Here is a 56,020-nt window from a genome sequence, read left to right as displayed (position 1 = left end):
GTGGACACCGAGCTGTTTCGTCGAACATCGTGCGTCGCAACTCCGGCGTCGGAGGGTCTTTGAGGAGATCATCCGTGATGTGGTCGATGAGGCGCCAGTGGTCCGTCTGGACGCTACTGTGAACGTCCCTGAGTCGTTCCGGGTCGTAGGTTCCGTGTCCGTCGTCCGCCCAGATCGACGGTGCCGGTTCCATGTCGATGTCGACCAGTGCTCGAACCAGGCCCGTCCCGTACCGGTCGACGTACTCCCACGAGACGAGCACGCCCAGCGACCACCCGACGAGAATCGCCTCGTCGAGGTCGCGCTGGTCAAGGAAGGCATGAAGATCGTGAGCGTACTGCCGGATAGTGTGCCCCGCTTCTGTCTTCTCCGACCGACCGTGCCCTCTGAAATCGAATGCGAGCGTTCGATACTCGTCCGAAAGCCCAGTCAGTTGCGCGTCGAAGTATCTGAGCCCTGCCCACGCCCCGTGGAGAAAGACGATCGGTCGCCCCTCGCCATACTCCTCGTAGTAGAGATTCGCGCCGTTGCACCGAACGGTCGATGGTGAATCCGTCATGGCTACCCGGCGGTGGAAGCTTTCGTTCTTCTCATTCGTTCTGAATGATTCATATTCGAACACACACCATGAGGTATGTGAGCATGTAACTTAGACATTCCTTCATTCGTTCCGAGACGCATCTCGGTGGTCGTTTGTCGTACCGCATAGAAGAGCGGGGGCATATTCGGCATGAAGAATTATTGCGACGGGGTGACAATGACCACCATGCGCGTCCGAGACGCAATCGAAGCAGATGGCGGACGCCTCGCCGAACTCGCCGACGTTCCGACGGAAGTGATGGCCGACGTGGTTCACGACCGGACGGTCTGCGTCGCCGAGTCCGACGAAGAGATCCAGGGTTTCGTCGGCTTCGATGCACTCGAGAACAGGGTCTGTGTGACCCATCTCTACGGGACGGAGTCTGCTTGCGAGCACCTGCTGGACGAGCCGATTCGGTTCGCGGAGAACGAAAAGATGGCCGTGGAGATGCTCCTCCCTGAATCGGAAGCCGACACCGCCGCAGCCGCAGAGCGCGTGGGCTTCGAACGAGCCGGGTCTGGACCGCGATTCGGGGGACAGCAGACCCTTCGGTTTCGACTGGAGAATCCAGAGCGGGCAGCGGAGTGAGGTGTGTTCACAGAGCGAAAATCGCCAGCCGTCTCGCCTGCTTCCGAAACGTATTTTAATCTCACCCGTTTACGAGGATATGCGTGTCCGGGTTGGGGTAGTGGACTATCCTCCAGCCTTGTGGAGGCTGGGACGCGGGTTCGATTCTCGCACCTGGACCTTATACGAAATAAAGTCTTAAACAGCCATTTGGCCGGTTTACACTCTTCTGTGGCACTCACTCCATAGTCATCATTCAGCTCCGATTATCGCCCGTAGTTCGTCCCGCGAAATTGTCTCATACTCTGCTTTTCGGTGACAGCTGCTACAGAGTGAGGCCACATTGTCGAGGAAGTGGGCGTCCGTGAGAGTGTGGTCGTCTGATTCGATGAACCAGCGAACCGGAACGATGTGATGGACATCCGGATTCCGCCCAAGTTCCTCCCGAGTCGACCCACAGACGAGACATCGATGGCCATCTCGTTCGAGGGCATTGCGGCGAACCTCGTTCCATCCCGTTCCGTATTCTGGGTTACCACCACCGTTCCAATTCGGATGCTTCGACCCACTGAATCGCTTTGAGAGCCAGTCTCGACGACATGCTTCGCTACAGACGACCACCTCACCGATGTTACTCGGATATCGCTCGACGGTAGTATCGCATATGACGCAGTCGACCTGCCGTTTGCCACCATTCCATCGCGGATTATCTTCACCGACGGCCGTTGGCGGCGTTTGCCAATCTTCCGTTTGCACACACTCCGAACAGTAGCGTCCCTCCTTCTCAGACGGATAGTACTCGAAGGTGGCGTCACAGAGGTCACACGTCCCGACGGTTTTGCCGCCTTTGTAGTTTGGATTGTTCGACCCCCAGTTGGACGAGCCCTGTTCACGGCACGTCGAAGAACAGTACTTCTTCTCGTACTCGCAGTAGAATTTGGATCCACAAGCCGCACACGTCCGGTTCGGAAACCGTCCATCATGCGCTCTGTGGTGATGAATACGTCGTCCACGCTGCGAGTCGAACACCCGGTCACACGTCGGGCAGGGAAACTCGCTCATTCGGCGTACCCTCCCCACGAGAAAAGAAGATCGTCGTTCGATTCGTTCGCCAGCACAGTCGCTACTCGGTGGTATCGCTCGTTGCAAGCCATGGTATCTCGCAGGCCCGGCGATGCGCGCCTGCACCCCTGCAGGCGCGTGAAAATCAACTTACGGTAGTCGTGATGACGTCCAAAACGCCTTATCGACTACAAAAATCACAGGAATGAGGCGAGAAAGCCCACGACTTCAGTCGTGGGGGGCCGTCACTGGGCGGTCGATTTCAGTTGACTCACGATCACAGACACGGCGTGTCCGAGTTGTATCGAAAAAAGGGGGTTTGGCAGGCGAACAAGGAGAAATAGATAAACTACTGATCTCCGACGATTGCGGTCACGACCGATCACCATGCACAACGCGTCGACAGCTCGGCCGCAAAAACGAATCACTGACCGAACCGGCGTCGAGACCGAGAGACAATCCGTAGACCGTACTCACTCCGTTCCCACGATTCACACGCGGTCGGCCGGGTCGCCGGGGAGGAATCCGTCGAATCGGTCGTTCACCATCCTCGCTCTCACGGTTACGGTCGAACCGTCCGTCGTGTAGGAGATGTCGTCGTACTCGTTCAGCCCTGGTTTCCGTTCGAACTGGCTTTGGATTGGATCGGTGACTGCTTCACTCGGATCGCTGAACAGGAACGTGGTGACGTATTCCGATTTCGGTCGTGAAAGCGCGAACCCATACGCGATGCCGAGACAGCCAGTGAATCGGAGGGTCTCAGGTTTCGGGGTCGAAACACGCTCGAATGTTTTGATAGGCTCCGCCGAAAGTGAGCGTATAGTCTTCGTGAGGGTACGGAATGCGTCGTTGGTGTCCACGTACGCACCACCGTTCTGGTGTGCATCGATCACTTCCATGGTAGCGGTTTTCGAGTCGATCTGTGACGTCCGGTCGTCACCGCCGGCCATCTGGATTCCTGCACCAGTCCCAACGACGACGGCATCCTCGGAAACACCGATGATGTGCTGATATCCAGTTTCGCTCGGCGTGAAAATCTCGAACGGCCCGACGTCTCGGAGTTTGGTAAGGCCCTTTTGTGTCGCTGTTGACGCAACCGTCTCTGGCTCGAATTGCCCGAGGTAGATTCGTGCACTCTGGTCGGCGACATCGATTCGAGCGTCGATTGCAGACGGTGAGATGTCGAGAATGCTCGCATCCGGAACGGACGAGAGTCGGTTATAGAACTCAGGATGAAGGGCGTCCTCGAACGGGCGAATCCGCTCGAGATTCCAGACGATGACATCGCTGATGAGGTAGTGTTTCCGTCCGTTCATCGATGTCGGTTCGGGCACCCAGGAATCGATACCGATCGGTTCAGCCGCCTGTGTCGCAGACGAGCCGGGAAATTCGGATGGAATCATGCGTAAGCAACCGCTGAGAGACACCCCAGCGAGTGTGCCACCGGCTCCCCGGAGCAATCGTCGTCGCGAATATGATGTCATTACATATACTATTTTAAGATGGTAAATATCATTTCCGTTCGATAGCAGGGGTGATTGAATAAGTCGATTCTCAGTATCATCTCTGAAATTGACAGCCAGTAACAGTCGATACAAGGGTGCGTTTTCTGCCACAAAGGAAATCAGCTACACCCCTCCGAAGCGCCCAGACAACCGATGAGAATGGCCGAGAGCGGCGCTCGGGCACACAGGTTTGGCGTACACCCCGCAAATCGTCCGGGAGAAGGGCTGTCGTGAGGAGGATGGAGATTGAGATGGTTCGGAGAGAAGAATGCACAGCAGTGCGAGACGAGTCGGGGTTCGAAGCAGGTAGTGAGAATCCTCCTACCGCTGGATTCTGGGTTAATAAATCAGTTCAGAAGTATGGGTTTCAAAATAGGAGAATCGACAGACACAACAGATTTGTACCGGTATTAAGACGGCCGAATACTGTCTCGATTTTCGCAGAGCACCCGGCATCTAGACACGTGAATACCGGGTGATTCCCGGCGGAAACAGTCTGTAGACGCCGAATACCCGATTTCGAACAGTGGTGTAGACAGGCCGGTCGTGAAGTGCTGAAACGCCCGGTTTGACCGACGAATGCGGGGGTGTACCGTCGAATTTGTGTTTTGGGTCGGTGGTCAGATGAAATGTACTTGTCCCCCCGACAGTCGTTTCGGCCAGAGATTGGACAGAGAACGTCTCTCGCACCATACTTCGGCAGCGAACAGACATGGTGTGTTGGCGGACAAGACCCCGCGTAAGCGGGCGACTTTTGATTTCGAAAACGGTCGTCTACACCCCCTGCTGTCCGGTGAATTCCCGGAGTATGGCCGTTTTGTACGCACCCGTTCTAGCAGTCGACCGAGGTGAATTTCTGGGAGAGATCCGTCAAAAAGGGGGTGTAGAGTCAGCGGAGGTCAGTGCCATTCGAGCACGGTCGCCGCCCACGTATAACCGGTTCCGGCGGCGAGGAAACAGACCACGTCGCCGGGTTCGACCAGTCCCTCTCGGATTCCGGCATCCAAGGCGAGCACCTGATCGACGCTCTGGACGTGACCGAACTCGTCCAGATAGTAGTCGTCTGCGTCGAGTTTCGAGCAGAGGAGGTCGTGGAACGACCGCTTCATGTGCGTGAGGGCGGCGAAATCGAGGTCGTCACGGTCGTAGCCCGAGCGTTCGAGGGCCGTCTCGGCGACGCTAAGGAAGTTCTGGAGACTGGTCTCCGCCAGTCGTTCTTTCATCCCGTCCGGGTCGGGGACGATGAGGGCGTGGAACCCTGCCTGGATCGTCGTGTGACTCGGGGGATTGCGCGACCCGCCTCCAGGCATCACCACGTCTTCGGAGAAACTGCCGTCGGTCACTGCGGCACTCTCCCGAATCGTTGCACGAGCGTCGTCTGGCTCGGCCTCCAGCACCATCGCACTCGCCCCGCTCCCGAAGTTGAACATGAACGACGAGTCTTCGTTCGCGTAATCGACGAGGTCTTCTTCCCGACTCGCCGAGACGAGGAGGATTCGTTCGACGTGGTCTGCAACGAGCATCGACTTCGCCTGCCGGAGTGCGATGGGTGCGCCAGCACAGAGCGCGTAGCTCTCGCTGGCGAATGCACCGTCGGCACCGAGTCGCTCTGCGATATTGGCGGCGGCACTCCAGACGACGAAATCCTTGTACTCGCTTCCGTGATAGAGCACGGCATCCAGATCGGTCGCCCCGATTCCAGCGTCAGCGAGGGCGTCGGTGGCGGCTTCGACGCACATATCGGTGGCGTGGTCTGCATCAGGGGAACAGACGTGTTTCTCTCGAATGCCCATCTTCTCGACGACGACGTCTTCGGGGACACCGCTTCGTCGGGCGATCTCCTCGCCCGAGACGGTCTGGTCGGGGACGTAGAGTCCGTATCCCGTGAGTCCGACCATCAGCGATACCTCCGGAGGCGTTCAGGGAGTTCTTTCGCCACGAGACCACCGAGTCGGTCACGGAGCGTGCCGAGCAGTCCGTTCGGGACGAACAGCACGAACAGCACGAACAGGGCACCGACGTAGAGGTTCGCGTGGCCGTTCAGGAACGTCTCGATACCCTCCTGGACGGTCAGTCCGTTGAACAGTTCCATCCCCATCGTCCCCTCGCCGAGATGCGTCCGAAGGTACGGCAGGAGTCCACCGCCCTCGCCTGCTTTCGAGAGGAACTCCCGGATCGTTTCGTCGAACAGATGGCCGTACAGCGGCCCGGCGAGCGTCCCGAACCCACCGATGATGGCCGCCAGTAAGGCGTCACCTGCCACGAGGAAGTAGAACGACTCGTCGGGCGAGACGCTTCGCTGGTAACCCGCCAACAGTCCACCCGCGATGGCCGCGAAGAAGGCGCTGATGGCGAACGCGCCGAGTTTGTAGCGGAAGGTGTCGTAGCCCACGGCGATGGCGCGCTCTTCGTTCTCGCGGATGGCGATCATCACCCGCCCGAAGGGAGAGTGGATGATCCGCTGCATGGCGAAGTAGCAGACGAGTACGACGAGACCGACCATGTAGTAGGAGACCTCCGTCTGGCCGAGTTGGACGAAGCCGAGCGACACCTCGTCACCCGTCAACTGTCCGATCGCCAGATTGAGCGCATCCACGCCGGGGACGCCGATGTTGAGTCCCGACGAGCCACCGAGGAAGACGCCATCGCGCGGATTCGAGCCGACGTAGTCCCAGCCCCGGATGAACACGTACAGCACCTGCGCGAAGCCGAGCGTTATCATGGCGAAGTAGACACCCGTGAGTCGGAACGAGACGGCACCGATACTGAGTGCAAGCGTGGCGGCGACGAGTCCGGCCAGCAGGAGCGATATCATGAACGGCGTCCCCTCGGGCACGAGCGGGATCTTCCCGTTCGAGACGAGGATGACGAAGTACGCACCCGTGCCGTAGAAACCGGCATGACCGAACGAGAGGTAGCCGGTGTAGCCGCTGATGAAGTCGAACGACATGGCGAACAGGCCGAAATACAACACCGGAAGCATCGTTTCGACGCGCGGGAGGAGCGTCGCGGCCTCCGTCCCGAACGGCGAGTTCACCAGCAGGTGATAGATGCCGGGGTAGGCCGCAAGGAAGGCGATGACCCCGAGGTGAACGAGGTGGTCGCGGGCGTACGCCGTGACCCACGAGTGGGTCGTCTCGGTGGTCACCGGAGACTCGGTCTCGGTTTCGGCGCTAATGGCCACCCACCTCCTCGACACCGAACAGTCCCTGTGGCCGCAGGACGAGCACGACCACGAGGATGAGGAAGATGGTCATCTCGGGCAGGCCTGCGAAGTCGATGGCATTGACGAACCACCACGACGTGGTCGCGTCGACCATGCCGACGAGGAGGGCCGCGACCACCGTCCCGCGGAACGTTCCGAGCCCGCCGACGATGACGACGACGAACGCGGGGAGGAGCACTTCCGAGGCGACGGGAACGCTCGCACCCCACTTCGGATCCCACATCAACAGTACGCCAGCGACGCCTGCCAGCCCGGTTCCGAGCGCGAACACGACGGTGAACACCCGACGAACGTCGATGCCGAGCGCCTCCGTCATCTCGGCGTCCTCGCTTCCGGCCCGGATGACGAGCCCGTATCGCGTCCGGGTGAGGAAGGCCCAGATACCGGCGACGGTGAGGATGCCGAACCCAATCTCGAAGAGAGCGAGACCGCTCGTAGAGATCGGCCCGAGGGCGACCTGCGTCGTCAGGAAGGCGGGTTTCGTTCCGAACGCCGCCTGCCAGTCGCTCTGGGGCTGTATCCCGTAGAACAGGACGACGATTCTGGCGAGTTCGTCGAGGACGAGGGTCAACCCGAACGTCAGCAGGATCTGGTAGACGGGGGGTCTGTCGTACAGGCGGCGGATGAGTCCGATTTCGACGACCGTCCCGAGGGCGGCGAGAACACCGAACACGACGACGACGGCGACGAAGAACACGGCGAGTTGGGTGACCGCGCCGGACGCCGCGAGACTGATGACGAGCAGGCCACCGAGATAGGCACCGAGCATCGTCAGCGAGCCGTGTGCGAAGTTCAACACGCCCATTAGGCCGAAGATGAGCGTCAGCCCGCTTGCGATCATCACGTAGAGTGCGGCCTTGGCGAGACCCTCGACGACGATCGACGCGAGCGTCGATGGCCGCAGGAACTCGCCGAGTGCCGCCCCGAATCCGGCGAGGACGACGCTCATCATGCGGAGAGATACCTCCTGAGACGGTCGTCGTTCGCCGTCACGTCGTCGGTGTCGCCCTCCTCGACGACGCGACCCTTATCGAGGACGTAGAATCGGTCTGCGAGGTCGAGCGCCAGCGGCAGGTTCTGTTCGACCAGCAGTATCGTGGTGTCAGTCGCCGTCTCCGACAGCGCCTCTGCGACCGCTTCCACGATGAGTGGCGCGAGTCCTTCGCTCGGTTCGTCCACCAGCAGTATCTCGTTCTCGCCGACGAGTCCGCGAGCCAGTGCGAGCATCTGCTGTTGCCCACCGCTCAGGGTCTCCGCATCGCGCGAGCGATGCTCTCGCAGGTCGGGGAACGTCTCGAAGGCGAGTGCGAGGGCATCGTCCACACCGTCGCCGTCCGGTACCGCGACGCGGACGTTCTCCTCGACGGATAGCTGGGCGAAGATTCGGCGTTCTTCGGGAATCCAGCCCACGCCCATCGACGTGACTTCGTGGGTTCGTTTGCCGACCAGCTCCGTGCCTCGGAACCGAACGCTTCCCGCCCTGGGGGGCGTCAACTGGAGGATGGTGCGAAGCGTGGTCGTCTTTCCGACGCCGTTTCTGCCGACGAGGGCGACGACCTCGCCCGACTCGATCTCCATCGAGATGCCCTCCAGCACGTGGCTCTCGCCGTAGTACGTGTGGACGTCTTCGACCGTGAGGAGACTCACGCGACACCCTCCGTGCCGGGTTCGTAGCCACCGAGATAGGCGTTCTGGACGTCCGGGTCGTCGCGCACGTCTCCCGGCGGGCCGTCGGCGATGACCGATCCCTGATTCAGGACGACGATGCGGTCGCTGACATGCATCACGATGTCCATGTTGTGTTCGACCAGCAGAACGGCGTGGTCGCTGGCGACGTCCTCGATGAGGTCGATTATCTTGCCGACGCTTTCCGAGGAGACGCCGGCGTTCGGTTCGTCCAGCAAGAGCAGGTCGGGGTCGCCCGCGAGCGCGATGGCGACTTCGAGTTGGCGCATCTCGCCGTGGCTCAGGTTCTGGGCCGTCGCCTCGGCGTACTGTGCGAGTCCGACGCGCTCCAATATCGCGTAGGCGTCTTCGGCGTACTCCTCGAATGCGCCTGTGTTTCGCCAGAAGTTCGCGGCGGCGTCGCCGTGTGCTTGAACCGCGACGCGAACGTTTTCGAGGACGGTACTCGTCGGGAAGACGTTCGTGATCTGGTAGGAACGGTGGAGACCGAGGCTCGCTGTTTCGTGCGGTGGCGTCTCGGTCACGTCGCGCCAATCGCCATCCGTTCGAAATTCGATGGTGCCGTCACTCGGGGTGAGCACGCCGGTCAAGAGATCGAAAAACGTCGTCTTTCCCGCACCGTTTGGCCCGATGAGCGAACAGAGTTCGCCCTCACCGAGCGCGAAATCCACGTCGTTGACGGCGACCAGCCCGCCGAACCGCTTCGTTAGCCCCGTGGTTCGGAGCATGCTAGAGCGAACAGGACATCCCGTCGGTGTCTTTCGGAATCGTCGCTTGTTTGCCCTCGATGGTGGCGATGGGGCTGCTGGGCATGATGGCGGCGTTCCAGTTCTTTGCCCACTCGTCCGTCGTCGGGGTCGGGTCGGCGACGGTCATCGACGACCGGGCCTGGTTGTTGTACTTCTGGAACACGTAGCCACCCTCGCCTTTCGGCGTGTCCGTGACGGTCATCCCGCGCATGGCTTCGGCGATGTCGGTACCCTTCGTGGAACCGCTCTCGTGGATACCCTGGACGATGGCCGATGCTGCGGTGAACGTTCCCGAGGTGAACAGGTCGGGGACGACGCCGTAGGCGTTCGAGTACATCTCGACGAACTTCGAATTGATCTCGTTGTCGTACTGGTTCCAGTGGTATCGAGTCGTGAACGGGCCGAGTTTCGCCTTCTGGATCTTCTCTTTCGTGAGCGGTTTGCTGAGCACTTTCTGCATCGTCTGGCCGACGATCTGGTTCGTGATCTGGGTGGCGAAGCCACCGAAGACGCGGTAGTCGTAGTCCCCCGAGAGGAACGTCGTGAAGAGGGCCGGAAGCGTGGCGACGGTGAATCCGCCGACGATGCCCTGAGCGCCCGCCTGTTGTGCGTTGTCGAGCAGCCCCTTCCACTCGTCGTGGCCCTGCGGAACGAACTTCTTCCCGACGATCTCGACGCCCTCGTCTTTGAGCACCTGCTCGTAGTTGTTCACGACGGCTTTGCCGAAGCTATAATCCGCGCCGAACAGGAACACCTTCTTCACGTCCGTCTCCTGTGCGACGTACTTTCCACCGCTTCGGGCGTCCATCGCGGTGTTCTCACTCGCCCTGAAGACGAGATTGTCACACGTCTCGCTGTTCGCGGTGATGTCTGCGGACGCCGCCGGGCCTGCGACGTACGGGACACCTGCCGTCTTCGCCACCGTGTTGATGACGCGGGTCGCAGACGAAGACGACGCACAGCCGAAGAGGAGATCGACCTTCTGGTCTTGTACCAGATTCGTCGCCAGTTGTTGGGATTTCTGGGCGGAAAAGCCCGTGTCGCGAACGTACAGTTCGAGGTCCACGTCGCCGACCGAGACGGTCGTCTTCCCGCTCTTCACGCCCGTCTTCGGGGACGCATCGGCCTTGTACGCGAGACCGGAGAGGAATCCCCAGAGGCTCTGTTGGCCGTAGTATTTCAGATCGCCCGAGATCGGCTGGAGAACGCCGACTTTGACCGTTCCAGAGACGTTCTTCGTCGTTTGACTCGTCATACTACCCGTTCCATCTGTGGTCGTCGTTGTTCCGTCATCGTTGTTTTCGTTTCCGGTACACCCTGCGAGTCCGGCTACCCCGATCGTGCCCGCCGAGACGAGCACGTCCCGTCGTCGGAGTCCATGATTTGTCATGACATATGTATGCGAGACAAGAAATAGCAAATACTGCTAGGTTAACATGTGAACAGCCACCACGAAAGCATGAAAACTGCCGTCACGAAGAGACGGCGGGCGACCGTATAGCACGCCGAAGTTCGACTCGAACGAGGCGTACTTCATCGAAGGGTAAACGGTCGGACGACCCCTGGAATGGCTGACAGGCGTCTCTGGGGCGAGGTTCGCATATTAACCTCGACTTTCTCACTGTCGTCCCGTGTCTATTGATATCATGCATCGAGCGAGCGAGAGAACGATGTCTGTGGTTCATGACCGTTGGTGGATAGTTCGGGTGCCCGAATCGACCGGCGAACACCCAGTGCTGGATGAACGCTGCGGAGAACCCCGAGAGGGACGACGATGTCGCTGACGGCACACGACGTCTCCGCATCGGACGGAACCCGACTGCGGGTCTGGGAACAGTCTCCGTCGGACGCCACCAGGGCGGTGTTGTTCCTCCACGGTGGCATCACGTGTTCGAAGGCACTGTTCGCGCCGCCAGTTCCCGGTGACGACTCGTATTCGTGGTTGGAGGCCACCGCTACACAGGGACGTGCAGCCTTCGCGGTGGACGTGCGGGGCTATGGCGAGAGTGATCGACCACCCGAGATGAACGAGCCACCCGAGTCGAACGACCCGCCCGTTCGCGCACAGGACGCCGTGATGGACGTGCGAGCGGCCTTCGAGTTCGTCCGTGACCGATTCGATGTCGTCCACCTCGTCGGGGTCTCGTGGGGGACGATGACCGGTGGGGCCTTCCTCGAAACCGACCCACCAGTCGCCACCGTGACCCAGTGTGCGCCGGTGTATCGCGCACCCTACGACTTCGAGACAGGGATGGCAGCGATGGGTCTCAGCACCGACCTCGGAGCCTACTACAGCCAGCGCAAGGAGGTCGTGAAGGACAGACAGGAAGGTGAGACGAACGAGGAACTGTTCGAAGCGGTCTGGCGGACGCAGGTCGAATCCGGGCAGGGAGTCGACGGAGAGGACGCCTACGTGGCCCAGACGGGCGCGTTGGCCGACGTGCGAGACGCCTGTGACGACGATCCGGTGTACGACGCGAAAGCGATCTCCGCCCCGACCCTCGTCGTCCGTGGGTCGGACGACCCCACGTCCCAGCGCAGCGATGCGCTCTCGCTGTACGACGAACTCGAGATATCCGACGGGGGGAAAGAGTACGCCGAGATCAGCGGTGCTGACCACTTCGCGATGCACGGCATCCGCCGGCGAACGCTCTACGACGTAGTGGCCGACTTCCAGAGCCGGTACTGACCGTCAATCGAGCAGTTCCAGTGCTTCGACGACGCGCTCGATCATCTTCTGCTGGCCGCGTCGCAGATTCTTCGAGACGGCGGGTTTCGACACGCCGAACTCGTCGGCCAGCGTCCCGAGGGTCGCCGAACGCGGACTCTGGAAGTACCCGTCCTTGACCGCGTGTTCCAGCGTTTCGCGTTCCACGCTGGACAGGTCACGACAGCCATCGATGAGCGTCATCGCAGCGCCGGCGTTCTGCACGAGATTCTGGAGGTCGGGAAGGTCGGGACTGTCCCGTGAGACGACGTCGAACTCGTTGTTCCACTCGAGTTCGGAGAGCGCGGCGTCGGCGATGTCGTCGTGGTCGAACCCGACGTGCCAGAGTTCGTGGCCGTCTTCGATGTAGAACGGGCCGGTGATGTACCCATCGTGGTCGCGGATGGTTCGCATCGCCTCGGTTTGTCCGATGGTGGTTCGGATGTGTGCGACGTTGTCCCGCTTCGAGAGTAGGGAACACTCGTGCATGTTGTCGTGTTCGCGGAGTGCCCGGAGGCCACCTTCGAGTTGATTTCGGTCGTCACCTTCGACGATGAGACGAGTCTCCAGTGACTCTGCAGCTCGGTCGAAGTCCCAGTGGATCGCCGAGTACGCCACGTCGTAATCGTCCGACGTGTCGATGAACGGGCAGTCGTACTGCTCCATGTCCATCGTGATATCTATCATACTCGTCTCCTGTTAGCGTGTAACATACACCAGGCAGGATAAAATAGTTTGCCTATTCCCCACCGAACGTTGATTTCACCGCTTCGCGGTCGATTTTGGACGGACCGCTCTTCGGCATCTCGTCGACGAACGCGAGATGGCGTGGTCGTTTGAAGCGTGCGAGTCGTCCATCGAGGAAGGTTTCGAGTTCCGGAAGTGTGAGCGACTCGTCACCTTCCACGACGGCTTTGCCGACCTGCCCCCACCTCTCGTCGGGGACGCCGATGACGACGACCTCCTCGACGTTCGGATGGTCTGCGATGGCGTCCTCTATCTCGACAGGGTAGACGTTCTCGCCGCCGCTGACGAACATGTTCTTCTTCCGCCCTTCGATGTAGACGTAGCCGTCGTCGTCCATTCGCGCGAGGTCGCCCGTCGAAACCCAGCGACCGAAAGTCGCCGCGCTCTCGTCCGGATTCCGCCAGTACCGGTCGGCGGCGTGGGGTGAGGCCAGTTCGAGTTCCCCGATGTTGCCCGGCGGAAGCGGGTTGCCCTCATCATCGACGACTCGGGCATCGACGTGCATCGCAGGGACACCCACGCTGTCGGCCTTCTCGCGGGGCCACCCGTCGGGCATGGTGAAGTTGTTCGGGCCACACTCGGTGAGGCCGTATCCTTGCGAGAGGTCGATTCCGCGCTCCCACCACGCTTCCATGACCGACCCGCGACACGGACCGCCACCGCTCTTGACGAAGCGAAGCGTCGAGAGGTCGGTGTCGTCCCAGTCGTCGTGGCGACACATCATCCGAAGGACGGCGGGAACCGCGACGAGCAGTGTTGCACGCTCGTCTTCGACCAGGTGGAGCACCGAACTGGGGTCGAATTCGCGGGCGATGACCACCCGAGCACCGAGATGAAAGAGCGGGACGGTGAGGACGTTCCACCCACCGGTGTGGAACATCGGGAACACCATCGGCGTCACGTCTTCGGGGCGGAGTCCCCACGCCGTTATGGTGTTGAACGAGTTCCACAGTATCGAGCCATGTGTGACGACCGTCTCCTTCGGAACCCCCGTCGAGCCACCAGTGTGGAGAAGGAGGTGCGGGTCGGCCATCGACACCGCTACTGACTCGACAGGAGAATCGTTCGTCGGGAGTGCCTCGTTCCACGATCCCCACTCGTGGCGACCGTCGGTCGGCAGAGAGAGCACCGAACAGTCGAACTCGCGTGCGTCGTCCGCGAGAACGTCCGTCACGAGGTCGTCGAAGGATTCCTCGACGACGAGTACGGCGGGTTCGATGTCGTTCAGCATCTCGACCAGTTCGGGGGCGGCGAGTCGGTGAGAGAGTGGTGCAAGCACGCCACCTGTTTTCCCCGTCGCGAAGAACAGGTCGACCAGTTCGGGACGATTCCGCGAGATGACGGCGACTCGTTCGCCGTCGCAGATATCGTGGTCGGAGAGTAAGCGGGCGGTGCGGTTCGCCCGCCGGTCGAGTTCTCGGTAGGTGTATCGTTCACCCGTCGTCGCATCGACGAGGCCGACCGTCTCGGGCGAGAGCTGTGCCCGTTTCTCGCTCCACGCACCGACCCACTCGTACGGTCGCTCGGGGTGTTCAGACATCGTCCAGGAAGCCCAAGATTCGTTCGTTCACCGCGTCCGATTGTTCGATGAAGAAGAGGTGCGGGCCACCGTCGAACAGTGCAAGTTCGACGTTCGGCAGTCGGTCGTGGAGGATTCGGGCGTTCTCCACCGGGAGAACACGATCGTCAGTGCCGTGGGCGACCAGTACCGGAACGTCGATCTCAGCAAGGCGGTCTCCCACGTCGAAATCCGCCACTGCCGCCACCTGTGCCTGTCGGGCCTCGTCGGATGCGTCGTTCGCGAGTCGCCAGTCGACGATGTCGGCGAGCAGGTCGTCGTTCTCCTCGGCAAACTCGGCGGTCATGGCAGGAGCCATCTTGTAGCGGATCGCTTCTCGCTCGTCGTACTCCTCGGGAACGTCGAACATCCGTGCCTGCGTCTCCGGCGGAACGGGGACGGCGTCGTCACCGCCCGGTGAGGTACACAACAGGGTGAGCGACCTCGCCCGGTCGAAGTCGAGTGCGAACCGTTGGGCGACCATCCCACCCATGCTCGCCCCGACGACGTGTGCTGACTCGATGTCGAGGTCGTTGAGGATCGCTTCGAGGTCGCTCGCCATCTCCTCGATAGAGTACGGACCGTCAGGTGCATCCGAATCGCCCGTCCCTCGGTTGTCCCAGACGACGACGCGATACGCCGATTCGACCTGTGTTCGTTGCCAGCGCCACATCCATCGACCGTACCCGAGTCCCTCGACGAAAACGACGGGATCGGCGTCCCCCCGTCCACCCACCTCGTAGGAGAGGAAGACACCATCGTTGTCAGCATATGGCATGGTTAGGGCGACGCGAGAGCACGTAATCAACCCCTTGTTTTACATGTTAACCCGGCGATTCATCACGACGGATTACGCAGGTTTCGTATGCCAGCGGCAACCGTCGGCGACTCGACAGAGAGCACGCTCGAAGTGACGCAGGAACGAATCGACCAGTTCGCGGCGCTGACCGGCGACGACAACCCGCTGCACGTCGATGCCGAATACGCTGACGAAGGACTATTCGGTGGGCGCGTCGCACACGGCGCACTCACGGCGAGCGTCGTCAGTGCTGCGCTGGCCGACCTCGACGGCGATATCGTCTATCTCTCACAGGATCTCTCGTTCGAGAACCCGGTTCGACCGGGTGAGACGGTCACTGCGACCGCTACCGTGGTCGAAGATCTGGGTGACGACCGTCTCAGGGTGGAGATCGGAGCGGAGACGGAGCGGCCAGTGCTCTCCGGAGAAGCGGTCGTCCTCTCGCTCCAACATGGGTGAGTTCCCTCGGAATCACGCCTCGGGCACCGGGCATAGCGCCTCGTCGCCTTCGGTATCGTGGCACAGAACAGACAGGGACGTGAATGTGCTCTATCGTCTATCACGCTGGGCAGGACGAACCGAGGAGTGTCCAATAATGTTACCAATGGCCGTAAGAAATATATAAGTAGAATAGTAAGAAATTATAGGTGTATCAGACGATGATTTCGGCTCGCATAACATGGAGAAAATGAACGAAGACGGTGGTGGGATAGACGAGACCGCACTCGATACGGTCTTCGAGCTGTTAACTAGTCCTCATCGACGTGCCGTTCTCCACTATCTACGCGATACGACGGATGAACTCGTTTCGTTCGAGGATGTCGTCGACCACGTTATCACCTACGACTCCAGATTCAGAGATGAAGAAGAAGTCGTGGCGTTACTACACCACGTCGTGATACCGAAATTGGAAGCGGCAAAGCTCATCGAGTACGATGGCGAGAGTAGAACGGTTCGGTATCGAGGCGACCCGGTGGTCGAACGACTACTCGAATATGTTACCGAGGTAGAATCTACAACCGACGACTGAGGTCGAGGACTGCCACCTCGAATCCGTGTGCGTGAATCGGGCGCGGAGTTCACTCGCTGGAACGAACTTTGATTTCGACTCGATACCCAGCAGGGTCGTCGATGTACACGTTGGGAAACGTTCCGATAGCACCCTCTCGAACCGCTTCGGCCTGAATCTCGATGCTCGTCTCCGCGATGCGGTCTTTCACCGTCTCGATCTGTTCGTCGACGAACAGTGCAAAGTGGTTGAAATTGTTACGATCTGGCGGATCGAAAGCATCCGTTGGAGAGACGTGGAGGATACAGGACGAACCGAGTCTGATGTAGAAGTACGAACGCGCTCCATCCCGGTACTCATCTACGTATTCGGTCTCGAATCCGAGATCGTCGTGATAGAACTGGATGTATTCATCGACGCTATCTTCGGGAATGCTGAGGTTGAGATGATCGATAGCCGTCGCCTTCATAGCTGTCGTGTGCCGAATTCGGTCGGATGTCAGAAATGTATTTCCATCCAACATCTATAGTTCGGTATAAGAGAAGGCTAAATTGTGCGATAATGGGCCATTACTCAAGCAAACTGACCCTAATATCGAACTATGTCCATCCAAACAGCCAACTGGTTCGCTGCGGAAACGAGGCAACCTGGCACGGGTGGAGACCAGCAGTACACGCTGGTCGCTCCGTTCACGATCGATCCAGAGCGCTCGCCGAGTCTCTGTGTCGCCGAAGCCGTGTCCGCAGTCACCGAGTCGGCTGGTCAGACGACGCTCGCCCTCTACGAATATCTCGAACCTGACGCACTCGATCAGATCGTCGAGGCGAGTGTGGACAAACGCAGTGACGTAGAGATCCGGTTTACCGTCGAGGAGTATCTGGTCGTCGTCCGGAGTCCGTACACCATCCTCATCTACGAACCGGAGTGACTGTTCGGCAGTATGAGTCGGTAGCAGAAGTGCGGTCGACGACGTATCCCTGAGCCAGAACGAGTACAACCAGTAGAATCGGGCGAGAGCGTCGGGTACGCCGATCGTTACGGTCGGCTGTGCCCCGTTCTTTGGAGGATACGTGGTACAGTGGGCTTGCATAGATAGCCAGAATGTCTTAGTGGCAGACGCCCCATTTAAAACCAAGCTGGTTGTTATGACAGAAAACGTCGAGCGTCGTGACTCACTCCGTCACGAACAGAGCGATATCAATTCCACCGACGACCGCACTACAGACGACTCCTCACGCGAGGCGCGGTTGTTGCCAGATGGTGGTCAGCAAGCGGAGGCAGAAGAGAAAACATCCGAGGAGACGAGCGACGAGCAAAACGGTGAAGAATCGTCAGAAGAGCAAACAGAAGGATCGCAAGGGGAGACCGAGGAAAGCGGTGAAAAGCAGGCGGAGACGACGGAAAGCGGTGAAGAGTCGGGCGAATCCGGCTACCGAGAGGAAGGCGAGACGACGGTGTTGTATCTCGACCTCAAGGGAGTGTTCCTCGACCTGCTCGGCCTCGAAGTCGATCTCGAGGAGGTCAAGTTGGACGTGACTGCAGTAAGCGGTCCCGGCCGACTGCTTGGAAATCTCCTCTCCGCGGTCGGTAATCTGCTCGGCAGCGGTTCGAGTGGACTGCTGGGGAATCTGCTCTCCGGAAGTCTTTTCAAAGGATTGATCGGTAGCGATTCGGACGAAGAAGATTCGTCCGACTCTGGCTCCGTTTCGTCGGCGGTCGACTCCGCCCGCGACTCCGTGAGTGACGCGCTGGCGGACGTTCCGCTGGACGAGATGCTGACGACGCTCCTCAAGGAACTCGTGGATCAGATGTTCGGCGACGAATCCACGGACGGGAAAGAGTCCGAAGCATGAGCGAAGATACTCCGCCGCTCGACCTCGGAGCGGCGATCCGGAACATCGATCTCGACGAAGTATTCGCGGATACGCCACTCGAAGGGGAGTTCGACGACGAGACGTCGGCGGAGTCGTTCGGTGCGACTATCGGAGGGTTCCTCGGGCAAAATCTCGGTGGATGGCTCGGTGGCCTCCTCGGTGGGCTGTTACTGGATTCCCTTCTCGAATCCCCGTCGGAAACCGAGTCGGGCGAAAACGGCGAGGCCGACGATGACGACGAAGGAGATGGGAGTGAGGCCGACGACGAGGGAGATGAGAACGACGGGAACGAAACGAGCGACGGAGACGCGACCGACGGCGATACCGAAACCGACGAAGGTGAGAACGAATGAGCGACACACCCGACCCGAAAGAAGCGGTCGCCGACGAACTGACCGACCAGGTCGATATCGGTTCACTGGTGAGCGGCGATAACGTGGGCGAGCAAGTTGACGGGGAATCGCTCGGACGGTCGTTCGGCGAAGCGGTCGGCGCGCTCGCCGGACGCCAACTCGGTCGGCACGTAGTCGGGCGAATCGGTTCGAAACTACCGTTTCAGAGCGACGAAGACCCGTCACTGCTTCGTCGCCTCGCAACTGCATTCGTCGTGGCGATCGGACGGACGCTGAGCCGACCGCAGTTCAAAGAACCCATCGAGGACGCGCTTCGTGGATATATCGAACAGAGAGAAGAGGCAGCGCAGGCGCTCGACGAAGCGAAAGAGACCGCCGAGGAGGCCGCGGAAGAGGCAACGGAGATGGCCGAAGAAGGAGCGGACGAGGCAAGTGACACAGCCGAAGAGGCGGCGTCTGATGCGGAGGAAGCCGCAGCGGAGACGGAAGAGGCCGCAGAGGAGGCGACCGATGATGATTCAGCCATCGACGCAAGCGACCTCGACCCCGACGACGTGCAGGCGATCCGGGAGGAGACGTACCGCGAACTCCTCGAAACGATGGAGTACTCGGAGCTTCAGTCGCTCGCAAAGGAGGTCGGCGTGAAGGCCAACCTGCAGCGCGACGAACTGGTCGATGAGATCGTCGAGGAGTTCAACGATGGATCGGAGACGAGCGAGGGCGACGATTCCGATGAGGAGTAGACCGCACCGTAACCGTCAACGAGCAACCGACGAACGCCCAACCGAACGATGAGTAACGACGAGCCAGACCTCGAACAGCTTCTCGCAGACGGGATGGAACGAGTCCGGACAGCACTCGATGCCACCGAAGACGACGAGTTGCCGGACGAGAAGGCCGAGGCCGTGCGCGAAACAGCCGACGACATCGCAGACGGAGTGGCCGACGCATCACTCGACGAACTGCTCACGGCTACCGGATTCGAGGACGTATCGGACGACGTTGCACCACCCGAGCTTCCGATACTGATGCAGGATGCCGACCCCGACGCGGTGCTTAGCCTCCGAAACCTACTAGAGTTCGCAGACCTCTCGGAAGAGTGGCCGGATCTCGATGTGACGGAGCGTATCGACCGTTTCGAACGCATCGATGGCGACGAAACGTCGAGCGATGACGACAGAAGTGTAAGCGACCTACTGTCTTCCGTGCTGTCGACCTCCGATTCCGGCGAGGAAGGGGCGAGCGAGGAAGGAAGCGAGCAAGCGGAGGGTGAAGAAGACGAAGCGGAAAGTGAAGGTGGGGAGACGGAAGATGGGGAGGACGAGGAAGACGAGACAGAAGCAGAAAGCGGAGAGGATGAAGAAGAATCGGAAAGTGAAGAGGGTGAAGGAGACGAATCCTCGTCGGTCAAGGAGAGTTTAGAGGAACTCCGGTCGGTGTTCGACTCGCTTGGAGACGAGGACGAGAGCACGGACGACGAGGACGAAGAAGCAGACGAAGATGACGAGGATGAATCAAGTGGCGAGAGTGGCAGCGGAGGCCGCAGTGGCGGAGGCGGTACGACCGGAGTCTCGACGGTGCCATCGTCTCGACCGGATATGGGTCGCACGTCCCGACACTCGACGATGCCGGATAAGAACTGACGGCAGCGAAACATCCCTCACGGCAACCCCTCCCAGCGATTCCGTCCCACGCTCGAACCGACTGAGAACGGTTCTCGTGAGGCTCCTCGAACGACGTATTCGACGGCCACAAAGCATATTCTAATTTCTGAATAGATTCGACCATCCCATGAACCGCCGAAGATTTTTGAAGACGGCAGGAATCATGACGACCGTTGGACTGGCTGGAAGTCGTGCGCCACCGGTGAGAGCAGCGGAAGAAAGCGATACCGAAACCGGCGGAGAGTGGACGCACCCCTGGGGAACCGCCGGTCGTACTCGGACGACAGCGGCACCGGGTTCGGCTGGGCCGTATGCCCGTCCGGACTGGGAATATCAGACGAATTCGTGGTTATCCGGGACGCCAACGATCAGTAACGGGATACTCTATACAGGCAGATTGACCGACGACGTTGCTTTCCAAGGCGCGATAACCGCGATCGATGTCGAAACGGGTGAGCGAATCTGGGCGAACGGAGGATTCAACGACGACGACACGATCCCGTATAAAGGATACGCGTATCCAGCCCATTCGCCCGTCGTCGAGAACGGCACCGTGTTCTTCGCTGGACAGAGCCCGGACGAGTTCGAGCGATCGGTCGACGGCGTGTACACGCTCGACGCCGAAAGTGGCGAACAGAGTTGGGCTCGCACCGATCTCTCCGAGTATTCGACGCTCACCGTTTCGAACGGGTTGGTCTACCTCCGCGGGCGCACGCTGAACGCGGAAAACGGCGAGACGGAATGGGAGACGACGCCTGACGAGAAGGTGGTCGGCGTCACGGATGGAACGCTGTACACGTACTACGAAAACGAAGAGGGTCTATCGATCATCGCTCGCGACGCGACCGATGGGTCCGAGCACTGGCGGACCACGCGTTCGAACGATGAGGAGTGGCTCCCGAAAGCAGTGACGACGGATTCGATCTATCTCGTCGGGCCACAGAGAGCAGGTGAAGATAGAATGCCGCCACGAGTAGGCGCACTTTCGACGACTGACGGGCACCTCCGCTGGAAAACGACGGTCGAGGCGCGGGACGGAACCATCGGCGTGAGTGCGCCAGCAGTAGACGAGAAGAACCTGTATCTCGTCACCCGAGGAGACAGTCAGCCTGCAAATACAAGCAGGTCGGAACCGGTCGAGGGCGTCGGAACCGTGTTCGCATTGGATACGGAAATGGGTGAAGAACGCTGGCGATTCGAAACGCCCGCATATCTTCATGGCGCTCCGACGGTCGGAACTGGGGCGGTGTACGTGACCGCCCAGTACCATGCCTGCCCAGACTCACCGACCCGCCTCGCCAGTATCGGCCTCTACGCACTCGATTCGAGCACAGGTGACGAGCAGTGGTCGTACGCTGTCGGGCATCAGTACGTGACGTATGCACCGGCGGTCGCAGGTGACCGAGTGTATCTCTCGATACATGGCCCTGGCGGGACGCTGGCGGACGCAACGATCTATTCGTTCTGCACCAGTGACTGCCAACCGGACTGTGAGAACCAGTTCGCAGACGATGAAAACGTTCAGATCACCACATCGTTCACGGATCCATCCCAGGCCGCGGCGTCCACGACAGAGCCAGCGACGAGGCACTCCACGACGATGAGTGCAACACGAATCGACGAATCACGGACGATGTCGATGACGGATTCGACACCGAGTCTGGAACGATCCAGTCTCGGTCGCGGTACCGCTATCGATGACGTCGTCGATGTGGACTCACTCTTCATCATGCGATGAAGAGACGAGGCAGTATCTATCAATCATGTAGTGGGCATTTTAATAGTATTTATGATACGTCAGGTAGGAGAATATTGATATAGGCGCGAGGAACAATCGCACGATATGGAGAAGCATGAGTGAAGGGAGTATGAAAGCGCGAGCGATTCTGCGCCCATTCGACCGACCACTCTGGCAGAACGTGCTCGTTCCTGTCGTCAGTATCATCGTTTGGCTCGGTGGATATGCCGGAACGCTGTTTTTCACGAATAACTGGGATCTGGCGGCGGCTTTCTCGACCGATGCGATCGCTGCCCGACGGCAGGCCAGGATCGTCGCGATGTTCGCGATGGGCGTGTTCATCGGTTTCGCGATCGGATTCGCCTATGGGTGGCCAGTGCTCAACGTTATGTTCCCGATCTTCCTTCCGCATCTGTTACCTGCATCCGCATACGTCGTCTTTCAAGGGCCAGTGCCGGAAGATATCTGGACGACAGGGGAGTTCTACTTGGGTGTTGGAGGTGGGTATTCGCAGTGGTTCGCAGATATCTCCTGGGTCGGTATCGCGGCAGCTGTCGGACTGTTCGGCACACTGGTACTCTTCGATAAGCTGTATCTGACGACCGTCGAACGAAAGAAGGCGTGGATCGACCGGTTTCCATTCTGAAGCGCACTGGATGACGCGGCACCCAGTCATATTCTCCGGCATAAGTTCCGGGGTCGGATCGATAACTTACGATTCGAAAATCAAATCCGGAAACTCACCGTTCGAAATCGCCGAGTCCGGTCTGCTTCTCGCTCTCCGCCACGACTTCCTCGACTACGTCCGGCGAATCGTTCTTCGGGTTGTTCACGTTCTTCGACACCGGGTAGGCCCGCATCTCCTCGGCGGGGAAGGGGTCGAACACCGATTTCAAATCGTCTTCCGCACCGTGAAGCCACGTCTCTTCGTCCTCCGGTGCGAGGATGACGGGCATCCGGTGGTGAACCTCGCGCACGAGGTCGTTCGGCTCGGTCGTGACCACCGTAAACGACGTTTTCTTCTCCCCGCCGTTTCCGCTCCACGGCTCCCACAACCCCGCCATCGCAAACGGCTTTTCGTCCGCCCGTGTCATCCGGAATGGTTGCTTGCCGGTCGCCGTCTGTTTCCAGTCGTAGAAACCGTCTGCGAGGACGAGACACCGGCGTTCGCGGTAGGCATCACGGAAACTCGGCTTCTCGGCGAGCGTCTCCGTACGGGCGTTGATGTGCCCGCCGCTGAACTGGTCAGTCCAGTGCGGAACGAGCCCCCACGTGGGAAAGTGCATCTCGTCCGGCGTGTCGTTCCGGACGACCGGATGCGCCTGTCCCGGCGCGACGTTGTACCGTGGACGGAGCGGTCGGGTAGGTGTCGCATCGAAGCGCTCCGTAAGGTCGGCTTCGAGAGCGAACAGTGAGAGACGGCCACACATGGATAAAGAGAGGACGTGAACGTGCAAAAAGCTGACCGAGAATGGAAAGTGAACTCCCGATTCCGACTCAGAACGGGTTCCAGTCGAGTCGGAGCAGTATCGCGGCTCCGACTGCGGTGACGACCAACAGCGATAGACTCAGCAGGGCGACGACGTACGACGCGGTTCCGGGCGTCAAGAACGGGAACGTGAAAAGCAGGAGGACGAGCAGGATGCTACTGAGCGTGAACAGAATTCGCCACGGCGAGATGCTCATCGACTCACTCCAGTCACATCGTCGAACACACCCAGCACGCTATCACCCACCCCCGGTACGCCCCCGAACACGTCGTCAGTCCGCCTCCAAGAGCGTCACTTCCTGTGCCTCGTAATCCTCGATGAACGACCCAGGGCCGCCGACGCTGACCCGACCTTCGTCGATTCGAACGATGAGACTGTTCTCGATGGGGAAGGAGTTCGTCGGCGGAAGCACGAGTGCCTGATGGACGTCGACCACCTCCCCGGTTATCGTCTCCACCTGCTCGGCCCCGTTTCGGGCGTCGATACGCGCACAGATCGAATTTCCTGCACGGCGATGAAGGACTGCCTGTAGAACTGCCTGTCGGAAGTTGCGGAACGACTGTGGGAGTTCGACCGGGTCGGCGACGAAGACCTCCTCCGCCATGGGCCAATAGTTGCTCATGAACGACCCGGCTATCGTCGCCGCGAGTTGCTGTTCGGTCACCGCGACGGCTTCGTTGTCACCGTTCGTGCCGGTGAGTATCTCGTGCAAGCCGAGAACGCCCGAAGTGATGTCGGTCGAGAGCATCACCGGAACGTCCTCAGCCCAGACGCGGGCAGCGGTCGCCACTCCATCGAGTTGGTTGTACATGATCTCGGTGCCACGCATATTGCTCCCGCTGACCAACAGCAGCACCAGCACGCCGCGGTCGACTGCGTCGGTAAGCGTCTCTCGAAGGTCGGGAAGCACCGTGGTCGGAACCGAGAGCACGACCTCCTGGTCTGCCGCATCGATCAGCGTCCGAATCCGCTTGAGAACCGTCTGGCGGGACTTGATGATGTCGAACTGGGCCGTCTTCGGTTCGGTCGCCGAGTAGAGGTCGTCGAGACCGGACTCCAGCGATTCGAGCTTTCCGCGAAGCCCGGATATCGCTTCGTTCGGCGGGAGTGCCCGGATGGTCGTCGGACTGGCGTGGTCGTTCAGCTTCACGAGCCCCCGGTCGGCCAACCGTTCGCCGACGTCGTAGACGTAGCGGATGGAGACGCCCGAGTCGTCGGAGATCTCCTTCGCGGTCGCTTCGCCGTGACGGAGTGCGACGAAGTACACGTCGATCTCCTTCTCCGAGAAGCCAAAGACCAACAACTGCTCCCTGAGATTTTCAGCGCTCATCGTGGTATCGTCGTCTGTTTTTTCGTACAACTGACAATGTAGCTTTCGCAATCGTGATTCGACGAGATGCCGGTCATGAGTTCGTCTCTGTTGGAAGTCGTTCGGTCTCCGTTCCCTCGATGGGATCGCTCTCCCAGTACTCGTGATCCGGGTCGTCCCGGAAACAGGCGACACAGTGGCCACCCTCGCCGATTTCCGGTGACTGGCGAGTACAAACCTCGCGTGCCTCCGGACAGCGAGTGTGGAACCGACAGCCACTCGGCGGATCCACCGGGTCGGGAACGTCGATAGTTCTGACTGGGGGTTCGGTCGCACCCTGGTCGCTCGGATCGAGGTCGGCCGTCGCCCACCGCAACACCTTCGTGTAGGGGTGTTTGGGGTCGCTGAGCACTTCGTCCGCGGGGCCTATCTCGACCAACTCTCCGAGATACATGATGCCGACGCGGCCACCTGCCTTCTCCGCGAGGTAGCGCGCGTTCGAGAGGTTGTGCGAGATGAAGAGGAACGAGGTGCCGAACTGGTCTTGCAGTTCGAGCATCAGGTCCATTATCTCCACCCGCAGGGAGACGTCGAGCGCGCTCACGGCCTCGTCCGCGAGGATGAGGTCGGGGTTCATCAACAGCGCGCGAACCAGGGCGACGCGCTGTTGCTCGCCGCCGGAGAGCTGATGGGGGTAGCGACGGGCGTAATCTTCCGGTGGCTCCATGCCGACTCGTTCGAGCATCCGGAGCACCCGCGCCCGTCGGTCTTCGGTGTTCATGTCGTCACGCCACCGCTTCAGCGGCGCGGTGAGACTCTTCATCACCGTCCGGTTGGGGTTCAACGCCCCGCCGGGGTCCTGGTGAATCACCTGCAAGGATTTTCGAATCTCGTCGAACGGAACGTCGCCACCGCCGTCTTTCGCCTCCCAGATATCCTGCCCGCGGTATGTCACGCTCCCGCCGGTCGGTCGCTGGAGGCCGATTGCCGTCTTGCCGAGCGTCGTCTTCCCACAGCCACTTTCGCCGACGAGGGCGACCACGTCGTTCTCTGCGATGTCGAGCGAGACGCCGTCGACGGCGTGGACGGAGTCGGGATCCTGAAAGAACTCCAGGATGCTTTGTTCTTTCTCGAAGAGTACTTCTACGTCGTTCAGCGAGACGACCGGGTCGTCGTGGTTCATCGTTTCTCTCCTCCGATTTCGAACTGAATCTCGTCCACTGCCTGCTCCCAGTTGAAACAGGCGGCGTCGTGCTGGTCGGCCACGTCGTGGAAGTGGGGGTCGTTCGACCGGCACTCCTCGTCGGCCAGTGGACACCGGGAGGCGTACGAACACCCCATCGGGATGTTGACGGGGTCGGGAGCCGACCCCTCGATGGGTCGCATCGTCGAGAGCGGCGCATCGAGGTTCGGCACCGCCTTCAGCAGGGCGCGAGTGTAGGGGTGGGCCGCGTTTCGGATGAGCTGGTCTGCCGGGCCGCGTTCGACGATCTGGAAGGCGTACAGCACGGCCAACCGATCTGCGAGTCCGGCGACCAGCGGCAGGTCGTGGGTGATGAACACGACCGTCAGGTCGTACTTCTCCTGGAGGTTCGACAGCAGACTCAAGATCGACCGCTGCATGAGCAGGTCGAGCGCCGCCGTCGGCTCGTCCATCACGAGGACGTTCGGCTCCAGCACCAGACTGAGCGCGATGAGCGCCCGCTGGGACATCCCGCCCGAAAGCTCGTGGGGGTACGAATCCAGCACCCGGTCTGGGTCGAGATAGAGGTCGGAGAGCAACTCTCGGGCGCGCTCCATCCCGGCATCGATGTCGGCGTCGTGAGCCGAGAGCGTCTCCTCGAAGTGGGCACGGATCCGCATCGTCGGATTGAACGAACTCAACGCGCCCTGGAACACCATCGAGATCTCCTCCCACCGGAGTCGTTTCAGTTGCTCGTCGGTGAGGTCGAGCAGGTCGACGGGGTCACCCTGCTCGGGGTAGTACGTTATCTCGCCCGTGAGGTCGCCGGGTTCTTCGACCGCGTCGAGCATCGCCGAGGCGAGCATCGACTTCCCGCTTCCGCTTTCGCCGACGACGCCGAGGATCTCCCGGCGCTGTACGTCGAGGCTCACGTCGTTTAGAACGTGTGCCGTCCCTCGATCCATCCCGAAGGTGACGTTCACGTCGCGCATCTCCAGTATCACGTCCGATTCTCCACTGGTCGTCGTTTCGGCGTCGGAATTCGTCACTCGTTGTGTGTGTGCCATCGTTATGTCATCCCCTTCGTGTCGTCGGTGTCGGTTCCCTCTGCGTCGATCTCGCTCACTGTCTGGGCGTGTCGCGCCCGCACTCTGGGGTTGAACAGTCGGTCTGCTGCCTGTGCGAACAGGGTCAGTCCGAGCGCGAGCACGATGATGGCGAGCATCGGAATCAACAGCCAATGGAACGCCGCTGGCGAGGACACCGCACCGGCCTGTTGGTGTGCACTGTTCATCATCACGCCCCAGTTCTCGTCGTTGTACGGAAGGACGCCGATGAGGTACAGCGCGACGGAGCCGAAGATGACGTTTCGCGCCGCCTGCACGAAGTTCATCGTGATGTACGGCATCAGGTTGGGGACGATGTCGTACGTGATGATCTTCGGCGTCGAGATACCCATGACGCGTGACGCCTCGACGTACTCGGCGTCTCGCAGGGTCAACACCTGCGAGCGAAGCGACCGCGCCAGTCCCGCCCACGCGTTTACCGACAGCAGGATTCCGATGACGTACGGATTCCCGCTAAGCGTGTTCGAGAGCGCGCCGGCCAGCACGATGATGAGCGGCAGGCCGGGGATGGTCAGCATGACGTCGGTCACCAGCATGAGGGCGCTGTCCACGACGCCGCCTTTGTAGCCCGAGACAGTTCCGACGACCGTCGCGACTGCGACCGTGAACACCGCACCGGCGGTTATCATCTTCAGCATGGGCGGTGTCGCGTGGACGAGTTGCGAGAGGATACTCTCGCCGGACCAGGTCGTCCCGAGCGGGTACTGCATCGTGCGGAACGCGCCGAGGAGCTGTGGCCCCTGATTCGGTTTCGGTGGCTGGACGAACACGACGCCGATCGTCCCCATCAGCACGTAGAACGTGATGATGAACATCGCGATTCGCGCCCGCCAGTCCGTCCAGACGACCCGCGCCGGGGCGAGGACGAACTCGTCGAACGCCTCGCGGTAGCGTTCGGTTCGCGTCAGCGTCGTCTCCGAGACCGTCTCGAAGTCCGAAGACGAGGACTCAGTATGCTTCACGCGACCCACCTCCCTTCGCCCGTGGGTCGACGATACCGTAGGTCAAGTCGGCGATGTAGACGCCGATGACGACCGCGATGGTGATGACCATGAACGCGCCCATCATCACCGGATAGTCGCGTGCGCCGATGGCGCGGATGAGGTAGTAGCCGACGCCGGGATACGCGAATATCTGTTCTAAGATGATGGAACCGCCGAACACCGCGCCGATGGCGATCATCAGGTTCGTGTACATCGGCAGGATGGCGTTCCGGGCGACGTAGCGCATGGCGATGCGTCGCTCCGAGAGTCCCCGCAGTCGGGCGACTCGAAGGTAATCCTCGCCGAGCACGCGGACGCTGTTGCCACGCATGTTCAGCGCCCACCCGCCGAAGCCGGTGATGGCGAGCGAGAGGATGGGCAAAGCCCCGTGTTTGAGCACGCTGATGATGAACGCCGGGGTCAAGCCCGGTTCGATCCCCGAGGCGTAGTGACCCTGCGTGGGGAACATGCTGAATCGGTAGCCGAGGAACGTGAGCAAGAGGAGTGCCACCACGTAGTACGGCGTCGAGTTCAACAGCAGGGAGACGCCGGTCGCGGACACGTCGAACCGGCTTCCCTCGCGGTAGGCCATGAACGCGCCGAGAACGACACCGATGGCGAACATCAGGAACAGCGACGTCGCCATGATGAACACCGTCCACGGGATCGCCTGGACGAGGATGTCGGCGACGGGCTTGTTCTGCCACGTCGAGGTGCCGAGGTCGCCCTGCAACACCGACCCCATGTAGTCCGCGTACTGCACGTATATCGGTTCGTCCACAGCGATGTTCGTCTGAGCCGCGATACGCTGTTCGATCTGCTCCCGCGACAGGCCGCTTCCCTGTCGGATGAGCTTCGCTCGCAGGTAATCCATCGGCCCGCCCGGCAGCAGTCGGATCAACCCGAACGTCAGTGAGATGACGGCGAAGACGGTGAAGATGGCCTGTCCGGTTCGTTTGACGATGTAGTTCGCATTCATGGAAACAGGGACAGGTGTTACTTGCGCTTGGCCGACCAGTCACCCTCGCGCGTGAGCCACGGGGCTGGCCAGTACACCTGCAGCTTCGGACTGTCTCTCGGCGGCACGTTCCAGTCGTCGTCGGTGAGGAACGTCTGTGCCAACTTCTCCTGCAGGGGCAACACCGGAAGCTCCCGGTTGGTCACCCACGCGAGCTTCTGTATCGTCTGGATGGACTGTTGCTCGTTCTTCGACTGTGAGAGCTGCTGGACGAGGTCGGCGGGTTTCACGGACTGTTTCGACCCCGAGGGGTTCGACAGCGGCGCGACTTCGAACTCCCGCGGTGCTTTCCAGATGCTCTTCGAGTCGGTGCTGTCGTACAGGTAGTCGTAGTGGAAGAAGGGGTAGCTCTGGCTGTAGTCCGACCAGCCACCGAGCGCGAGCGTGAAGTTTCCGTTCGCCCAGTCTTTGCCCCAGTAGGTCGAGGTGTCTTTCGCCAGCAGTTGTGCCTGGATGCCGAACTCTTTGAGGTGACTGACGAACGTCTCGGCGGCCGTCACCCAGTCGGTGAAGCCGGAGGGAGCCTTGACCGGTGCTTTCAGTGGCTTGCCGTTCTCGTCTTGCCACGTGCCACCGCTCTTTTTGAATCCAACCTCGCGCAGGAGGGAAGCGGCCTTCTCGGTGTTCGTCTCGTACTTGTTGAACTTCCCGGCGACGCCCTTCAACCACTTGTCTTTCACCGCGTTCGTCTGTCCCTTGGTGAGGCCGCTCGGAATCTCGACGGGGATCTTGGAGTCTGTGCCCGCGCCGGAGTTGGTCGCGACCGCCTCCCGGTCGATGACGTGTGCGATGGCCTGTCGAACCGTGCGCTGCCCGTAGTGTTCGTGCTCGTGGTTGAACACGAGACCGAGACCGGTGTGGCGCGCGATGAGACCGACTCGAACCGAGTCCGGAAGCTGGTTGAGCTTGTTCCGCGGCATGAAGAGCGTCGCGGAGCCGTCCGTCTTCCCGTTGATGAGCGCGTCCCAGCGCTTCTGGTTCGATGGCAGGTAGAGATACTCCATCTTCGGGAAGTTGATCATCTTCGCGTCGGGATGGTCGTCGAACGCGGTGAGCAGCGTTCGGCGCGAATCGGCGTTCTTGAACGTGAACGGACCGGTGCCGATCGGCTCTTTCACCTTCCGGTTGAAGAGTTCGTCCTGTGTCTTGCTGATCTCCTCGTCGCTCGACGCCTGTTCGAACGCTTCGAGGTGTTTCTTGTACTCTTCGTGTTTCACGTTCATCCGCTTGGGCTGGAGCAGCGCGAGGACGATCTCCTTGTTCACCTTGTGCGAGAGTTTCAGCGTGGCCTTCTTCTCGCTCTGTTTGGTGACCGCCTTGCTGATCTCGTCCACGTAGTTCGACAGCGACCCGCCGGTGTACAGATCGAGTTTCAGCTTCGTCACGAGGTCGGTCGCGGTCACGTCGTCGCCGTCGTGCCACTTGAGCCCGTCACGCACCGTGAGCGACACCTCGGAGCCATCGACCGACCACTTCGAGATCGAGTAGCCGCTGTACTCCCGTTTCTGGAGATTGTACTTCATGAACCGGTCGTACAACACCCGACGCGGCTCGGCACCGTTCTTGTCGTTGTACGGGTTGTACTGGGAGTCTTTCGGAACCGCCCACTGAGCGACACTCAGGGTGTCGTCTTTGGGCTTCCCGCTCGTTTCGGGTGCGCCGGTGTTCTGCTGTGTCGTCGCGGCGGTCCCCGATTGGGTTCCGCCGGAGCCGCCACCTGCACTCTGGCCGCCACATCCGGCCAGACCGGCGGCGAGTCCCGCGGCACCGAATCCGCGGATGAACCGTCGCCGAAGGATGTCGTGTTCGCCATTCGCCTGATTGTCACGCGCTGGCATACCACCCACAAACGAACGGGGATAAATAAGAATTTTGGTTGAAGTAACACTACAATATATTTCAAATCGTGTTGGAAATGATGGGTTGATCGAGGGAGAAAACCCGAGAACGGAAACTGAGGAGAGGAAGAGAGTCAGAAGAATTCGGTTCGAAGTTCGTCCAGCGTGCGAGCGCCGTGTTCCAGCGATCGAACCGGGTCTTCAGGCTGGTCGTGTTCGTAAATAAGCCACTGGACGTCGGCATCTCGTACGGCACGCATACACTCTCGAACGTCGAGGTCACCGTCTCCCAACTCGACCGGAACTCGGTCAGTCGCGCGAACGTCTTTCACGTGAACCAGCGAAACGCGGTCTCGCAGTTCGTCGAGCAGGGTGGTCGGGTCGTGGCCTGCCGCGTCGATCCAGCCGAGGTCGAGTTCGAATTCGAGGCTGTCGTCGCTCGATTCGACCAGCACGTCGAACGCCGTGCGACCGTCGAGCGAGGTGAACTCGTGGTCGTGGTTGTGATAACAGAGCGTGCAACCCTCGGCGACGGCTCGTTCGGCGAGTTCCGAGAGTCGGTCTGCCGTCTCCTCGACGGCTTCGTACGATTCGAAGTGTGATTCGTCGAGATACGGCACCACCAACGTCTCGCAGCCGACTTCCCGATAGCGCGCGACCGTCTCCGAGAAGGACGTTTCGAGTTCCTCCGTACCGACGTGGGCCGCAGTCGCGTCGAGACCCGCATCGTCCAGCGCCTCGGTGACGTCCGACGGGTCGGAATCTCCAAACCCGGCGAATTCGACACCATCGAACGTCGTTTCGCCGACATCGCGGATGAGATCCGGCAGCGGAGTATCCAGGTCGCGGAGCGAGTACAGCTGTATGCTAGTTCGTACCATCTCACGAGAAGCTACGAAGCACCGGATGAAAAAAGTTGCAGTAGTTATTCAACCAAATATTTTTATAGCTGGGTGAGACGATGTGTACCGATGAACACACTCGACATCGGATTCGTCGGCGGCGGCACCGTCGCTGGCTGGCACGCGGAGACCGTCACGTCGCTCGGGCACGATATCGCGGCGATAACCGACATCGACCCCGACGTGCGGGCGGCGTTCGCGGAGACCTACGACGTAGCCACGCAGTACAAAGACCACGAACAGATGATCGCGAACGAAGACCTCGACGTGGTCGTCGTGGCCGTTCCGAACGTCTACCACGCCGACTGTGCCGTCGCAGCCCTCGAAGCCGACGTCGACGTCTTCGTCGAGAAGCCGCTCGCTCACGACCTGGCGGCAGCTGAACGAGTCGAAGCAGCCGAGCAAGAGAGCGACGGAACCGTGATGGTCGGGTTCATGCGCCCGTTCGCACCCCACGCGACCTCGGTGAAGGAGATGATAGACGACGGCGAGTTCGGCGACGTGTACGAGATAAACCTCGATTACGTGCGCCGACGCGGGATTCCGGGGTACGGAAGCTGGTTCGCCAGCAAGAGTACCGCAGGTGGGGGTGCCCTCATCGACATCGGCGTCCATGTCCTTCATCTCGGTCTCCACCTGCTGGATTTCCCGAAGATCGAATCCGTGACGGCTTCGACCGGCGCACACTTCGGGACGAAAGAAGACTACACCGCGACTCACGCGCCAAACGTCGATCTCGGCGACCCCGAGGAGTTCGACGTCGAGGACAACGCTCGCGCCTTCATCCGAACCGCCGATGGAACGACAATCAATCTGAAATGTGCGTGGGCGAGCAACTCGGAGGTGAGCCGCGAGGTGCAGGTGCTCGGCGACGAATCCGGTGCGGAGTTCTCCATCATGGGTGGTGACCTGACGCTCCGCTCGACGAATCGCAACGGGGTCTCGGATGAGACGGTCGCGTTCCCGCCGCTCGAAGGGCGGGACTTGAGTTTCGGTAACGGCGAAACGTTCACGGCCGAGTGGCAGTACTTCACCGAGGTCGTCGCTGGCGAGCGTGAACACACGCGAAGTACGCTCGAAGAAGGTGTGACCGTCCAGCGCGTCATCGAAGCGATCTACGAGAGCGCAGATGTCGGGTCGGAGATCGAGTTGACCGATCTCAGATAGTGAACTCTTCGACGGCCAGCACGTCCTCCGGTCGGCTCCCGACCTCGTCTCGGTGGAAGTAGTCGCGGAGCACACCACCAGTAAGATGGTTCGTGAGCGCAGCGACGGTCATCCCCTGGTCGAGTGCGAGGTAGGTCTTCGTCACCGTCCCGTCGGTCACGTTCACCGAATCGTAGAAGCCGAAGTCGCCGTAAGCCCCGAGATCGCGGAGTTCGAGGGAGTTCTCGAAGACCGCCTGCGGTGCATCTTCGACCGCGAGGAACGAGGCGTGTGGCGTGACGAATCCGTTTTCGCTGTAGCCCCAGATACCAGCTTGTTCGACGCCGAACGCCCCGTACCCGTCCGGCGTGTCGCAGGGTGAGAAGCCCCACGCTCGGTAGCCTTGTTCGTTCGCGTACGCTCGCTGCACTTGCGTGTGGCGACGGGAGTTCACGCCGAGCGCGTCGGTGCCGAGTTCGCGCTCTTTGAGCACCAGCGAGGGCATGAGCGACTCGAACATGCTGCCGCCCCAACTCGGGACGTACTCCACGCCGAGGTACTCGTAGTGACCTTCGAACACTTCGACACCGTCGTAGGTTCTGAACTCGCCCTCGGGTCGCTGGTTCGTCCAGTCGTAGTCCGAGGTCGGCGGGAAGGTGCGGAACATCCCCCACCAGTGTTCTTTCGGAACGTCGCCTTTTCCGATGCCGACGTAACTTGCGACGCGGGGTTCGGTGTTGAACGCGCCGTAGTGATGGGCTGTGTACTCTCCTTCACCGACGTCGTAGCCGCCGTACATCTGCCCCGGCCCGGCGTAGGGGTCGTCGGGGTGGAAGATGTCGTAGACGGTCGGGTCGTAGAGTTTCGAGTAGTCCATCGAGTGAAGCAGTGACGACGCCTGCTGTGAGAGGCCATCGTAGGCTTGCTCGGCGACGACCAATCCGGCGGACAGCCAGCCGTTGTCGACGGTGGAGATGAAATCGCCGCCGAAATCCACGTCGATGGACGTATCGTCCGTGCGATACCAGCGGTAGAACAGGCCGTTCCAGGTCTCGACGTTCTCCAGTGTATCGAGGGTCGTTGCGATCCGGCTTTCGGCGTCGTTGTCGGTCAGAAAGCCGAGTTCGTCCGCCGCGACGGTGCTGAGCAGATACATCCCGATGTTCGTCGGGGACGTGCGCCGTGTGACGTCGAACCCGTCACCGTTTTCCGCGACCTTGTCCGGGGTCAACCCCGTCTCGGTGTTCGTGAACCGCTCGAAGTAGCGGTACGTCTCCGCGACGATGCCGCGGAACTGGTTCGACCTCGAACCGTTCTGCTTCGACGCGGAGGCGGTGCTCGTCGCGAGTGCGCCTACCGAGGTTGCTCCTGTCGCTCGTAGAAATCGTCGTCGGAACCAGCCACTGCGGCCATCGTCTTTGGCATTATCTCCCATGGCAAAAACACACACTAACCCCCATTACTTCAAAGTTATTGAAATAAAACTTCAAAATTTATCCAAACTGGCAGAACCTTTTTCGAGAGAAACCACATCGATAACGCTGTATTGGCCCTAATATACCGGATAGGAGGCGAGGCGAAGCAGAGCAGGAACGTATCGGAGGACGTTCGTGCTCGACTATGGAGCCAACAAGAGAACGACTTGTTCAACATGATTTCTGCACCACGAGCGAAATTAGCCCTGACGGCGAAAATAGTCATACGTGTCCAACAGAGATAGTGAATGTGAGCGCGATCGCCGACTTCGGATTGCCATCGGAGGATTTCGTGCTCGGCCACACCGTGAGCAGCGTCTCCGGGATGGAGATACGGATCGAGCGCGTCGTCCTTCACGGAGAGGGTGGGATGACGCCCTACTTCCGAGCGATGGGGGATGACTTCGACGCTTTCGAACAGGCCCTTCGAGAGGACGAGACGGTGACGGAGGTACGGACGTTGGAGGAGGCGATGGACGAGCGATTCTACCGCGCGCGCTGGACGAAGAACGTAACGCACCTCAGCGAAGGGCTCGCGGAAGTGGATGCGACGATCGTCCACGCGAAGAGCGAGGACGACCACTGGCGGTTGCGGCTGTCGTTCGCCGACCGGGACGAACTCTCGACGTTCTACGACCACTGCGACGAGGCACTCTCGATCGACCTGCGACAGGTGTTCGACCGTTCGAATCCGACGACTTACGGAGAGTACGAGGTGACAGCCGAACAGCGGGATACGCTCGTGAAAGCGTTAGAGGAGGGCTACTTCGAAGTGCCACGTCGAATCACGATGGACGAACTCGCCGAAGAGTTCGACATCACGACCCAGTCCGTCTCCCAGCGGATGCGTCGGGGGCACGCCAACGTCCTTCGGAACACTATCGCACCGGAGGAATCGGGGAAAACCGACGAGGACGGCGAGGACGACGAAGCCGACGAAAACGGCAGAGATGGCGGTCGTAGCTGAATATCAAGTTTCGAACCCCACCAAACTTGAAAACGGTTGAATATTCAGCCGTCAGATTGGCAGGGCTTCATCCACACGAACTACACATGGGAGAGAAGCTTGGTCTAAAGGAAGCCGTAGCGATGGCCCTCGGTGGGATGATCGGCGGCGGCATCTACTCTGCGTTCGGTATCGTGGTCGCTATCTCCGGGAAGGTCGCGTGGTTGGCGTTCGCCATCGCTGGATTCGTGGCGATGTGTGCAGGCTACAGCTACGTCCAGTTGAACGAACTGGTGGACGACAAAGGAGGCGCACCGACGTACATCGAAGCGATCGTGGAGAACTCGACGGCGGCGGGGATGACGGGATGGACGCTCCTGTTCGGTTACATCGGGTCGATGGCCCTGTACGCCTACGCCTTCTCCTCCTTTTTCTCGGAACTCATCGGGCGACTCAACTACGCGATGGTGATTCCGGTTGTGAACTACGAACTCGTCGCACCGATTCCGAACGTGATCTCGGTGTTGCTCATCGGCCTGTTCGTCGGTCTGAACCTCCTCGGGGCCGCCGAGACGGGGAAGGTAGAGGACGTCCTGTCTTTCTTCAAGGTCGGCGTCATCGCCATCTTCGGGGCGTGGGGCGTCTGGTTCGCCTACACCGGCCAGACGCTGACTCTCGGGTTCTCCGAACTCGGCTTCAGCCCCATCATCGGCGCGGCGATGTCGTTCGTCGCCTTCCAGGGCTGGCAGTTGTTGATGTACGACCAGTCGGAGTTCGAGAACTCGACCGAGAACATCAAGAAGGCCATCTACATCTCGATCCCGATAGCGACGTTGCTGTACGTGCTCGTCGCGTTCACGACCGTCAGCCTGCTCGAACTGTCGGTCATCGCGGTGTCACCCGAGGTGTCGCTGCTGTACGCCGCGATTCCCTTCATGGGGTCGATCGGCGCGTTCGTCATCGGCATCTCGGCGCTGTTCTCGACCGCCAGCGCGGTGAACGCCACGCTGTTCAGTGGCGCGCTGTTCTCCCGTGACCTCATCAACAGGGGACTTCTCCCCGACCGATTCAGCGCGAGTGACGAAGGCGTTCCCTCGAAGCTCGTCGTCATCCTCGGGGTTCTCTCGGCGGCGTTCGCGGTGTACGGTAGTCTTCGCAGTATCACCTCCTTCGCGTCGCTCGCGTTCATCGCCGTCTTCGGTGCGATGAGCTATCTGGCGTTCCGCGAGCGCGACGAGGTGGACGACATGATCGTCACACTGCCGGTCGTCGGCATGATCGGCTGTGTGGCCTTCTTCCCGCTCCTGCTCTACAACCTCTATCTGAACAGTCCGAGCACGTTCTTCCTCGTGCTCGTCATCAGTGTCGTCGTCATCGGCATCGAACTGGTCTACTTCGAACGACAGCCGATCGAAAAAGCGGTTCCCGGACTGGGTGAGTAACGATGAACGAGAACACAGACGAACTCGATCGGCGTACCGCACTGAAAGGAATCGGCGCAGTCGCCGGGTCGGCGGCACTCGCGGGCTGTGCAGGCATCGCTGGTGGTTCCAACGACGGCCAGCAGTTGCGCTACGCACAGGTGCTCACGCCCGTCTCACTCGACCCTATCCCCGTAGACGACCCGTGGTCGGAACAGGTGCAGTCGCTCATCTTCGAAGGACTGTACACCTACGACTACGAGATGAACCTCGTCCCGGTGCTGGCGAACGGAAAGCCGAAAACGAGCGACGACGAGAAACGGTACACCGTCGAGCTGCGTGACGAAGCACGCTTCCAGAACGGGAAGCCGGTCACCGCCGAAGACGTGCGATACAGCTTCGAGCAGCCGAATCAGGAGGAGACACCGCCACCGACGAAGTGGCACGTCGATATGATAGAGACGGTGAAGACGCCCTCGAAGCGAAAAGTCGAGTTCGTCCTGAAACACCCCTATCCGGGATTCGGCCACGCCTTAACGCGACCGGTCGTGCCGAAGGCGGTGCGCGAGAAGGATCCGAAGGCGTTCGGGAAGCAGACGACGCTCGGCTCCGGCCCGTACCGACTCGACCGATTCAAACCCGGCAAGTACGCCACCCTGACGCGATGGGACGACCACTGGCGGTCGCAGGGTGAGGCGATCCAGCGGGCGAAGTTCGTCCCGAATCACGCCGGATTGGCACGGACGATGAGCCTGAAGACGGGCCAGAACGATATCGTCGAGCGAATACAGCCGAAGCTGTGGCAGGCGACGAAGGATTTCCCCGACTCGACAGTCGTCTCCACCGAGAGCTACCACTACCACTTCGTCGGATTCAACTGTAGCAGTGGCACGCCGACGGCGAAGCCGAAGGTGCGCGAGGGCGTCGATGCCCTCCTCTCGATGGACGAACTGGTGAAACACGTGGTCGAACCAGCGGGGCGGCGACAGTACAGTCCCCTGCCACATCAGGTCGCGGAATCGTGGAACATGTCCGTCGAGGAGTGGAAGAGGATTCCGAAGAAGAAGAGCCACCACGAAGCGAAGAAGCTCATCAAGGAAGAGGCGGGAGTGAAATCGTGGAGTCCAAAGATCGCGGTACCGGGAACGAAGAGTTCGGGCGACAAGATGCGCGAGAAGATCGCCGAGACCATCGTCCACGGCCTGAAGAAGATGGGATTCCGGAAAGCCCGCGCACAGAAGTATCCGTGGCCCAAGTTCCGCGAACTCGTCACCAACGGCGACCAGAGCAACTACACGATGTTCGTCGGGTCGTGGGCGGGCTATCCCGACCCCGATACGTTCCTCTATCCCCTGTTCCACAGCAGCAACGAGGGACTGACCAACGGCACGTACTACCGCGACGAGAGTCTGATGAAGCGGATCGAGGACGCCCGGCAGACGGCGAATCACGAGAAGCGCAAGAAGCTGTACGAAGAGAGCATACAGACGATCCTCGAACAGCGCGTCCACCTCCCGGCGTACACCCTGCACAACAGCTTCGGCGTCAAAGATCGAGTGTCCGGGTTCCGCCCCCATCCCGTCTCGCAGTTCAATCCGCAACTCGTGAGTCCGGACGGGTCGGTGTCGCTGAACGAATAGCGATACCCGTTTTCGCCCCTCCGACGGATGCTTTCGTCGATACTACGACGGGTGCTCGCGCGGCGTGAGATCCTCTTCCGAGCGCCCGCTGCTCTTGATGATATCGAACGCGGTCATCAGATCGGTTCGAGAGATGATGCCCACGATCTCTCCGTTCACGTCGATGACGGGGAGGCGACCGATGCCGTGTTGCTGGATGGATTCGAGCGCATCCATCGCGTCGCTGTCGGCGGGAATCGTCTTCACGTCGGTCGACATCACCTCTTCGACGGTGTACGCGTCGCGTTCGACCTCACGAACCGCGCGCGCGTCGTCGAGCGTTATCATCCCGACGAGTTCGCCGTTACGAATGACGGGGTAACCGGTGTGGCGCTGTCGGAACATCATCTCCAGTAAGTCGGCGATAGAGGCGTCCGGCGAGACGGTGTGGAGGTCTTCTGCGGGCGTCATCACGTCACGGACGCGAACGTTCCGGAACGCCGCCGAGAGAACGGTCTGCTGGGCCTCGCTGGACGCGCCGATGTAGATGAAGAAGGCGATACCGATGAGGATGATGTTCCCCCCGAGCAGGCCGAACAGTCCGAGCAGGATGGCGAACACCTTGCCGACCTCGGCGGCGATCTGGGTCGCCTGCGCGAACGGACGAGTGCGTGCGAGCAGCGCACGCAGGACGCGACCCCCATCCATCGGGAAACCGGGCATGAGGTTGAACGCGGCGAGCACGAGGTTCATCAGCGCGAGATAGCCCACGACGAACCTGGCAGCCTCCAGTTCGACGGGGATGAAAAACAGCGCCAGATAGGAGGCCACACCGAGGACGATGCTGACGACCGGGCCAGCGATGGCGATGAGCAGTTCTTCCAGCCAATTTTCGGGTTGGTCGGTGAGGCGGGCGATACCGCCGAAGATCCACAGGGTGATAGAGTCGATGGGGAAGCCGAATCGCATCGCCACGACCGAGTGGCCGAGTTCGTGTAGCACGACGCCGACGAAGAGACCGACGGCGGCGGCACCGCCGAGTAACCACGGCATCGACCCGGACGAGAGGGGTTCGACCGACAGACCGAGATTCCAGAGTTGGTTCAGCGTCTCCACCCAGAGGCTGACCTGTGTGCCGATGAGCCACGCGAACACCGGCAAGATGAGGAGGAAGGTCAGGTCGAGTTTGATCGGGATGCCGAACGCGCTCCCGATTCTGAAGCTTCGCATACCAGTACCTAGCGGTGGGAACGTCTTAAACTTCCGCGCAAACGCACCGTCCCGAGGTGGTTTTCGACCCCGACAGTCCGACCCAGTTTCTGCGCGCACCGTCCCGAAGTATTCAAGGGGGCTCTCCGGGGAGAAAATAGCGTGAGTGGTTCCGAGTATCTCAAACGGACGGCGGTAACCCGCCTCGCGGTCGCTGACGGCGACCGTGAGCGCCTGCTGGCGATGGTGCGCGAGTGGAAGCGGGGGTGTCAGATCGCGATCAACACCGCGTGGGGTGTCTGCCACACCCGGAACGAGGTGCAGCAACTCGCGTACGACGAGTTGCGCGAACGAACCGACCTCGGGAGCCAGCACGCCGTTCTCGCCACCCATCGCGCCGCCGAAGCGATAAAGGGTGCGCTCGACCGGGGCGACGACCCGAAGAAACCGGAGTTCACCAGTCCGACCGTCGTCTACGATACCCGGACGATGACACTGTTCGAGGATCGAAGCGTCAGTCTGACGACGACCGCAGAGCGCGTCCACGGCGACCTCGACGTTCCAGAGGGTGGCTACCAGTCACGGTATCTCGACGACGACCGCTGGGAACCAGCGAAGAGCGCCCTCCGCTACCGTGATGGCGAGTTCACCCTTCATCTGGGATTCCGAACGCCCCGGCCCGAGGTCGAACCGCCGGACGACGATGCGACCGTCCTCGGAGTCAGTCTCGGCGTCGAGAACCTGGCCGTGACGAGCACCGCCCGATTCTTTTCCGGGAGCGAACTCGCACACCGCTACCGCGAGTTCACCGACCTGCGTGCCGACCTGCGCGAGACGGGCACGCGGAGTGCGCGCAGAACGCTCCGGCAGGCGGGCGACCACGCCGACAACTTCGTCCGCGACACCCTCCACGAGGTTGCAGGGGGCATCATCGAAGAGGCGCAGCGACACGGCTGTTCGGTCGTCGCGTTCGGCGAACTCGAAGCTGTCCGTGAGCTGCTTTCAGACACCGAATCGTTCCACACGTGGGTGTTCGACCGCCTGTTCGAGTTCGTCGCATACCGGGCCGCAGAGCACGGCATCACGGTCGTCCAGGTGAACCCCGAGTACACGAGCCAACGCTGCACCGGGTGTGGGTTCACGCACCCGCAGAACCGGGACGTGGATAACAACCACTTCGAATGCCTGAAATGCGGCAACGAGGCGAACGACGACTACAACGCGGCGAAGAACGTCGGATTCCGGTGTATCCGGCGCGGACCACTCTCGTCCCGTGGCGTCGGCGCGAAATACTGCGCGCTCAGTTCAGGCCGAGTGACGCCGGATGGGACGTTCGTTCCGAACGCGGAACTCGAAGCAGTGCAAAAAGCTTAGCCGCTTCTGTGCGAAAGGTCGGGTATGGCTGACGTCGACCCAATCGTACGCAAAGCAGACGATATCGAATACGAAGCCGTCGGTGCCGCAGAGGGCATGGCGAAAGGCGTCCTCATCGGCGACGAACAGGACGCGCCTAACTTCGCCATCCGCCGGTTCACGCTCGAACCCGGTGCCGAGGTGCCCGAGCACACCAACGAAGTCGAACACGAACAGTACGTGCTAGAAGGCGAGTACGTGGTCGGAATAGACGGCGAAGAGTACGAAGTCAGCGCGGGCGATTCGCTCCTCATCCCTGCGGGCGTCGTTCACTGGTATCGAAACGAGAGCGACGAGTCCGGGACGTTTCTCTGTGCCGTGCCGAACGGGGACGACGAGATCCAACTCGTCTAGCGACACTCAGAGAGCGAAACGACGGCGTCGATGGACGACGCCACCCACGCCTCCTCGTCACGCGAATCACGCATTCTGACGAGCGGTCGGTCGCGGTCTGCACCGTCTTCGATCTCGAGGACGGTCCGGTCGTCGAACCGCTGTGGAAGTTCTTCTTCGTGCGTGCTTTCCATGAGTCACCTGTCGGGCGCTACTGCGCGCTGTCTGCGCCTTCCGAGCGCGCAGGCTTTGTTATGAACCGGTTGCGAAACGGTAGTCTCCGAATACCGGATTCTCGGGACGAGTATCGACGGATTACCGAGATTCAACGATGGATTTCGAGCGCCGTTGGCAGGGCCTAAAACGGTGCGACAGCGGGACGGTCTCGGACTGGCTCGGAATCTCGCCGGTTCGAATCGCTGAAATACCTCCACCGTGTAGCACACATCGTGTCGAAGCAGGCTCAGCAGGTGGAGACGCTCTTCTGCCACGAAACCGACCGAGGCTATCTGGTCGTCGGGCAGCAGAACGGCCAGCGACAGTTCCGCGCCATTCTCGAACTCAAGGAGACGAGCGCCGGACCGCGACCCGGACGATTCCTCCTGAAAGAGGGATCGAGCGAGAAACCACGCAGTCCCGACGAGTTCGTCGATCTCGCACGTGGAGCGGACCGTATCCGCATCTCGCAACAGACGTCGCGAGACGCGCGAGACGAACTCAAAGAGATGCTTTCCGGCTACCAACTCGACGCGAAAGCGGTTCGTACCTGCCGGTACTGCGCCAACAGTGGGCGCTACTCGCCGATCAACAGCGAGACGGCCATCAACGCTGGCGACGAGTACATCTGTCCCGATTGTGCGACCCAGGAACTGGAGCGCGAACTCTCGTTCAGGGGCGACCTGACGGGGGCTGCCCAAGACCGCCTCGAAGAGCTGCTGCTGGAAGTCCAGGATCTGGAGCGAATCACGAACCTGCTCAAAGGACGACTCGACCCTGACCTGACGAAGTTCGACGAGATCAGCGCGAACGTCGAAGACGTGGATTCAGTGCCGGTCGATTCGCTGAATCTGCATCCGGGGATCCAGAGCTTACTGGAGCCACGATTCGATACCCTCCTCCCGGTACAGAGTCTCGCGGTGCAGAACGGACTCCTCGACGGCGACGACCAACTCGTCGTGAGCGCGACGGCGACCGGGAAGACCCTCGTCGGCGAGATGACGGGCATCGACCGCGTGCTGAACGGGCAAGGGAAACTGCTCTTTCTCGTTCCCCTCGTCGCGCTGGCGAATCAGAAACACGAGGACTTCAAAGACGAGTACGGTGACCTCGTGAACGTCACCATCCGCGTGGGTGCGAGCCGAGTGCGCGACGACGGCAACCGATTCGACCCGAACGCGGACGTCATCGTCGGCACCTACGAAGGAATCGACCACGCGCTCCGAACCGGACGCGACCTGGGCGACATCGGAACCGTCGTCATCGACGAGGTACACACCCTGCAAGAACAGGAGCGCGGCCACCGACTCGACGGGCTCATCTCGCGGCTGAAATACTACTGCGAGGAACGTGCGAAGCAGCACAAAGAGTACGGCGGCGCGCAGTGGGTGTATCTCTCCGCGACGGTCGGCAACCCTCGCGATCTGGCTCAAGCCCTCGAGGCGAACCTCGTGGAGTTCGAGGAGCGACCGGTCGCGCTGGAACGCCACGTCACCTTTTCGAGCGGGCGCGAGAAGCCGAACGTCGAGAACAAACTGGTCAAACGCGAGTTCGACCGCGAATCCTCGAAGGGGTATCGCGGTCAGACCATCATCTTCACCAACTCGCGGCGACGCTGTCACGAGATCTCCAGAAAGCTGGAGTACAACTCCGCGCCGTACCACGCCGGACTGGACTACGGGCGGCGCAAGCAGGTCGAGCGCATGTTCGCCGAACAGGATCTCGCCGCGGTGGTGACGACCGCCGCACTCGCCGCCGGTGTCGATTTCCCCGCCTCGCAGGTCATCTTCGACTCGCTGGCGATGGGTATCGAGTGGCTCACGGTCCAGGAGTTCCACCAGATGCTCGGACGCGCCGGACGCCCCGACTACCACGACCGCGGGAAGGTGTACGTCCTCGTGGAACCCGACGGCAGCTACCACAACAGCATGGAGATGTCGGAAGATGAGGTGGCGTTCAAACTCCTGAAAGGCGAGATGGAAGACGTTCGCACGCTCTACGACGAGAGCGCCGCCATCGAGGAGACGCTGGCGAACATCACGGTCGCTGGCAAGGCTGCAAAGCGCGTGAACGACCGGATGATCGGCGACGTACCGACGAAACACGCCCTCGGCAAACTGCTCGAATACGAGTTCATCGACGGCTTCGCACCGACCCACCTCGGGCGCGTGGTGACCACTCACTTCCTCGCACCGGACGAGGCGTTCCGCATCGTAGACGGTATTCGAAAGGAGAAACATCCGTTCGAGATCGTCGCCGACCTCGAACTCCACGGCGAAGAGGACTGATCCGCGGACCGTGTCAATTTCAGTGCCACCCCATCCAAAACGAAACTCTTTACAGGAAGAGGGGGTTACGAAGATGTGCGGGATCGTGGGGTAGCTTGGTATCCTTTCGGCCTTGGGTGCCGATAACCCCGGTTCAAATCCGGGCGATCCCATTTTTACGGACATAACGCGAGCGAGCGGAGTGGGCAACCCGCCGGTCACTTCTCGCCGAATCCGGGAGAATAAACCCGCGTCACGGTCGAAAGAGCGACCACCCGAAGGAATATCATCTGGAAAATTCATTGTAGTAACGAGAGCCGTCGTGACGAATGAAGATCAACCGACCGCTACTTCATCGACAGGTAACGACCAGTCGGAGACTCGCATCGGACGACGCAGACTGCTTCAATCGGGTATCGCGCTCGGCGTGAGCACCGCACTCGTCTGGGGGTTCGGGACGCAGTATCTGTCTTCAGACGACCTCGGTCGCATCACCTATGCGACGACCCAGCTACAGCCGGGGGCGAAGACGCTCGAAGCTCGAACCAAGGAGGTTCCAGCCGCGTGGCACGAGAGCCTCCAGTTGGCGTTCGAAGTGCAGGAGAACGTTCAGCAGGCGGGCATCTCGTCGCTCGTCGGCTCGTTCGTCATCCCAGGTAGCTACGACGTCCCGGAGGCGTCGTTGTCCGTCGATGCGACCGACGAAAGCGTCACGGAGACGCTCGAAGAGCTGACCGAAGACGTGGCTTTCGATGTCGATATCGTCGAGGAGATTCCGCCGCAGCCCGAGAGCAAACAGACGATATCGGACGGGTATCAGATCTCGGATTTGGAAGGGAAGCGCGTGCCCGGCGGCGGCGTCTGCAAGACCGGCGATTCGTTCGGCACGCTCACACCGGCGCTGTTCGACGCCGAGAGTCGGTCGCGGTTCTTCGCAACGTCGAATCACGTGTTCGGCGCTGCCGGGTCGAAGAAGACGGAACATCGTGGGGAACGACTTTCGATACTCCACGACGATGAAGCGCACAAGATCGGCGATGTAGTGCGCGGCTATCCCCCGGAAGACCTGGTCAAGGTCGCCCCGGCGCGGGGGTATCGCCCGGTTCCGGAGATCGAACGAGCGTCACCGTCGCAGGTCATCGGCCAGTACACGAAGATGGGGTTGGCAGATCTGGTGGCGAGAGAAGAGAAACTCACGAAGGTCGGCGCGTTCTCGGATCACACCAGTGGAGTTATCAAGGGGATAGACGGCGTGACCTGTTACACCGGGCAGATCTGCAAGCGTGGACAGCTCAAGTGGGGCGACGAGAAGACGCTCAAAGACGGCGACAGCGGCTCGGTGAACTACCACGTAGACCCGGAGAATCCGGACGAGTACATCCTCGTCGGTGGCATCAACAACGCTCGGACGTGGTGGCCAGGGGCGGACTTCACGTGGGGAACCGCTGGGCACCACCTGCTCGACGAGTATGGATTGACCTTCTGATACCGTGTGGCGTGTGCGAACGAGAAGCGGTCGTACGCGCGACTACTGTCGTCGAACTTCTGTAGCGAAAAAACAGTCGAACGGTCGTCGAGAACTCGTTATGCGGCCTGCTGGCTCGAATCGTCCGACCCCACGTCGTCTTCCTGCCCGTCAGTCTGCTCGTTGTCTTCGAGATTGCTTTCGATGGTCTCTTGTTTCATCTTCGATCGGAACTTCCGTTTGACGAGGAAGTAACCGCCGACCGAACCGGCACCGAAGATGACTGCACCAGGTTTGCCGAATCGTCGATACCCGAACTTCGCTGCCTTCTTACCGACTGTCAGTGGTCCAAGCATACTTCATACTGATAGACGTGCGTGCAAAGGTCACTGGGCTGTTCACGCAAGTCGTTTATCGGTGAGAGAAATTGCCGAATGATTTATGTTACCAGATAAAATATATAATATATGATAACCATGTTTATGAAACTTCGGCGGATGAGTCGAAATGTGAATCTCAGGGGACTAAAACACGCGATATCGCGTTCGTCTACCGGGCAAGTAGACGGACAGGCCAGCGAATCGAACGACAGAGAGAAGCAGCCGCCGGAGGACGATCTCACGCCGGAAGCGACCGAGAACTCCTCGAACAGCACGGGGGAACGCTGCGCCAGCAGGAGATCATCAGCGAGACGGGATGGTCGCGGTCGCGTGTCAGCAGGTTCTCTGTTCGATGGAAACCGATGAAGAGATAGTCCGTCTTCAGTTCGGTGGGAAGAACACCGTCTATCTGCCGGATTCCGTACCGGAACCGCTCGAACGATACGTCACCCCATCAGCAGATGTCTGACAGGATATTGCGAAACTTCTTACGTAATCGAGCACCAACGAATACTGAATGGCTCGCGCGGAGAACACGGAACTGGTAGACCGGTTCGAGCAGTTCTACCGGCGGTATTACGGCGACGAAGTCGGGGAACTCGCACAGCAGTACCCGAACGAGAAGCGCTCGCTGTACATCGACTGGGACGATCTGTATCGGTACGACGCGGATATCGCGGACGACTATCTCGCCCAACCACAGCAGTTACAGGAGTACGCCGAAGAGGCGCTTCGGCTGTACGACCTCCCGGTGGACGTGAGTCTCGGACAGGCCCACGTACGGATGCGGGGGCTTCCCGAGACGACGGAGATTCGCGCGATTCGCGCCCGGCACGTCAACACACTGGTGAGCGTGCAGGGTATCGTCCGCAAAGCGACGGGTGTTCGACCGAAGATCCAGGAGGCTGCCTTCGAGTGCCAACGCTGTGGGACGTTGACCTACATCCCGCAGGCGGGTGGCGACTTCCAGGAACCACACGAATGTCAGGGCTGTGAACGACAGGGCCCGTTCCGCATCAACTTCGACCAGTCCGAGTTCATCGACTCGCAGAAACTGCGCGTCCAGGAGAGTCCCGAAGGCCTGCGCGGGGGCGAGACACCGCAGAGTATCGACATCCACATCGAAGATGACATCACGGGCAATGTGTCGCCGGGCGACCACGTGACGGTGACCGGTATCCTGCATCTGGAACAGCAAGGAAGCGGGCAGGACAAATCCGCAGTCTTCGACGTGTACATGGACGGCGTGTCGGTCGTCATCGAGGACGAAGAGTTCGAGGACATGGATATCACGGACGAGGACAAAGAGCAGATCGTCGAACTCTCGAACGAGGCCGACATCTACGAGCAGATGATCGACTCCATCGCGCCAGCCATCTACGGCTACGAAGAAGAGAAGTTGGCGATGATCCTCCAGTTGTTCTCCGGCGTGACGAAACACCTCCCCGACGGGTCGCGGATCCGCGGTGACCTGCACATGCTCCTGATCGGTGACCCTGGTACTGGTAAGTCCCAGATGTTGTCATATATCCAACATATTGCGCCGCGTTCCGTCTACACCTCCGGGAAAGGTTCGTCCTCGGCAGGTCTGACCGCCGCCGCCGTCCGCGACGATTTCGGCGACGGCCAGCAGTGGACGCTCGAAGCGGGTGCACTGGTGCTCGCAGACAAGGGTATCGCGGCAGTCGACGAGCTAGATAAGATGAGCCCCGACGATCGCTCCGCGATGCACGAAGGGCTAGAGCAACAGAAGATCAGCGTGAGCAAGGCCGGAATCAACGCGACGCTGAAATCGCGGTGTTCGCTCCTCGGCGCGGCGAACCCGAAGTACGGACGATTCGATCAGTACGAATCCATCGGCGAGCAGATCGACCTCGAACCCGCACTAATCTCCCGATTCGACCTCATCTTCACGGTCACCGACCAGCCCGACCCGGATCACGACGCGCGACTCGCCGAACACATCCTGCAGACCAACTACGCGGGGGAGTTGAACACCCAACGTACCGAGATCAACGCACCGAACATCACCGAAGAGGAAGTTCGGAGCCAGACGGAAGAGGTGGCTCCGGCCATCGACGCCGAACTCCTCCGAAAGTACATCGCCTACGCGAAATCGAACGTCTACCCGACGATGACGCCGGAGGCCAAGCAGTCCATCCGTGATTTCTACGTCGATCTCCGGGCGAAGGGCGCTGACGAAGACGCACCGGTTCCGGTCACGGCCCGAAAGCTGGAAGCGCTCGTCCGCCTCTCGGAGGCCAGTGCGCGCGTTCGGCTGTCCGATACGGTCGAACAGGAGGACGCAGACCGCGTCATCGACATCGTTCGGTCGTGCTTGCAGGACATCGGCGTCGACCCCGAGACGGGACAGTTCGACGCCGACGTGGTCGAGACGGGGACGTCGAAATCCCAGCGCGACCGCATCAAGAACATCAAGCAGCTCATCGCAGACATCGAAGAAGAGTACGACGAAGGTGCGCCCGTCGAGGTCGTCCTCGACCGAGCGGACGAGATCGGGATGGATCCCTCGAAAGCCGAACACGAGATCGAGAAGCTAAAACAGAAGGGCGAAGTGTACGAGCCGTCCACCGACCACCTGCGTACGACCTGATATGGACAGGATCTCCGCGCTCCGGAACATCGAAGACGCCCTCTCGGATTTCGAGTCGGGTGAGAGCGATCTCCGAGAGACGGAGCGGCGAGTGGTAGGCGTGCTCCGGACGTACGCGACCGAGTTCGGGAGCGAGGGCGACCTATCGGCCTATCGAGCTCGTGGCGACGAGCGAGCAGATGGTCTCGTCGTCGTCGCCGCGTCGAGAGACTAAGCACGCGAACGAGTATCCGATCTTCTAGACGACGGTGTAGAATTCGATATCGATAGTATCTGATCGGAGATGAAATTTGTGACATGGAAAAAGAGATAAGTGTACACACAGTATACTGCAGGTAAATACGACATATTCGGAGTGTGAGATGCGCCAACGACAGTAACGATTCCGGAACTTATCAAATACATAATAATGAAAGTGTCTCGATGATATACACTGGATGGCACGGGACAGACAACGCGGGGAGCAGGTGCAGCCTCGCCGAGGACGGCCGACGATAAGCGGCCTCTCGGCGGAACTCGGTGACGCATCCAGCGTTCTCGTTCTCGCTTCCTCGAGGAGCGCAGCGACCGACGAGACCTGTATCGAACTACTCACACAGGCACCACCAGAACAAGAGAACGTTCTCTGGGTCACGTTCACACGCTCGCCGGATACCTGCCTGCAGGATTGGCTTTCACACGCGGGAGAGCGCCCGGCGAATCTTCGGTTCGTCAGTGTGGGAGAGACGGTTCGGTCGATGGCGGCGACGTCACCAGCACAGGGAACCACGACCGAGGCCGTCATCGACGCGGTCTCGAATCCGGGTGACCTGACCGGACTGGGGATCAAAGTCAGCGAGGCGCTCCAGCAGTGGTACGGGAACGGCAACCAGACCGTCGTCTGTTTCCACTCACTGACCTCCCTGCTCCAGTACTCCGACGTTCAGACCATCTACAAGTTCCTCCACGTCCTCACCGGACGGTTCGCCACCGCGAGGGTTACCGCACACTTCCACCTCGACCCCGGCGCGCACGACGCTCAGACGATCAACACACTGAAGACGCTGTTCGATGCCGTCGTCGAACTCGACGGCGACGAGCGGACGATTCGGACCCGGTAGGAGACGGAGCGATACTATCTGCTCGTTCCCACGTCTATTGAGTAACTGCAGTCAGGGAAGTATCGCTCTCATCCTATCCCAGATGGAACTGAGAAACCACTCTAGACTAAATGGCCACAAGAGGCCACATTATATCGATATTGTAGTACCAGAACTCGAACGGTGTGGAACCGAACTACCCCTAATCCGCGGATAACCAGTTAACGTGAGAAAAGCATCGACTCTACACCGACTCTCGGATGAACATCCTCGGCAAACCATCCCGGTCGCGTACCAGAGCGGGAGAATACAAATGGCCCATACTCCGGGAATTCACTGGACAACAGGGGGTGTAGACTGCCGTTTTCCAACGTAATACTGGGCCGCGCTCGCGAAGAATTTGTGACCCATTATGCGACGACCTGCATCTGTTAAAATCTGGTACTAGAAACGGTCTCTAACGGGAATTTCGATTGAAGAACAAGATCGAAGGGACGAGTGCGTTTTGACTGGTCGGCGCCCAAAAAGAATTCGACGGTACACCCCCGGATTCACCGGTCAAATCAGGCGTTTCAGGGTTTTGCAACCTGCCTATTTACACCGCTATTGAAAATCAGAATCTGGGGCAGACAGCCCGTTTCCATCGAACATTCGCCAAAAAATTCGGATTGTCGGGGTGGTAGCAGTTCCGAATGATAACTGGTAGAGAGTAGGTTAATAACGGTACAAATCGGTTGAGTCTGCTGATCCAATCCCATTCGAGCAGTACAATTTTACAGAGATTATTAACTCAGAGCCCGGCGATAGAAGCCAACTAATGCCAGTTTTCGACTCGCGACTCGTCTCGCACTGGAATGTATTCGTTCCTTCACCCCGTCTCATCCTACATGCTGCCTCTAACAAGCCTTCTCTCGGTCAGTTACCGGGGTGTAGACGAAATGAGGTCGCTCGAGCGCCGTTCTCGGACGCGCTCATAAGCTAAATCGATCGTTCAGATGGGTGTAGCCGACAGATGGAAGAGGACAACAAGATTGTTCAACCTGCCCGCAACGTTACCGGTCTACGCTGGGAACTCTCACCGGAATCATACCTGAGACGAAAATCCGACCTTCCCGAGTGTTTTTCTCGTCTGACCTAGTAACTCGTCCCGTGCAGGTCACCGTGTACGGCCCGCTCCGAAGCGCAACGGGTGAAAAGAACGTTACGCTCGAGTTCGAAGGTGGAACCGTCGAAGACGCACTCTCCGAGTTCGTCGAGCAGTATCCCCGGGCAAAATCGCAGCTCTTCACTACGACAGAAACGCTCCGGCCCAGTGTCCGTCTCTCGGTAAATGGGAACCGAGTCGAGCTCACCGATACGTGTCCACAAGACGCTGATTTGACTATATTTCCCGCGATTCGAGGTGGGTCACGACACCGAACGAAAGTGCTGTGATCAGAGCTTGTATTGGGAGCGGACGAGGTGAGCGAGACCACGCTCCTCGAGTCGCTCCATTGGTGCGAGCATCGTAAGTTGGACGACTCCAGGAAGTCTCCCGATCTCGACACCCCCAGTGAACGTACAGCGAGCACGAACTTCACCTTCGGTCATCTCGAGCAGGTTGCCCGCACGCTCGAAAGCATTCTCCGTCGCATCGTTGATTGTCGCTCCACTGCCAATTACTTGAATCGGCCCCATCTCGTCGATTCGGTCGATACCGTATTCGTCCGCGAGTTTCTGGCCGCGTTCGATTTCCTGGTCAGTGTAGGGCTTGCTGATGTGCGGAAGATCCGCTTCGTTCGGGAGCAAGAGCGGTCCGTCGATGTCGAGCCCTTTGATGACCTCGACGCCAAGTTCGGCACGTCCACTCACGTCCGTGGTGTGAAGCGAGAGTTCGCCGTCGCCCTGGTTAGCGTGCATATCACCGACGTACACACCCCCGCCATCGATCTTGACAGGACAGATCAGGACAGCACCTTCTCGAACGGCATTAATATCCATATGGCCGTCTGTTCGCGCTTCGAGTTCGGTTTCATCGGCGAGCCCCCAGTCGTGTTCTGCGCCGATGAGGAACTGGCCGAAGTCGCCGGCGTTGTGTGAATCAGGTATCTCGATGGGTGGCGTCGTTCCGATGTTCCCGATAAAGGGGCGGAGGTGCCCGAGCGTTCCCGGCATCTCGGCAGGTTTGTAGAGCAGGATGGGATGCTGATGAGAGTTTTCAGGGAGTGCCATCGCTTCGTCAGCCCTATTAGCCAGGTCGCTAGCACCAGGGTCGCCGACAGTGAGACCTACGGAACGATCATCGTCGAAGACGACGGTATAGCCGTATTCGAATCCAAACGACGATGCGTTAGCACCACACTCGACACAGCGAATCGCGTCTTCACCCGTCCCTTCGACGACGCTCTCCGGCCACTTCGCACCGCACTCCGGGCACTTGTGATCGACGAACGGGTCATCGCCAAATGCACCGTCACGTTCGACCATACTTCCAGTGCTCGTTGCGATGCTCGTCACCTCGATGTTCTCTATCTTCAGGGCAATCGCGTCCCCCACCGATGCGTTCTCGACACGGATTGGCCGCGTTACCTCGTGGCCGCCACGGAATTGTGGGGTAATCATCGGCCCCCAGCAAGCTGGTGGTGTGTGTGTCTTGATAGTGCCACCATCTGCAACCGTCCCGGCCCACTCTTGGTCCGGGCCGACGAGTCCGAGCGTATACTGGTCAACCGACAGTTCCTGTGTGACTTCTTGTTGTACCATGGGTTTCCGTCTACTGTTCGTTCGGGACAATCTTAAACAATCGTGTACAATCGTCTGCTGTCATGATGCCATACCGGATGAGGCCGGGAGAAGCAGTGATTCGTGAAAGAAGATCGGCCACGTAGATCACCCTCCATTCGACTGCAGCACGGACATTTTCTCTGGCAGCCGTCACCCATGACGGCTGCCCTGCGGTGGCCGTGGTAGAATGACCAACCCAATATCTCACGACCCTGATCGGCGAATCGGCATCTACAAACGGCTCACGGATGTCCCAGAACAGCATTGTCTTACCCGGTTTGCGGATGCATACGAAGGGAGAAACGTCTGGCAAGAGTTCATCACATCACAGCCCGACAAATACGAATCGAATCACTTCCAGACGACGGTGCGAAAGACCAGACAATCATGGAACGACCATATGGCCCGGCGGGGACGGCATCACGCACTCGCAACGCCCCACGATGTTGAGACGTGGTGTACCTCGCTTGGGAAGACACGGACATTCAGAACGATTTACACACAGTATTGGGTTCGACTCGAACAGCTGTACTCGTGGCTGTACTTCCATACCCAGCACCCGCACGTGTATCATCCAGTGCTCATGGCTGCTGCCGAGTATAAGACTGCTCGGGCAGTGTGGCAGACAAACTCGACTGCCGAAATATAAGTCACAGTGAGCAGCCATGACCGATCCATCGAACACGGAAAACGAACGCGCGACCGTTGCCGAAGCGTTTGGTGAGACGACCGATCCGCTCGCAGACCATGCACCGACCTTCGAGTCAATCCCTGTCGATTCCTTCGAGATATTCGTCAGCGAGGTTCTGGACACACAGCAGCTCGCCGAGCGAACGGTCTACGCCTACGAACGACTCTTCGAGCAGTGGCACAAGCACATGGCGCGCGAGGGCCGACATCCAGCCTGCCCGAATGAACGGCACGTAACCTCGTTCGTTCAGCACTGCCAAACCGTCCGCGGTAACCAACCGGATACCGTACGCACGAAACTCCGACGGTTGAGCAGCGTCTACGAGTACTGGCAACAGGATCCAGCGTTTCCCCATCCACCGGACTACAACCCATTCACCCTCGTGCTCACGAAGCTGAGCCTCGACCGACCCCCTGTCAAGAAACCACCACGGATATCACTCGACGAACTCAGTAGCATCGTACGCTCGGTAACACACGTTCGGGATCGAGCGATTATCGTTTCACAGTTGAAGCTCGGGCTTCGTGCAACAGAACTCTGCAATATGCGAATAGGGGATATCCACCTGGACAATCGCGAGGTTCAGCGTGGGTATCCAGCCCTTGGCACACACGAGCGGCTTGCAGGCCGGTCAAACGCTGTGTACATCCCCTCTCGATACGAGCGCGACGGCAACAAATCCCGTCCACGAGTCCTCCCGCTCGATGACGAACTCCAGCAGATACTTCACCACCATCTGCTCACCCGCCCCGATACGGGCGCACCATGGCTCTTCCAAACGACGTTGACACACAACCAGCTCGAACAGCAACGCGTGAATGCGGTCTGGACCGATGTGTTCCATCCGACGTACGCCGAAATCGACCAGCATCGTGCCGTGACGAACCACTTCGGTCGGCATCGATTCACGACCTACTGGCAGGTCGAGAAGAGCATCAATCGGGAACGGGTGAAATACATGCGGGGCGACACTGTCGAGGGCGAACTCCAGAGCCGAGAAGGAATTGATGACTACGTACATGCGTATTATGAGGATATCGAGCAGGTCTACCGCGAGCACATCTACCGATTCGTCATTATGACAGATTCAATTCCTTAATCAGAACCCCATCCTGCATCGACACGTCTATCACGGTTCCGTCGGCACGAGCGTGTCTCTCGGGCATTCTCGCGTACCGTACTCTCGAACTGGGGTTGGTGAGTCTCGCTTTCAATTACGGGATGAGACTAACCACTGCGCGGAAAACAAGGGAGACCCTATCGAGCGTCGCGGATGTCAGCGGCGATGTCGTCTAGCTCGTCGTCCGAGAGGTCGGGACTGGAGCCTGCGATTGCGTGGATCGGCCTGCCGCCGTCGCCATCGAATCGCGGGATGATGTGCCCGTGGACGTGGGGTACTTCCTGCCCTGCTTCCTCGCCGTTGTTGAACGCGACGTTGCTCGCGTCGGCGTCGACAGCGTCCTCGACGGTGGGCGTGAGGTGGTGGAGCGCCGCGAATACGTCAGCGGCGGTGTCGTCGGGGAGGTCGGCGAGGGTTTCGTGGTGGTCTTTCGGGATGACGAGGGTGTGACCCGGCGCGAGTGGGTTCACGTCGAGGAAGGCGAACACAGTGTCGTCCTCGTAGACGGTTCGGCTGGGAATGTCGCCTGCCACGATCTGGCAGAAGATGCAGTCGTCTGGCATATGTCGCTAGTTGCGGGTTGGCGTCATGAAAGTTGAGGCTTCGAGACGATTCACGCCGTCATCCGCGCAGTTGGAGCAACTGGCGTCGCCGTGACGCGATATCGAAGTGGGGGTCGAGTTCCGGGTCGTCCGCAAGCCGGTCGAGGACGAGCAATGGATCGACGCCCGCTTGTTCGACGCGGTCGAAGAGAGCGTCGATGCGCTGGCGGTACAGTGCGAGCGACGACAGGAGAGCAGTGGCGATCGCCATGGCGGCGGCGGTCTCCCTGTCGTCGGGAAGCGCGTCGCTGACGCGTGTGAAATCGGTGAGTTCGGTCTCCGGATTCTCGATGGGATCGAGAGCGAGACACCGCGTACAGATGAGTACCGACGCCGATTCCGACGGGACGTGCTCGTGAAGTTCGGGCGGGACAGCGAACGGCAGTCGTTCCTCCCCGCATTCAGGACAGTTCATAGATGAATATAGAAGTGCAATCCTCAAAAGCCTACCAGTTATCTCGGTGATACTATCAGGTCGGTGGCGGGGTCTCGGTTCGGTCGTCGCCTTCGTCGGTCACGTTGATGGGTATCCCGCCGTCACTGTTCTCACCGAATCCGGCGCTCAGGATGCGCGTCAAGGCGTCCTCGACGCTCTCTTCGGTTTCGGTGAACTGCTCGGGGTCGACCTCCACGACGAAGCCGGTCGTGATGTTCGGTGCGGTCGGGAGAAAGAGCAGTTCGCGGCCATCATCGGTCGTCTTACCGGTCTTGAACGCGGTCATCCGCATCCCGTTCCACGTCTCGATCTTGACCGGTTTCTGGAGTTGGTTGGTGTCCGAGAGTGCGGTTTCGGCGGCCATCTTGGAGGCGTTGTAGACGATCCGGAGGCCGGGCAGTTGGTTCATCATCCCGTCGATGGTGTTCTCGACGATCCCTCCCACGGTGGTCCGCATGAGATAGCCGACGCTGAGCACGAGCATCGAGAACACGACGAGGACGATGCCGACGCGGACGAGGTCGCCGGGGATCACGCCGAAGAAGAGCGTCTCCGAGATATCCCCTAAAAACGGTAAGCTAGCTATCTTGAGGAACAGCCACGCGATGATGTACGCGGTGACCAACAGGGGGGCCAGAACGATGAGACCACTTCCGGCGTCACGTTTCCACGAAGACATTTAGGTGTAGCATTTGTCCGCAGGAATATAAACCAGTTGCAACGTTTTCCCTCTCCACGACGTTGCACCGTTTTCGTCATCGACCGAGCACTGCGCGCGCTGCGAACAAGAGGTTCTCTTTGCGCTCCATCACGCGCCGATAGAAGTACGACATCCATTTGCCGCCATAGGGGACGTACTGCCAGACCTCGTAATCGCGGGCAAGTTCGTACTGGGCATCCTCGCGCACGCCCATGAGCATCTGTATCTCGAAATCGGTGCCGTACTCGTCGTGGAGGTCTTTCGCGTACTCGATCATCGCCGGGTCGTGGCTGCCGACCGCGACGCCGCCGTCGAACTCCTGGAACATGAACGCGAGATACTCACGGTAGACGGCGTTGACACGCTCTTTCTGCTTGTACGCGACCGCCGACGGTTCGTCGTACGCACCCTTCACCAGTCGCACCTTACCGGGAACGTCGGCGAGTCGTTC

The 56,020-nt window shown here is 60.1% G+C and carries 56 protein-coding genes, 2 tRNA genes and 1 pseudogene (2 of these 59 only partly in view); 28 read left to right on the top strand and 31 right to left on the bottom strand.

The genetic code is table 11. The features are described from left to right. A protein-coding gene (locus ACR3FE_RS12865) for an alpha/beta fold hydrolase (RefSeq protein WP_458207541.1) crosses the window boundary here: on the bottom strand, positions 1-559 show its 5' portion. The gene continues 254 nt to the left of window position 1, outside the view; only the first 559 of its 813 coding nucleotides appear in the window; its start codon is at positions 557-559; the stop codon falls past the left edge of the window. Between the two features lie 207 nt (positions 560-766). On the opposite strand from ACR3FE_RS12865, the gene ACR3FE_RS12860 reads away from it, so the two are divergent. Together ACR3FE_RS12860 and ACR3FE_RS12855 are read left to right on the top strand one after the other, a co-directional pair. Continuing rightward, positions 767-1,168, top strand: coding sequence for a hypothetical protein (locus ACR3FE_RS12860; RefSeq protein WP_458207540.1), 402 nt, complete (start codon positions 767-769; stop codon positions 1,166-1,168). A gap of 86 nt (positions 1,169-1,254) precedes the next feature. After that, positions 1,255-1,327: transfer RNA gene (locus tag ACR3FE_RS12855), tRNA-His, on the top strand. Positions 1,328-1,399: 72 nt separating this feature from the next. Here ACR3FE_RS12855 and ACR3FE_RS12850 read toward each other — a convergent pair. The 8 genes from ACR3FE_RS12850 to ACR3FE_RS12815 all read right to left on the bottom strand — a co-directional run bounded on the left by ACR3FE_RS12850 (position 1,400) and on the right by ACR3FE_RS12815 (position 10,765). Next, positions 1,400-2,209 carry an HNH endonuclease gene (locus ACR3FE_RS12850; RefSeq protein ID WP_458207539.1) on the bottom strand — a complete coding sequence of 270 codons (810 nt, stop codon included), beginning with the start codon at positions 2,207-2,209 and terminating at the stop codon, positions 1,400-1,402. Between the two features lie 491 nt (positions 2,210-2,700). After that, positions 2,701-3,612 carry a hypothetical protein gene (locus ACR3FE_RS12845; RefSeq protein ID WP_458207538.1) on the bottom strand — a complete coding sequence of 304 codons (912 nt, stop codon included), beginning with the start codon at positions 3,610-3,612 and terminating at the stop codon, positions 2,701-2,703. A gap of 1,001 nt (positions 3,613-4,613) precedes the next feature. Further along, entirely contained in the window at positions 4,614-5,612 is a 999-nt protein-coding gene (locus tag ACR3FE_RS12840; RefSeq protein ID WP_458207537.1) for a 3-oxoacyl-ACP synthase, read from the bottom strand. After that, the gene (locus tag ACR3FE_RS12835) at positions 5,612-6,766 is read right to left on the bottom strand and encodes a branched-chain amino acid ABC transporter permease (RefSeq protein WP_458207561.1); all 1,155 of its coding nucleotides are present in this window, start codon (positions 6,764-6,766) and stop codon (positions 5,612-5,614) included. The genes ACR3FE_RS12840 and ACR3FE_RS12835 overlap by 1 nt, the downstream gene beginning before the upstream one ends. Before the next feature lie 121 nt (positions 6,767-6,887). Next, the gene (locus ACR3FE_RS12830; protein ID WP_458207536.1) at positions 6,888-7,892 is read right to left on the bottom strand and encodes a branched-chain amino acid ABC transporter permease; all 1,005 of its coding nucleotides are present in this window, start codon (positions 7,890-7,892) and stop codon (positions 6,888-6,890) included. Continuing rightward, positions 7,889-8,587, bottom strand: coding sequence for an ABC transporter ATP-binding protein (locus ACR3FE_RS12825; protein WP_458207535.1), 699 nt, complete (start codon positions 8,585-8,587; stop codon positions 7,889-7,891). Before ACR3FE_RS12825 ends, ACR3FE_RS12830 begins: the two co-directional genes overlap by 4 nt. Further along, a complete protein-coding gene (locus tag ACR3FE_RS12820; RefSeq protein ID WP_458207534.1) occupies positions 8,584-9,354 on the bottom strand; it encodes an ABC transporter ATP-binding protein in 771 nt (256 codons plus the stop codon). The genes ACR3FE_RS12825 and ACR3FE_RS12820 overlap by 4 nt, the downstream gene beginning before the upstream one ends. Before the next feature lies 1 nt (position 9,355). After that, positions 9,356-10,765 (bottom strand): ABC transporter substrate-binding protein, encoded by a 1,410-nt coding sequence (locus tag ACR3FE_RS12815; protein WP_458207533.1) that lies wholly within the window; start codon positions 10,763-10,765, stop codon positions 9,356-9,358. Positions 10,766-11,149: 384 nt separating this feature from the next. On the opposite strand from ACR3FE_RS12815, the gene ACR3FE_RS12810 reads away from it, so the two are divergent. Beyond that, positions 11,150-12,064 carry an alpha/beta hydrolase gene (locus tag ACR3FE_RS12810; protein ID WP_458207532.1) on the top strand — a complete coding sequence of 305 codons (915 nt, stop codon included), beginning with the start codon at positions 11,150-11,152 and terminating at the stop codon, positions 12,062-12,064. Between the two features lie 3 nt (positions 12,065-12,067). On the opposite strand, the gene ACR3FE_RS12805 is transcribed toward ACR3FE_RS12810, so the two are convergent. From ACR3FE_RS12805 to ACR3FE_RS12795, 3 genes are read right to left on the bottom strand one after another with little or no spacing between them, the layout of a single operon-like run. Then, a complete protein-coding gene (locus ACR3FE_RS12805; RefSeq protein ID WP_458207531.1) occupies positions 12,068-12,769 on the bottom strand; it encodes a helix-turn-helix domain-containing protein in 702 nt (233 codons plus the stop codon). Positions 12,770-12,821: 52 nt separating this feature from the next. Continuing rightward, positions 12,822-14,369, bottom strand: coding sequence for an AMP-binding protein (locus ACR3FE_RS12800; protein WP_458207530.1), 1,548 nt, complete (start codon positions 14,367-14,369; stop codon positions 12,822-12,824). Next, positions 14,362-15,165 (bottom strand): alpha/beta fold hydrolase, encoded by an 804-nt coding sequence (locus ACR3FE_RS12795; RefSeq protein ID WP_458207529.1) that lies wholly within the window; start codon positions 15,163-15,165, stop codon positions 14,362-14,364. The genes ACR3FE_RS12800 and ACR3FE_RS12795 overlap by 8 nt, the downstream gene beginning before the upstream one ends. Before the next feature lie 87 nt (positions 15,166-15,252). On the opposite strand from ACR3FE_RS12795, the gene ACR3FE_RS12790 reads away from it, so the two are divergent. Further along, positions 15,253-15,645: a MaoC family dehydratase gene (locus tag ACR3FE_RS12790; RefSeq protein WP_458207528.1), complete on the top strand. Its 393-nt coding sequence runs from the start codon at positions 15,253-15,255 to the stop codon at positions 15,643-15,645. A 220-nt stretch (positions 15,646-15,865) separates the two neighbouring features. After that, complete coding sequence (locus tag ACR3FE_RS12785) at positions 15,866-16,216, top strand: DUF7344 domain-containing protein (RefSeq protein ID WP_458207527.1); 351 nt, start codon at positions 15,866-15,868, stop codon at positions 16,214-16,216. A gap of 49 nt (positions 16,217-16,265) precedes the next feature. Here the strand turns inward: ACR3FE_RS12785 and ACR3FE_RS12780 are convergent, their stop codons facing one another. Then, a complete protein-coding gene (locus ACR3FE_RS12780; RefSeq protein WP_458207526.1) occupies positions 16,266-16,664 on the bottom strand; it encodes a VOC family protein in 399 nt (132 codons plus the stop codon). Between the two features lie 132 nt (positions 16,665-16,796). Between ACR3FE_RS12780 and ACR3FE_RS12775 the strand changes: the two genes are divergently transcribed. The 7 genes from ACR3FE_RS12775 (at position 16,797) to ACR3FE_RS12745 (ending at position 22,470) form a co-directional block, all read left to right on the top strand. After that, positions 16,797-17,123 carry a HalOD1 output domain-containing protein gene (locus ACR3FE_RS12775; protein WP_458207525.1) on the top strand — a complete coding sequence of 109 codons (327 nt, stop codon included), beginning with the start codon at positions 16,797-16,799 and terminating at the stop codon, positions 17,121-17,123. A gap of 217 nt (positions 17,124-17,340) precedes the next feature. Next, positions 17,341-18,048, top strand: coding sequence for a hypothetical protein (locus ACR3FE_RS12770; protein ID WP_458207524.1), 708 nt, complete (start codon positions 17,341-17,343; stop codon positions 18,046-18,048). Continuing rightward, on the top strand, positions 18,045-18,422 hold the full coding sequence (locus ACR3FE_RS12765) for a hypothetical protein (protein ID WP_458207523.1): 378 nt from the start codon (positions 18,045-18,047) through the stop codon (positions 18,420-18,422). The genes ACR3FE_RS12770 and ACR3FE_RS12765 overlap by 4 nt, the downstream gene beginning before the upstream one ends. Then, positions 18,419-19,165: a hypothetical protein gene (locus tag ACR3FE_RS12760; RefSeq protein ID WP_458207522.1), complete on the top strand. Its 747-nt coding sequence runs from the start codon at positions 18,419-18,421 to the stop codon at positions 19,163-19,165. The genes ACR3FE_RS12765 and ACR3FE_RS12760 overlap by 4 nt, the downstream gene beginning before the upstream one ends. A gap of 48 nt (positions 19,166-19,213) precedes the next feature. Further along, positions 19,214-20,065 (top strand): hypothetical protein, encoded by an 852-nt coding sequence (locus ACR3FE_RS12755; RefSeq protein ID WP_458207521.1) that lies wholly within the window; start codon positions 19,214-19,216, stop codon positions 20,063-20,065. A gap of 148 nt (positions 20,066-20,213) precedes the next feature. After that, entirely contained in the window at positions 20,214-21,824 is a 1,611-nt protein-coding gene (locus ACR3FE_RS12750; protein ID WP_458207520.1) for an outer membrane protein assembly factor BamB family protein, read from the top strand. Between the two features lie 115 nt (positions 21,825-21,939). Next, positions 21,940-22,470, top strand: coding sequence for a hypothetical protein (locus ACR3FE_RS12745; protein WP_458207519.1), 531 nt, complete (start codon positions 21,940-21,942; stop codon positions 22,468-22,470). Positions 22,471-22,564: 94 nt separating this feature from the next. Here ACR3FE_RS12745 and ACR3FE_RS12740 read toward each other — a convergent pair whose 3' ends face one another. The 9 genes from ACR3FE_RS12740 to ACR3FE_RS12700 all read right to left on the bottom strand — a co-directional run bounded on the left by ACR3FE_RS12740 (position 22,565) and on the right by ACR3FE_RS12700 (position 31,653). Next, a complete protein-coding gene (locus ACR3FE_RS12740; RefSeq protein WP_458207518.1) occupies positions 22,565-23,254 on the bottom strand; it encodes an SOS response-associated peptidase in 690 nt (229 codons plus the stop codon). 67 nt (positions 23,255-23,321) lie between these two features. After that, positions 23,322-23,510: a hypothetical protein gene (locus ACR3FE_RS12735; protein ID WP_458207517.1), complete on the bottom strand. Its 189-nt coding sequence runs from the start codon at positions 23,508-23,510 to the stop codon at positions 23,322-23,324. 75 nt (positions 23,511-23,585) lie between these two features. Beyond that, positions 23,586-24,644: a TrmB family transcriptional regulator gene (locus tag ACR3FE_RS12730; protein ID WP_458207516.1), complete on the bottom strand. Its 1,059-nt coding sequence runs from the start codon at positions 24,642-24,644 to the stop codon at positions 23,586-23,588. A gap of 73 nt (positions 24,645-24,717) precedes the next feature. Beyond that, a complete protein-coding gene (locus tag ACR3FE_RS12725; RefSeq protein ID WP_458207515.1) occupies positions 24,718-25,806 on the bottom strand; it encodes an ABC transporter ATP-binding protein in 1,089 nt (362 codons plus the stop codon). Beyond that, positions 25,803-26,873, bottom strand: a complete 1,071-nt coding sequence (locus tag ACR3FE_RS12720) for an ABC transporter ATP-binding protein (protein WP_458207514.1) — start codon at positions 26,871-26,873, stop codon at positions 25,803-25,805. Before ACR3FE_RS12720 ends, ACR3FE_RS12725 begins: the two co-directional genes overlap by 4 nt. 2 nt (positions 26,874-26,875) lie before the next feature. After that, the gene (locus ACR3FE_RS12715; RefSeq protein WP_458207513.1) at positions 26,876-27,895 is read right to left on the bottom strand and encodes an ABC transporter permease; all 1,020 of its coding nucleotides are present in this window, start codon (positions 27,893-27,895) and stop codon (positions 26,876-26,878) included. Continuing rightward, positions 27,882-28,895: an ABC transporter permease gene (locus tag ACR3FE_RS12710; protein WP_458207512.1), complete on the bottom strand. Its 1,014-nt coding sequence runs from the start codon at positions 28,893-28,895 to the stop codon at positions 27,882-27,884. The genes ACR3FE_RS12715 and ACR3FE_RS12710 overlap by 14 nt, the downstream gene beginning before the upstream one ends. A 17-nt stretch (positions 28,896-28,912) precedes the next feature. Further along, the gene (locus tag ACR3FE_RS12705) at positions 28,913-30,772 is read right to left on the bottom strand and encodes an ABC transporter substrate-binding protein (protein ID WP_458207511.1); all 1,860 of its coding nucleotides are present in this window, start codon (positions 30,770-30,772) and stop codon (positions 28,913-28,915) included. A gap of 134 nt (positions 30,773-30,906) precedes the next feature. Continuing rightward, complete coding sequence (locus ACR3FE_RS12700) at positions 30,907-31,653, bottom strand: sugar phosphate isomerase/epimerase family protein (protein ID WP_458207510.1); 747 nt, start codon at positions 31,651-31,653, stop codon at positions 30,907-30,909. 90 nt (positions 31,654-31,743) lie between these two features. On the opposite strand from ACR3FE_RS12700, the gene ACR3FE_RS12695 reads away from it, so the two are divergent. Then, entirely contained in the window at positions 31,744-32,841 is a 1,098-nt protein-coding gene (locus tag ACR3FE_RS12695) for a Gfo/Idh/MocA family protein (RefSeq protein ID WP_458207509.1), read from the top strand. Here the strand turns inward: ACR3FE_RS12695 and ACR3FE_RS12690 are convergent. Beyond that, positions 32,834-34,255 carry a glucoamylase family protein gene (locus ACR3FE_RS12690; RefSeq protein ID WP_458207508.1) on the bottom strand — a complete coding sequence of 474 codons (1,422 nt, stop codon included), beginning with the start codon at positions 34,253-34,255 and terminating at the stop codon, positions 32,834-32,836. The genes ACR3FE_RS12695 and ACR3FE_RS12690 overlap by 8 nt on opposite strands. Before the next feature lie 290 nt (positions 34,256-34,545). Between ACR3FE_RS12690 and ACR3FE_RS12685 the strand changes: the two genes are divergently transcribed. The 3 genes from ACR3FE_RS12685 to ACR3FE_RS12675 all read left to right on the top strand — a co-directional run bounded on the left by ACR3FE_RS12685 (position 34,546) and on the right by ACR3FE_RS12675 (position 38,302). Next, complete coding sequence (locus ACR3FE_RS12685) at positions 34,546-35,262, top strand: helix-turn-helix domain-containing protein (RefSeq protein ID WP_458207507.1); 717 nt, start codon at positions 34,546-34,548, stop codon at positions 35,260-35,262. Between the two features lie 86 nt (positions 35,263-35,348). Continuing rightward, a complete protein-coding gene (locus ACR3FE_RS12680) occupies positions 35,349-36,683 on the top strand; it encodes an APC family permease (protein ID WP_458207506.1) in 1,335 nt (444 codons plus the stop codon). Between the two features lie 2 nt (positions 36,684-36,685). Next, complete coding sequence (locus tag ACR3FE_RS12675; RefSeq protein WP_458207505.1) at positions 36,686-38,302, top strand: ABC transporter substrate-binding protein; 1,617 nt, start codon at positions 36,686-36,688, stop codon at positions 38,300-38,302. A gap of 42 nt (positions 38,303-38,344) precedes the next feature. Here the strand turns inward: ACR3FE_RS12675 and ACR3FE_RS12670 are convergent, their stop codons facing one another. After that, the gene (locus ACR3FE_RS12670) at positions 38,345-39,511 is read right to left on the bottom strand and encodes a M50 family metallopeptidase (protein WP_458207504.1); all 1,167 of its coding nucleotides are present in this window, start codon (positions 39,509-39,511) and stop codon (positions 38,345-38,347) included. 141 nt (positions 39,512-39,652) lie between these two features. Here ACR3FE_RS12670 and ACR3FE_RS12665 point away from each other — a divergent pair, with 141 nt between their 5' ends. After that, entirely contained in the window at positions 39,653-40,864 is a 1,212-nt protein-coding gene (locus tag ACR3FE_RS12665; protein WP_458207503.1) for an RNA-guided endonuclease InsQ/TnpB family protein, read from the top strand. A gap of 24 nt (positions 40,865-40,888) precedes the next feature. Next, the gene (locus tag ACR3FE_RS12660; protein WP_458207502.1) at positions 40,889-41,257 is read left to right on the top strand and encodes a cupin domain-containing protein; all 369 of its coding nucleotides are present in this window, start codon (positions 40,889-40,891) and stop codon (positions 41,255-41,257) included. On the opposite strand, the gene ACR3FE_RS12655 is transcribed toward ACR3FE_RS12660, so the two are convergent. After that, positions 41,254-41,430 carry a hypothetical protein gene (locus ACR3FE_RS12655; RefSeq protein ID WP_458207501.1) on the bottom strand — a complete coding sequence of 59 codons (177 nt, stop codon included), beginning with the start codon at positions 41,428-41,430 and terminating at the stop codon, positions 41,254-41,256. The two genes, ACR3FE_RS12660 and ACR3FE_RS12655, sit on opposite strands and share 4 nt — an antisense overlap. A gap of 255 nt (positions 41,431-41,685) precedes the next feature. Between ACR3FE_RS12655 and ACR3FE_RS12650 the strand changes: the two genes are divergently transcribed. The 3 genes from ACR3FE_RS12650 (at position 41,686) to ACR3FE_RS12640 (ending at position 45,205) form a co-directional block, all read left to right on the top strand. Continuing rightward, entirely contained in the window at positions 41,686-43,740 is a 2,055-nt protein-coding gene (locus ACR3FE_RS12650; RefSeq protein WP_458207500.1) for a DEAD/DEAH box helicase, read from the top strand. A gap of 79 nt (positions 43,741-43,819) precedes the next feature. Continuing rightward, positions 43,820-43,892, top strand: a tRNA-Pro gene (locus ACR3FE_RS12645). 149 nt (positions 43,893-44,041) lie between these two features. Beyond that, complete coding sequence (locus ACR3FE_RS12640) at positions 44,042-45,205, top strand: hypothetical protein (RefSeq protein ID WP_458207499.1); 1,164 nt, start codon at positions 44,042-44,044, stop codon at positions 45,203-45,205. Between the two features lie 98 nt (positions 45,206-45,303). On the opposite strand, the gene ACR3FE_RS12635 is transcribed toward ACR3FE_RS12640, so the two are convergent. After that, a complete protein-coding gene (locus ACR3FE_RS12635; RefSeq protein WP_458207498.1) occupies positions 45,304-45,540 on the bottom strand; it encodes a hypothetical protein in 237 nt (78 codons plus the stop codon). Between the two features lie 71 nt (positions 45,541-45,611). Here ACR3FE_RS12635 and ACR3FE_RS12630 point away from each other — a divergent pair, with 71 nt between their 5' ends. The 5 genes and pseudogenes from ACR3FE_RS12630 to ACR3FE_RS12610 all read left to right on the top strand — a co-directional run bounded on the left by ACR3FE_RS12630 (position 45,612) and on the right by ACR3FE_RS12610 (position 50,691). Further along, on the top strand, positions 45,612-45,938 hold the full coding sequence (locus tag ACR3FE_RS12630) for a helix-turn-helix transcriptional regulator (RefSeq protein ID WP_458207497.1): 327 nt from the start codon (positions 45,612-45,614) through the stop codon (positions 45,936-45,938). A gap of 143 nt (positions 45,939-46,081) precedes the next feature. After that, positions 46,082-48,178 (top strand): minichromosome maintenance protein MCM, encoded by a 2,097-nt coding sequence (locus ACR3FE_RS12625; protein ID WP_458207496.1) that lies wholly within the window; start codon positions 46,082-46,084, stop codon positions 48,176-48,178. 1 nt (position 48,179) lies between these two features. Further along, positions 48,180-48,455, top strand: a pseudogene (locus tag ACR3FE_RS12620) (DUF7854 family protein). 160 nt (positions 48,456-48,615) lie between these two features. After that, complete coding sequence (locus ACR3FE_RS12615) at positions 48,616-49,278, top strand: DUF7504 family protein (protein WP_458207495.1); 663 nt, start codon at positions 48,616-48,618, stop codon at positions 49,276-49,278. A gap of 1,095 nt (positions 49,279-50,373) precedes the next feature. Continuing rightward, positions 50,374-50,691 carry a ubiquitin-like small modifier protein 1 gene (locus ACR3FE_RS12610; protein WP_458207494.1) on the top strand — a complete coding sequence of 106 codons (318 nt, stop codon included), beginning with the start codon at positions 50,374-50,376 and terminating at the stop codon, positions 50,689-50,691. Here the strand turns inward: ACR3FE_RS12610 and ACR3FE_RS12605 are convergent, their stop codons facing one another. Next, positions 50,692-51,999: an acetamidase/formamidase family protein gene (locus tag ACR3FE_RS12605; RefSeq protein ID WP_458207493.1), complete on the bottom strand. Its 1,308-nt coding sequence runs from the start codon at positions 51,997-51,999 to the stop codon at positions 50,692-50,694. It lies immediately after the preceding gene. A gap of 208 nt (positions 52,000-52,207) precedes the next feature. On the opposite strand from ACR3FE_RS12605, the gene ACR3FE_RS12600 reads away from it, so the two are divergent. Together ACR3FE_RS12600 and ACR3FE_RS12595 are read left to right on the top strand one after the other, a co-directional pair. Then, the gene (locus ACR3FE_RS12600; protein WP_458207491.1) at positions 52,208-52,669 is read left to right on the top strand and encodes a hypothetical protein; all 462 of its coding nucleotides are present in this window, start codon (positions 52,208-52,210) and stop codon (positions 52,667-52,669) included. Between the two features lie 16 nt (positions 52,670-52,685). Next, a complete protein-coding gene (locus tag ACR3FE_RS12595) occupies positions 52,686-53,810 on the top strand; it encodes a tyrosine-type recombinase/integrase (RefSeq protein ID WP_458207489.1) in 1,125 nt (374 codons plus the stop codon). A gap of 158 nt (positions 53,811-53,968) precedes the next feature. Here the strand turns inward: ACR3FE_RS12595 and ACR3FE_RS12590 are convergent, their stop codons facing one another. From ACR3FE_RS12590 to ACR3FE_RS12575, 4 genes are all read right to left on the bottom strand, one after another. After that, entirely contained in the window at positions 53,969-54,394 is a 426-nt protein-coding gene (locus ACR3FE_RS12590) for an HIT family protein (RefSeq protein ID WP_458207487.1), read from the bottom strand. Between the two features lie 58 nt (positions 54,395-54,452). Beyond that, a complete protein-coding gene (locus ACR3FE_RS12585; protein ID WP_458207485.1) occupies positions 54,453-54,848 on the bottom strand; it encodes a DUF6276 family protein in 396 nt (131 codons plus the stop codon). Between the two features lie 55 nt (positions 54,849-54,903). Then, positions 54,904-55,548, bottom strand: a complete 645-nt coding sequence (locus ACR3FE_RS12580) for a DUF502 domain-containing protein (protein ID WP_458207483.1) — start codon at positions 55,546-55,548, stop codon at positions 54,904-54,906. 76 nt (positions 55,549-55,624) lie between these two features. Continuing rightward, a protein-coding gene (locus tag ACR3FE_RS12575; RefSeq protein WP_458207481.1) for a proline dehydrogenase family protein crosses the window boundary here: on the bottom strand, positions 55,625-56,020 show its end. Its footprint extends 435 nt past the window's final position; the window shows 396 of its 831 coding nt (coding positions 436-831); its start codon lies off the right edge, out of view — the gene reads right to left on this strand; its stop codon occupies positions 55,625-55,627.

It is taken from the genome of Haladaptatus rarus, from assembly GCF_054177585.1.
The sequence above is the reverse complement of the archived record's forward strand: the minus strand, read 5'-3'. Positions and strand labels throughout refer to the sequence as shown.

Bases quoted from the DNA above. Each gene is read 5' to 3' on its own strand.
- ACR3FE_RS12860 (WP_458207540.1), top strand. From the start codon at position 767: ATGCGCGTCCGAGACGCAATCGAAGCAGATGGCGGACGCCTCGCCGAA.
- ACR3FE_RS12850 (WP_458207539.1), bottom strand. From the start codon at position 2,209: ATGAGCGAGTTTCCCTGCCCGACGTGTGACCGGGTGTTCGACTCGCAG.
- ACR3FE_RS12845 (WP_458207538.1), bottom strand. From the start codon at position 3,612: ATGATTCCATCCGAATTTCCCGGCTCGTCTGCGACACAGGCGGCTGAA.
- ACR3FE_RS12840 (WP_458207537.1), bottom strand. From the start codon at position 5,612: ATGGTCGGACTCACGGGATACGGACTCTACGTCCCCGACCAGACCGTC.
- ACR3FE_RS12830 (WP_458207536.1), bottom strand. From the start codon at position 7,892: ATGATGAGCGTCGTCCTCGCCGGATTCGGGGCGGCACTCGGCGAGTTC.
- ACR3FE_RS12820 (WP_458207534.1), bottom strand. From the start codon at position 9,354: ATGCTCCGAACCACGGGGCTAACGAAGCGGTTCGGCGGGCTGGTCGCC.
- ACR3FE_RS12815 (WP_458207533.1), bottom strand. From the start codon at position 10,765: ATGACAAATCATGGACTCCGACGACGGGACGTGCTCGTCTCGGCGGGC.
- ACR3FE_RS12810 (WP_458207532.1), top strand. From the start codon at position 11,150: ATGTCGCTGACGGCACACGACGTCTCCGCATCGGACGGAACCCGACTG.
- ACR3FE_RS12805 (WP_458207531.1), bottom strand. From the start codon at position 12,769: ATGATAGATATCACGATGGACATGGAGCAGTACGACTGCCCGTTCATC.
- ACR3FE_RS12800 (WP_458207530.1), bottom strand. From the start codon at position 14,369: ATGTCTGAACACCCCGAGCGACCGTACGAGTGGGTCGGTGCGTGGAGC.
- ACR3FE_RS12795 (WP_458207529.1), bottom strand. From the start codon at position 15,165: ATGCCATATGCTGACAACGATGGTGTCTTCCTCTCCTACGAGGTGGGT.
- ACR3FE_RS12790 (WP_458207528.1), top strand. From the start codon at position 15,253: ATGCCAGCGGCAACCGTCGGCGACTCGACAGAGAGCACGCTCGAAGTG.
- ACR3FE_RS12785 (WP_458207527.1), top strand. From the start codon at position 15,866: ATGGAGAAAATGAACGAAGACGGTGGTGGGATAGACGAGACCGCACTC.
- ACR3FE_RS12780 (WP_458207526.1), bottom strand. From the start codon at position 16,664: ATGAAGGCGACGGCTATCGATCATCTCAACCTCAGCATTCCCGAAGAT.
- ACR3FE_RS12775 (WP_458207525.1), top strand. From the start codon at position 16,797: ATGTCCATCCAAACAGCCAACTGGTTCGCTGCGGAAACGAGGCAACCT.
- ACR3FE_RS12770 (WP_458207524.1), top strand. From the start codon at position 17,341: ATGACAGAAAACGTCGAGCGTCGTGACTCACTCCGTCACGAACAGAGC.
- ACR3FE_RS12765 (WP_458207523.1), top strand. From the start codon at position 18,045: ATGAGCGAAGATACTCCGCCGCTCGACCTCGGAGCGGCGATCCGGAAC.
- ACR3FE_RS12760 (WP_458207522.1), top strand. From the start codon at position 18,419: ATGAGCGACACACCCGACCCGAAAGAAGCGGTCGCCGACGAACTGACC.
- ACR3FE_RS12755 (WP_458207521.1), top strand. From the start codon at position 19,214: ATGAGTAACGACGAGCCAGACCTCGAACAGCTTCTCGCAGACGGGATG.
- ACR3FE_RS12750 (WP_458207520.1), top strand. From the start codon at position 20,214: ATGAACCGCCGAAGATTTTTGAAGACGGCAGGAATCATGACGACCGTT.
- ACR3FE_RS12745 (WP_458207519.1), top strand. From the start codon at position 21,940: ATGAGTGAAGGGAGTATGAAAGCGCGAGCGATTCTGCGCCCATTCGAC.
- ACR3FE_RS12740 (WP_458207518.1), bottom strand. From the start codon at position 23,254: ATGTGTGGCCGTCTCTCACTGTTCGCTCTCGAAGCCGACCTTACGGAG.
- ACR3FE_RS12735 (WP_458207517.1), bottom strand. From the start codon at position 23,510: ATGAGCATCTCGCCGTGGCGAATTCTGTTCACGCTCAGTAGCATCCTG.
- ACR3FE_RS12730 (WP_458207516.1), bottom strand. From the start codon at position 24,644: ATGAGCGCTGAAAATCTCAGGGAGCAGTTGTTGGTCTTTGGCTTCTCG.
- ACR3FE_RS12725 (WP_458207515.1), bottom strand. From the start codon at position 25,806: ATGAACCACGACGACCCGGTCGTCTCGCTGAACGACGTAGAAGTACTC.
- ACR3FE_RS12720 (WP_458207514.1), bottom strand. From the start codon at position 26,873: ATGGCACACACACAACGAGTGACGAATTCCGACGCCGAAACGACGACC.
- ACR3FE_RS12710 (WP_458207512.1), bottom strand. From the start codon at position 28,895: ATGAATGCGAACTACATCGTCAAACGAACCGGACAGGCCATCTTCACC.
- ACR3FE_RS12705 (WP_458207511.1), bottom strand. From the start codon at position 30,772: ATGCCAGCGCGTGACAATCAGGCGAATGGCGAACACGACATCCTTCGG.
- ACR3FE_RS12700 (WP_458207510.1), bottom strand. From the start codon at position 31,653: ATGGTACGAACTAGCATACAGCTGTACTCGCTCCGCGACCTGGATACT.
- ACR3FE_RS12695 (WP_458207509.1), top strand. From the start codon at position 31,744: ATGAACACACTCGACATCGGATTCGTCGGCGGCGGCACCGTCGCTGGC.
- ACR3FE_RS12690 (WP_458207508.1), bottom strand. From the start codon at position 34,255: ATGGGAGATAATGCCAAAGACGATGGCCGCAGTGGCTGGTTCCGACGA.
- ACR3FE_RS12680 (WP_458207506.1), top strand. From the start codon at position 35,349: ATGGGAGAGAAGCTTGGTCTAAAGGAAGCCGTAGCGATGGCCCTCGGT.
- ACR3FE_RS12675 (WP_458207505.1), top strand. From the start codon at position 36,686: ATGAACGAGAACACAGACGAACTCGATCGGCGTACCGCACTGAAAGGA.
- ACR3FE_RS12670 (WP_458207504.1), bottom strand. From the start codon at position 39,511: ATGCGAAGCTTCAGAATCGGGAGCGCGTTCGGCATCCCGATCAAACTC.
- ACR3FE_RS12660 (WP_458207502.1), top strand. From the start codon at position 40,889: ATGGCTGACGTCGACCCAATCGTACGCAAAGCAGACGATATCGAATAC.
- ACR3FE_RS12655 (WP_458207501.1), bottom strand. From the start codon at position 41,430: ATGGAAAGCACGCACGAAGAAGAACTTCCACAGCGGTTCGACGACCGG.
- ACR3FE_RS12635 (WP_458207498.1), bottom strand. From the start codon at position 45,540: ATGCTTGGACCACTGACAGTCGGTAAGAAGGCAGCGAAGTTCGGGTAT.
- ACR3FE_RS12625 (WP_458207496.1), top strand. From the start codon at position 46,082: ATGGCTCGCGCGGAGAACACGGAACTGGTAGACCGGTTCGAGCAGTTC.
- ACR3FE_RS12615 (WP_458207495.1), top strand. From the start codon at position 48,616: ATGGCACGGGACAGACAACGCGGGGAGCAGGTGCAGCCTCGCCGAGGA.
- ACR3FE_RS12605 (WP_458207493.1), bottom strand. From the start codon at position 51,999: ATGGTACAACAAGAAGTCACACAGGAACTGTCGGTTGACCAGTATACG.
- ACR3FE_RS12600 (WP_458207491.1), top strand. From the start codon at position 52,208: ATGACCAACCCAATATCTCACGACCCTGATCGGCGAATCGGCATCTAC.
- ACR3FE_RS12595 (WP_458207489.1), top strand. From the start codon at position 52,686: ATGACCGATCCATCGAACACGGAAAACGAACGCGCGACCGTTGCCGAA.
- ACR3FE_RS12590 (WP_458207487.1), bottom strand. From the start codon at position 54,394: ATGCCAGACGACTGCATCTTCTGCCAGATCGTGGCAGGCGACATTCCC.
- ACR3FE_RS12585 (WP_458207485.1), bottom strand. From the start codon at position 54,848: ATGAACTGTCCTGAATGCGGGGAGGAACGACTGCCGTTCGCTGTCCCG.
- ACR3FE_RS12580 (WP_458207483.1), bottom strand. From the start codon at position 55,548: ATGTCTTCGTGGAAACGTGACGCCGGAAGTGGTCTCATCGTTCTGGCC.